General features: G+C 61.6%; 63 protein-coding genes and 1 tRNA gene (1 of these 64 running past the window's edge). 54 read left to right on the forward strand and 10 right to left on the reverse strand.

All coding sequences use genetic code 11. The features are described 5' to 3' along the window. Positions 1–336: 336 nt before the first annotated feature. A complete protein-coding gene (locus tag Q4I12_RS12885; RefSeq protein ID WP_302261853.1) occupies positions 337–2,043 on the forward strand; it encodes a CHAD domain-containing protein in 1,707 nt (568 codons plus the stop codon). Between the two features lie 169 nt (positions 2,044–2,212). On the opposite strand, the gene Q4I12_RS12890 is transcribed toward Q4I12_RS12885, so the two are convergent. Next, positions 2,213–3,556, reverse strand: a complete 1,344-nt coding sequence (locus Q4I12_RS12890; RefSeq protein ID WP_300645372.1) for a deoxyguanosinetriphosphate triphosphohydrolase — start codon at positions 3,554–3,556, stop codon at positions 2,213–2,215. 258 nt (positions 3,557–3,814) lie between these two features. Between Q4I12_RS12890 and Q4I12_RS12895 the strand changes: the two genes are divergently transcribed. From Q4I12_RS12895 to Q4I12_RS12925, 7 genes are all read left to right on the forward strand, one after another. Next, positions 3,815–3,891, forward strand: a tRNA-Arg gene (locus Q4I12_RS12895). A gap of 500 nt (positions 3,892–4,391) precedes the next feature. After that, positions 4,392–6,020, forward strand: a complete 1,629-nt coding sequence (locus Q4I12_RS12900) for a DNA primase family protein (protein WP_302261855.1) — start codon at positions 4,392–4,394, stop codon at positions 6,018–6,020. A 253-nt stretch (positions 6,021–6,273) separates the two neighbouring features. Next, positions 6,274–7,731: a primase-helicase zinc-binding domain-containing protein gene (locus tag Q4I12_RS12905; protein WP_302261857.1), complete on the forward strand. Its 1,458-nt coding sequence runs from the start codon at positions 6,274–6,276 to the stop codon at positions 7,729–7,731. A gap of 119 nt (positions 7,732–7,850) precedes the next feature. Next, entirely contained in the window at positions 7,851–9,215 is a 1,365-nt protein-coding gene (locus tag Q4I12_RS12910; protein WP_302261859.1) for a DNA methyltransferase, read from the forward strand. Beyond that, positions 9,208–9,957, forward strand: coding sequence for a hypothetical protein (locus Q4I12_RS12915; protein ID WP_006005156.1), 750 nt, complete (start codon positions 9,208–9,210; stop codon positions 9,955–9,957). Before Q4I12_RS12910 ends, Q4I12_RS12915 begins: the two co-directional genes overlap by 8 nt. Beyond that, positions 9,954–11,840, forward strand: coding sequence for a terminase gpA endonuclease subunit (locus Q4I12_RS12920; RefSeq protein ID WP_302261861.1), 1,887 nt, complete (start codon positions 9,954–9,956; stop codon positions 11,838–11,840). The genes Q4I12_RS12915 and Q4I12_RS12920 overlap by 4 nt, the downstream gene beginning before the upstream one ends. Positions 11,841–11,851: 11 nt before the next feature. Continuing rightward, complete coding sequence (locus tag Q4I12_RS12925) at positions 11,852–12,085, forward strand: helix-turn-helix domain-containing protein (protein ID WP_302261863.1); 234 nt, start codon at positions 11,852–11,854, stop codon at positions 12,083–12,085. A gap of 5 nt (positions 12,086–12,090) precedes the next feature. Here the strand turns inward: Q4I12_RS12925 and Q4I12_RS12930 are convergent, their stop codons facing one another. From Q4I12_RS12930 to Q4I12_RS12940, 3 genes are read right to left on the reverse strand one after another with little or no spacing between them, the layout of a single operon-like run. Beyond that, positions 12,091–12,759: a hypothetical protein gene (locus Q4I12_RS12930; protein ID WP_302261864.1), complete on the reverse strand. Its 669-nt coding sequence runs from the start codon at positions 12,757–12,759 to the stop codon at positions 12,091–12,093. Next, on the reverse strand, positions 12,710–13,900 hold the full coding sequence (locus Q4I12_RS12935) for a hypothetical protein (protein ID WP_302261865.1): 1,191 nt from the start codon (positions 13,898–13,900) through the stop codon (positions 12,710–12,712). Before Q4I12_RS12935 ends, Q4I12_RS12930 begins: the two co-directional genes overlap by 50 nt. Then, the gene (locus Q4I12_RS12940) at positions 13,901–14,881 is read right to left on the reverse strand and encodes a PD-(D/E)XK nuclease domain-containing protein (protein ID WP_302261866.1); all 981 of its coding nucleotides are present in this window, start codon (positions 14,879–14,881) and stop codon (positions 13,901–13,903) included. It abuts the gene before it with no gap. A gap of 289 nt (positions 14,882–15,170) precedes the next feature. Between Q4I12_RS12940 and Q4I12_RS12945 the strand changes: the two genes are divergently transcribed. The 30 genes from Q4I12_RS12945 (at position 15,171) to Q4I12_RS13085 (ending at position 35,673) form a co-directional block, all read left to right on the forward strand. Then, the gene (locus tag Q4I12_RS12945; protein WP_289616539.1) at positions 15,171–15,395 is read left to right on the forward strand and encodes a hypothetical protein; all 225 of its coding nucleotides are present in this window, start codon (positions 15,171–15,173) and stop codon (positions 15,393–15,395) included. Beyond that, positions 15,392–16,894, forward strand: a complete 1,503-nt coding sequence (locus Q4I12_RS12950; RefSeq protein WP_302261867.1) for a phage portal protein — start codon at positions 15,392–15,394, stop codon at positions 16,892–16,894. The genes Q4I12_RS12945 and Q4I12_RS12950 overlap by 4 nt, the downstream gene beginning before the upstream one ends. An 11-nt stretch (positions 16,895–16,905) precedes the next feature. Next, complete coding sequence (locus Q4I12_RS12955; RefSeq protein ID WP_302261868.1) at positions 16,906–19,116, forward strand: phage major capsid protein; 2,211 nt, start codon at positions 16,906–16,908, stop codon at positions 19,114–19,116. A 14-nt stretch (positions 19,117–19,130) separates the two neighbouring features. Continuing rightward, the gene (locus tag Q4I12_RS12960) at positions 19,131–19,505 is read left to right on the forward strand and encodes a DUF2190 family protein (RefSeq protein WP_302261870.1); all 375 of its coding nucleotides are present in this window, start codon (positions 19,131–19,133) and stop codon (positions 19,503–19,505) included. Between the two features lie 63 nt (positions 19,506–19,568). After that, positions 19,569–20,135, forward strand: a complete 567-nt coding sequence (locus Q4I12_RS12965; RefSeq protein ID WP_204626311.1) for a glycoside hydrolase family 108 protein — start codon at positions 19,569–19,571, stop codon at positions 20,133–20,135. Beyond that, positions 20,132–20,443: a hypothetical protein gene (locus Q4I12_RS12970; RefSeq protein WP_302261872.1), complete on the forward strand. Its 312-nt coding sequence runs from the start codon at positions 20,132–20,134 to the stop codon at positions 20,441–20,443. Before Q4I12_RS12965 ends, Q4I12_RS12970 begins: the two co-directional genes overlap by 4 nt. A gap of 43 nt (positions 20,444–20,486) precedes the next feature. After that, positions 20,487–20,642, forward strand: coding sequence for a hypothetical protein (locus tag Q4I12_RS12975; protein ID WP_302261874.1), 156 nt, complete (start codon positions 20,487–20,489; stop codon positions 20,640–20,642). Next, positions 20,629–20,943 (forward strand): hypothetical protein, encoded by a 315-nt coding sequence (locus Q4I12_RS12980; RefSeq protein ID WP_302261876.1) that lies wholly within the window; start codon positions 20,629–20,631, stop codon positions 20,941–20,943. The genes Q4I12_RS12975 and Q4I12_RS12980 overlap by 14 nt, the downstream gene beginning before the upstream one ends. A gap of 1 nt (position 20,944) precedes the next feature. Then, on the forward strand, positions 20,945–21,205 hold the full coding sequence (locus Q4I12_RS12985; protein WP_302261877.1) for a hypothetical protein: 261 nt from the start codon (positions 20,945–20,947) through the stop codon (positions 21,203–21,205). Then, positions 21,205–21,486 (forward strand): hypothetical protein, encoded by a 282-nt coding sequence (locus Q4I12_RS12990; RefSeq protein ID WP_006005134.1) that lies wholly within the window; start codon positions 21,205–21,207, stop codon positions 21,484–21,486. The genes Q4I12_RS12985 and Q4I12_RS12990 overlap by 1 nt, the downstream gene beginning before the upstream one ends. Further along, positions 21,479–22,150 (forward strand): hypothetical protein, encoded by a 672-nt coding sequence (locus tag Q4I12_RS12995; protein WP_302261878.1) that lies wholly within the window; start codon positions 21,479–21,481, stop codon positions 22,148–22,150. The genes Q4I12_RS12990 and Q4I12_RS12995 overlap by 8 nt, the downstream gene beginning before the upstream one ends. Continuing rightward, a complete protein-coding gene (locus tag Q4I12_RS13000; RefSeq protein WP_302261880.1) occupies positions 22,147–22,506 on the forward strand; it encodes a head-tail joining protein in 360 nt (119 codons plus the stop codon). Before Q4I12_RS12995 ends, Q4I12_RS13000 begins: the two co-directional genes overlap by 4 nt. Then, the gene (locus Q4I12_RS13005; RefSeq protein WP_302261881.1) at positions 22,499–23,134 is read left to right on the forward strand and encodes a hypothetical protein; all 636 of its coding nucleotides are present in this window, start codon (positions 22,499–22,501) and stop codon (positions 23,132–23,134) included. Before Q4I12_RS13000 ends, Q4I12_RS13005 begins: the two co-directional genes overlap by 8 nt. 4 nt (positions 23,135–23,138) lie before the next feature. Further along, entirely contained in the window at positions 23,139–23,324 is a 186-nt protein-coding gene (locus Q4I12_RS13010; protein ID WP_289616530.1) for a DUF2635 domain-containing protein, read from the forward strand. Next, positions 23,325–24,800 (forward strand): phage tail sheath subtilisin-like domain-containing protein, encoded by a 1,476-nt coding sequence (locus tag Q4I12_RS13015; RefSeq protein ID WP_302261883.1) that lies wholly within the window; start codon positions 23,325–23,327, stop codon positions 24,798–24,800. Between the two features lie 15 nt (positions 24,801–24,815). Continuing rightward, entirely contained in the window at positions 24,816–25,193 is a 378-nt protein-coding gene (locus tag Q4I12_RS13020; protein WP_006005122.1) for a phage tail tube protein, read from the forward strand. 10 nt (positions 25,194–25,203) lie between these two features. Then, a complete protein-coding gene (locus Q4I12_RS13025; protein WP_302261887.1) occupies positions 25,204–25,476 on the forward strand; it encodes a phage tail assembly protein in 273 nt (90 codons plus the stop codon). Between the two features lie 14 nt (positions 25,477–25,490). Next, positions 25,491–25,595: a GpE family phage tail protein gene (locus Q4I12_RS14005; RefSeq protein ID WP_367891483.1), complete on the forward strand. Its 105-nt coding sequence runs from the start codon at positions 25,491–25,493 to the stop codon at positions 25,593–25,595. Continuing rightward, on the forward strand, positions 25,595–27,343 hold the full coding sequence (locus tag Q4I12_RS13030; RefSeq protein WP_302261888.1) for a phage tail tape measure protein: 1,749 nt from the start codon (positions 25,595–25,597) through the stop codon (positions 27,341–27,343). Before Q4I12_RS14005 ends, Q4I12_RS13030 begins: the two co-directional genes overlap by 1 nt. Beyond that, positions 27,343–28,557, forward strand: a complete 1,215-nt coding sequence (locus Q4I12_RS13035; RefSeq protein ID WP_302261890.1) for a DNA circularization protein — start codon at positions 27,343–27,345, stop codon at positions 28,555–28,557. The genes Q4I12_RS13030 and Q4I12_RS13035 overlap by 1 nt, the downstream gene beginning before the upstream one ends. After that, positions 28,550–29,701, forward strand: a complete 1,152-nt coding sequence (locus tag Q4I12_RS13040) for a phage baseplate assembly protein (RefSeq protein WP_302261893.1) — start codon at positions 28,550–28,552, stop codon at positions 29,699–29,701. The genes Q4I12_RS13035 and Q4I12_RS13040 overlap by 8 nt, the downstream gene beginning before the upstream one ends. After that, on the forward strand, positions 29,698–30,351 hold the full coding sequence (locus tag Q4I12_RS13045) for a phage baseplate assembly protein V (RefSeq protein WP_302261895.1): 654 nt from the start codon (positions 29,698–29,700) through the stop codon (positions 30,349–30,351). The genes Q4I12_RS13040 and Q4I12_RS13045 overlap by 4 nt, the downstream gene beginning before the upstream one ends. A 1-nt stretch (position 30,352) precedes the next feature. After that, entirely contained in the window at positions 30,353–30,865 is a 513-nt protein-coding gene (locus Q4I12_RS13050; RefSeq protein WP_297138066.1) for a phage GP46 family protein, read from the forward strand. Positions 30,866–30,874: 9 nt separating this feature from the next. After that, a complete protein-coding gene (locus tag Q4I12_RS13055; protein WP_302261897.1) occupies positions 30,875–31,954 on the forward strand; it encodes a baseplate J/gp47 family protein in 1,080 nt (359 codons plus the stop codon). After that, positions 31,947–32,612 (forward strand): YmfQ family protein, encoded by a 666-nt coding sequence (locus Q4I12_RS13060; protein ID WP_297230817.1) that lies wholly within the window; start codon positions 31,947–31,949, stop codon positions 32,610–32,612. Before Q4I12_RS13055 ends, Q4I12_RS13060 begins: the two co-directional genes overlap by 8 nt. 1 nt (position 32,613) lies before the next feature. Then, positions 32,614–33,393, forward strand: coding sequence for a hypothetical protein (locus Q4I12_RS13065; protein WP_302261900.1), 780 nt, complete (start codon positions 32,614–32,616; stop codon positions 33,391–33,393). A gap of 280 nt (positions 33,394–33,673) precedes the next feature. Next, on the forward strand, positions 33,674–34,180 hold the full coding sequence (locus tag Q4I12_RS13070) for a tail fiber assembly protein (RefSeq protein ID WP_302261901.1): 507 nt from the start codon (positions 33,674–33,676) through the stop codon (positions 34,178–34,180). Positions 34,181–34,194: 14 nt separating this feature from the next. Next, positions 34,195–34,749, forward strand: coding sequence for a macro domain-containing protein (locus tag Q4I12_RS13075; protein ID WP_302261903.1), 555 nt, complete (start codon positions 34,195–34,197; stop codon positions 34,747–34,749). A gap of 8 nt (positions 34,750–34,757) precedes the next feature. Next, positions 34,758–34,934 (forward strand): anaerobic ribonucleoside-triphosphate reductase, encoded by a 177-nt coding sequence (gene nrdD, locus Q4I12_RS13080; protein WP_302261905.1) that lies wholly within the window; start codon positions 34,758–34,760, stop codon positions 34,932–34,934. Further along, positions 34,921–35,673: a hypothetical protein gene (locus Q4I12_RS13085; protein WP_302261907.1), complete on the forward strand. Its 753-nt coding sequence runs from the start codon at positions 34,921–34,923 to the stop codon at positions 35,671–35,673. The genes nrdD and Q4I12_RS13085 overlap by 14 nt, the downstream gene beginning before the upstream one ends. Before the next feature lie 177 nt (positions 35,674–35,850). Here Q4I12_RS13085 and Q4I12_RS13090 read toward each other — a convergent pair whose 3' ends face one another. From Q4I12_RS13090 to Q4I12_RS13100, 3 genes are all read right to left on the reverse strand, one after another. Further along, positions 35,851–36,645, reverse strand: coding sequence for a hypothetical protein (locus Q4I12_RS13090; RefSeq protein WP_302261909.1), 795 nt, complete (start codon positions 36,643–36,645; stop codon positions 35,851–35,853). Between the two features lie 1,276 nt (positions 36,646–37,921). Continuing rightward, positions 37,922–38,167 carry a hypothetical protein gene (locus Q4I12_RS13095; RefSeq protein WP_302261911.1) on the reverse strand — a complete coding sequence of 82 codons (246 nt, stop codon included), beginning with the start codon at positions 38,165–38,167 and terminating at the stop codon, positions 37,922–37,924. A gap of 26 nt (positions 38,168–38,193) precedes the next feature. Then, positions 38,194–38,739, reverse strand: a complete 546-nt coding sequence (locus tag Q4I12_RS13100; protein WP_302261912.1) for a hypothetical protein — start codon at positions 38,737–38,739, stop codon at positions 38,194–38,196. Between the two features lie 100 nt (positions 38,740–38,839). Here Q4I12_RS13100 and Q4I12_RS13105 point away from each other — a divergent pair, with 100 nt between their 5' ends. From Q4I12_RS13105 to Q4I12_RS13140, 8 genes are all read left to right on the forward strand, one after another. Next, positions 38,840–39,103: an XRE family transcriptional regulator gene (locus Q4I12_RS13105; RefSeq protein WP_297231046.1), complete on the forward strand. Its 264-nt coding sequence runs from the start codon at positions 38,840–38,842 to the stop codon at positions 39,101–39,103. Positions 39,104–39,172: 69 nt separating this feature from the next. Beyond that, positions 39,173–39,649: a phage regulatory CII family protein gene (locus Q4I12_RS13110; protein ID WP_302261915.1), complete on the forward strand. Its 477-nt coding sequence runs from the start codon at positions 39,173–39,175 to the stop codon at positions 39,647–39,649. A 61-nt stretch (positions 39,650–39,710) separates the two neighbouring features. After that, positions 39,711–39,872 (forward strand): hypothetical protein, encoded by a 162-nt coding sequence (locus Q4I12_RS13115; RefSeq protein ID WP_204626380.1) that lies wholly within the window; start codon positions 39,711–39,713, stop codon positions 39,870–39,872. 8 nt (positions 39,873–39,880) lie between these two features. After that, positions 39,881–40,396, forward strand: a complete 516-nt coding sequence (locus Q4I12_RS13120) for a hypothetical protein (protein ID WP_302261918.1) — start codon at positions 39,881–39,883, stop codon at positions 40,394–40,396. A gap of 2 nt (positions 40,397–40,398) precedes the next feature. Further along, positions 40,399–40,677: a hypothetical protein gene (locus Q4I12_RS13125; protein WP_302261919.1), complete on the forward strand. Its 279-nt coding sequence runs from the start codon at positions 40,399–40,401 to the stop codon at positions 40,675–40,677. A gap of 9 nt (positions 40,678–40,686) precedes the next feature. Continuing rightward, complete coding sequence (locus tag Q4I12_RS13130; RefSeq protein ID WP_289616504.1) at positions 40,687–40,995, forward strand: nucleoside triphosphate pyrophosphohydrolase family protein; 309 nt, start codon at positions 40,687–40,689, stop codon at positions 40,993–40,995. A gap of 217 nt (positions 40,996–41,212) precedes the next feature. After that, a complete protein-coding gene (locus Q4I12_RS13135) occupies positions 41,213–41,419 on the forward strand; it encodes a hypothetical protein (protein WP_302261922.1) in 207 nt (68 codons plus the stop codon). Then, positions 41,416–41,685: a hypothetical protein gene (locus Q4I12_RS13140; RefSeq protein ID WP_302261923.1), complete on the forward strand. Its 270-nt coding sequence runs from the start codon at positions 41,416–41,418 to the stop codon at positions 41,683–41,685. The genes Q4I12_RS13135 and Q4I12_RS13140 overlap by 4 nt, the downstream gene beginning before the upstream one ends. Here the strand turns inward: Q4I12_RS13140 and Q4I12_RS13145 are convergent. Next, positions 41,663–43,006 (reverse strand): tyrosine-type recombinase/integrase, encoded by a 1,344-nt coding sequence (locus Q4I12_RS13145; RefSeq protein WP_302261924.1) that lies wholly within the window; start codon positions 43,004–43,006, stop codon positions 41,663–41,665. The two genes, Q4I12_RS13140 and Q4I12_RS13145, sit on opposite strands and share 23 nt — an antisense overlap. 456 nt (positions 43,007–43,462) lie before the next feature. Between Q4I12_RS13145 and Q4I12_RS13150 the strand changes: the two genes are divergently transcribed. From Q4I12_RS13150 to Q4I12_RS13160, 3 genes are all read left to right on the forward strand, one after another. After that, positions 43,463–44,253 (forward strand): IS5 family transposase gene (locus tag Q4I12_RS13150; protein ID WP_412388922.1). Its coding sequence is split into 2 segments (ribosomal slippage): positions 43,463–43,805 and positions 43,805–44,253, totalling 792 coding nucleotides; the frame shifts between segments, so codons are not numbered across the junction. Between the two features lie 511 nt (positions 44,254–44,764). Further along, complete coding sequence (locus Q4I12_RS13155) at positions 44,765–45,778, forward strand: hypothetical protein (RefSeq protein WP_302261926.1); 1,014 nt, start codon at positions 44,765–44,767, stop codon at positions 45,776–45,778. A 16-nt stretch (positions 45,779–45,794) separates the two neighbouring features. Continuing rightward, positions 45,795–47,399 (forward strand): hypothetical protein, encoded by a 1,605-nt coding sequence (locus tag Q4I12_RS13160; protein WP_302261928.1) that lies wholly within the window; start codon positions 45,795–45,797, stop codon positions 47,397–47,399. Positions 47,400–47,548: 149 nt separating this feature from the next. Here the strand turns inward: Q4I12_RS13160 and Q4I12_RS13165 are convergent, their stop codons facing one another. Continuing rightward, positions 47,549–47,995, reverse strand: a complete 447-nt coding sequence (locus Q4I12_RS13165) for a GNAT family protein (protein WP_302261929.1) — start codon at positions 47,993–47,995, stop codon at positions 47,549–47,551. 232 nt (positions 47,996–48,227) lie between these two features. Here Q4I12_RS13165 and Q4I12_RS13170 point away from each other — a divergent pair, with 232 nt between their 5' ends. The 3 genes from Q4I12_RS13170 to Q4I12_RS13180 all read left to right on the forward strand — a co-directional run bounded on the left by Q4I12_RS13170 (position 48,228) and on the right by Q4I12_RS13180 (position 52,473). Further along, entirely contained in the window at positions 48,228–49,511 is a 1,284-nt protein-coding gene (locus Q4I12_RS13170; RefSeq protein ID WP_302261930.1) for a bifunctional folylpolyglutamate synthase/dihydrofolate synthase, read from the forward strand. Next, positions 49,508–50,908, forward strand: a complete 1,401-nt coding sequence (gene selA, locus Q4I12_RS13175) for an L-seryl-tRNA(Sec) selenium transferase (protein WP_302261931.1) — start codon at positions 49,508–49,510, stop codon at positions 50,906–50,908. The genes Q4I12_RS13170 and selA overlap by 4 nt, the downstream gene beginning before the upstream one ends. A 167-nt stretch (positions 50,909–51,075) precedes the next feature. Next, positions 51,076–52,473, forward strand: a complete 1,398-nt coding sequence (locus Q4I12_RS13180; RefSeq protein WP_302261932.1) for an aminopeptidase — start codon at positions 51,076–51,078, stop codon at positions 52,471–52,473. A 602-nt stretch (positions 52,474–53,075) separates the two neighbouring features. On the opposite strand, the gene Q4I12_RS13185 is transcribed toward Q4I12_RS13180, so the two are convergent. Then, positions 53,076–54,227, reverse strand: coding sequence for an MltA domain-containing protein (locus Q4I12_RS13185; RefSeq protein ID WP_302261934.1), 1,152 nt, complete (start codon positions 54,225–54,227; stop codon positions 53,076–53,078). Here Q4I12_RS13185 and Q4I12_RS13190 point away from each other — a divergent pair. After that, positions 54,222–54,644: an acyl-CoA thioesterase gene (locus Q4I12_RS13190; protein ID WP_168935673.1), complete on the forward strand. Its 423-nt coding sequence runs from the start codon at positions 54,222–54,224 to the stop codon at positions 54,642–54,644. The genes Q4I12_RS13185 and Q4I12_RS13190 overlap by 6 nt on opposite strands. A gap of 53 nt (positions 54,645–54,697) precedes the next feature. Next, positions 54,698–54,834 carry the 5' portion of a hypothetical protein gene (locus Q4I12_RS13195; protein WP_168935672.1) on the forward strand. It continues 115 nt past the right edge of the window, so the window shows 137 of its 252 coding nt (coding positions 1–137); its start codon is at positions 54,698–54,700; its stop codon lies off the right edge, out of view.

Genomic DNA, 54,834 nt, shown 5'->3' on the forward strand with positions numbered 1-54,834 from the left:
CGGCGCGGAAGCGGGCCCTGCCCCGGCTTTCGCGCCGTTTCCCGTTTTCGGGAGGGCCCGCCTTCCGCATATCCGGGCCGTACGGCAAGGCCTTGCCGGCGGCCGCCTTCTCCCCGGCACCCCCCATCCCGGAGAAGACACGGCCGCGCCCCGTCCTCCTGCCGCAACGCTCACTGTCCCGCCGTCCCTTGGCATACGTCCCCGCAATGACGCTCAGCCCCCTTGCGCACCTGTTTCGGGAAGGCTATGCTCCAGGCAGCCTCCGGGCCTTCATCCCTGCCTTTCCGGCCCGGGGACGCCTCTTTTTCCGGCAGACGCCTGCCAAGGAGACGCCGCATGGACGAAGCTCCCCCCACCACGCCCCGCACCCTGCTCTGGCGCGGCACACGCTGCCTGCGCAATGATTCTCCCGCCCTGCGCCCCTGCGGGCTCCGCCGCCTCTGCCGGTTGTTCGGCATCGACCTGGCCGCCCGCCAGCGGGAAACCGATCTTGTCCTGTCCATCTTCGCCGGGCTGGCTCCCCAGCACGGTCTGGACAGGGACCTGGCCCCTCTGGCCGTGCTGGCCCATACCTTGGTGGAGCTGGGGGACGGGATGCCCGATGCGGGCGAGATCCTGCTCACCCATCCTCTCAAGCGCCTTGATGCCGCCGGCAACCGGCTGCTGGCCATGGTCCTGACCCTGCTCACCGTGGGCAAGGGCCGTACGGACAAGGTGGAGCCCCTGCTCACCGCCATGGGTTGTGCCCGCGACGATCCCCGGCGGCGTACCGCCGTGGTGCTGGCGGCCATCGTGCAGGTGGCCCGCTTCGCCCTGCGCTTCGATCCGCTGGGGATACGCCTGCCCGGTGAGCCCCCCGTCCTCTTCCTCATCCGGGTGCGCACGCCCCTGCGCCTGCGCAAGCAGCTGGTCATCCATGCGCCGCTCTGGGAACGCCTGTTCGGCAAGTCCTCCCTGGAATGGTTCTGGACCTTCGATGCCGATGCCGACGCGCCCGTCCCGGTCCAGGCGCCGCCTTCCGGGCAATTGTTCAGCAGCCATTTCAGCGCGTATCTGCAAAGACAGGCACGGGCCCTGCATGAGCTGGCCCGCAGCGACAGCGCCCTGGACAAAGAGCCCATCCACGATGCCCGCGTCATCCTGCGCAGCCTGCTTTCCGTCTTCCGCAGCCTGAAGCCCTATCTGCGCAAGGACTGGCTGGCCTCTGTGGAATCCGACCTGCGTACGGCCCGCAAGCTGCTGGGCGGTGTGCGGGATACGGACGTGCTTTTGGGACACATCAGGGACTATGCCTTGCGTCCTGTCCCTGCCGGTGCCACCGAGACCGCCGCCGCAAGCGGACAGGCCCCGGAAGGTACTGCCCCCCTTTTCCGGCCGGCGGATCTGCCCGCCGGTCTGCGCAGCCTGTATGCCGCCCTGCAGGAAGAGCGCGCCACGGCCCTTTCCCGTGCCGCGACCCATTATGCCTCGGACGCCTACCGGGAGCTGCTGCACAAGCTGGATGACAATGCCGCGGCCCAGACCTGCCGCCCCATGCTGGACCGCCGCGGCCGCGCCCGGCCCATGCTGCTGGCGGACATCATGGCGGCCGGTGTGGATCAGGCCACACGCGACCTTCTTGCCCATGACCGCTGGACGCACGGGCACCTGATCCCCGAAGACCTGCTGCACAACATGCGCATCGCGTTCAAGCAGTTACGCTATCTGATGGCCTTTTTCGGCAGCCAGGGCGGCAAGAACGGCGAACGCCTGATCCGCCTGTGCCGCCGCTGTCAGGAAAGCCTCGGCCAGATGCACGACAACGCCGTGGCCGCGGCCACGGCCCTGCGCCACTTGCAGCACATGCCGGAGACCCGGCAGCATGCGGAGGATGCCGACGGTCTGGAGGCATATGCCCGCTGGTGCGAGGACGAGATGCACCGCCATGCCATGGCCTTCCTGACGGACTGGGCGGAGAACGGCCGGGACGAGCTTTGCCGCCTGACCCGCAAGCTTTCCCCGTCCGCAGGCGATCCGCTTCCCCTGCTCCGCCCGGACGACTAGCCGCGGGCTCCCGGACGCGCCAGCGCCCCGGGAACGTGCGGCCCGGCTGGCAGCCCCTGATAAAAAAGCGCCCTTTTCAGGGCGCAACGACAGGAAACCGGCAGGGCGGGCCATCTGGTCCCTGCCCTCCGGCTTTCGGGGCCTTTGGCCCCTGTAAAAGATGCCTCCGCTAGCAGGACGTACCCAGGAACTGGGTGGACACGAAGCTGGCGTACTGGTCGGTCATGCCGGTGATGAAATCCAGCACCCGCAGATAGGAGACGTACAGGTCATCCTCACGGCGCGGCGCATGGCCGCCCATGAGCTGCAAGGCCTGCTGCTCCTTGTAGGTGAGCCGCCCGGGATCGCAGATGCGGCGATGGCAGGCCGGGATGAAGGTATCCAGCAGGCGCTTGTAGACGCTGTAGGACCCGATCTCCAGCGCCGTCTTGTGACTGTTCTTGAGGATGCGCCCGTTGAAGATCTCTTTGGCCCTGTCCATATAGGCCCGGACGTCCTCCGGCGCCATATCCATGAGCGGACCTTCGAACTCCCGGCGCATGATGCGCTCATACTGCGCGGCGAAGGTCTCGAACAGGCTCGCGGTCACGTGGCCGATGACACGGGCCCGCACATACCCGGCCCGCTCCCGGTCGGAACCCATATCTTCCAGCCGCTGCGGGTCGAGCTTCAGGCTCGGGGCCAGAGGCTCCACCACCTTCAGGATGTCCGCCAGGGTGATGATGTCCAGCTCGCGGGCGTCTTCCATGTCCACGATGCGGTAACAGGTGTCGTCGGCCGCTTCGGCCAGCAGGGAGAGCGGATGGCGGGCAAAGTCGCCCCGGCGCGTTTTCAGCCCCAGAGCGCAAAACACCTCTTCGAAGATGCCCGCCTCGGCCTGATAGTAGTTGAACTTGCACTTGCCGCTCCGCGTACGGGACTGCCAGGAATCCCACGGATATTTGACCATGCTGGCCAGCGTGGGATAGGTAAGCCGGAACCCGCCCTGATCGCGGTTGTTCTCCACCACGTTGACCACCCGGAAGCCCTGGGCGTTGCCGTCGAAGCAGCGGAAATCGCTCTGATGCGTCTCCTCCAGCGCATTTACATAGGTGTGGTTGGCCGGGTCCCCGAACCAGTCACGGATGGCGAACTCGCCCGCATGGCCGAAAGGCGGATTGCCGATGTCGTGGGCCAGGCAGGCGGCTTCGAGGATCTGGCCGGGAAACTCCGGCGCGGCATACTCTGGCAGCTCGTCCCGGCGGCGCAAAAAATAGCCCGCCATGGCGCCCAGCGAACGCCCCACGCTGCTGACCTCCAGCGAATGGCTGAGGCGCGTGTGGATGTGATCGTTACGCACCAGCGGATGCACTTGTGTTTTGCGGGCCAGACGCCGGAACGAACTGGAATAGATGATGCGGTCCCGATCCTGCAAAAACGGGCTGCGGGCCGGATCAAGCTTTTTGAAATCCACCCCGCTGCCCCCGTAGCGCAGGGGAAGGAGCAATTTACGCCACTTTTCCTGAAAATTCATGGGACCTCCCGCGTGCCTGGAACAGTAAAAAACTATCGGTAAGTACAGAATTTGCCACGCCTGGATGCGGAACACAAGGGCGGCCGGGACATGGCGCACATACTGCCCGTTCCTTCCCGGGGCAGGAAGAAATGGACGGCCGGCGCTTCGGCTTCGGACAGGGGCAGGCAAGGAGTTCCGCCCCCTGCCCCACCGCATGGACCATGGCAGGCTGCCCCCTCTTGACGGACAGACGCTTGCCACCTATAAGGACAGCACGCGCTCGTAGCTCAGGTGGATAGAGCAGGAGCCTTCTAAGCTCTTGGCCGGGGGTTCGAATCCTCCCGGGCGCGCCACAAGAATATCAGACGGTTACGCGCCATTCGCGAGTAACCGTCTTTTTCTTTTCTGGCTCCGCTTGGAGTTTTGTCACCCACTTGTCACCCATGTGCAGTGGCTTCGCCTTGCGCACTTGGTCGGCATCTTGTTGTGCGCCCGCAGCTTTCCGCCGCGAGGTGCCCTCTGTGATCACAGGAGGCACCTCGTCCATAGGAGCATGCGGGCGCGACCTTTTGCGGGCGCAGCCCGCCCAAGGGGAGCGCTTCCCCCCGTCCCCCCTCTCCCCCCTGACCCAAAAGCTAGCCAGCATGGTCCTGCGGCATTGTTCGCTGCTGCTGCGGCTCCGGGTCCTTTTCAGGCCCCCCTCTCATGCGGGGCTGTCGACTCCCAAGAATCGCGGGATTTTTTTGGAAATTTTCCGTGGGAATCCGGGAAGATTCTCCGGCGCTGTAGCGTCGGCGGCTCCCCGTCTCCACGCACGCCCTTTGACCGATAACAACGCCACCGAGGTGATCCAATGACCGATCAGGAAATGCTGCAGCAGGTGCAGGAACGCATCGCCGAAGAACAGCAAGGCCAGCCCTCCAACGACGGCCCCAAGCTGGACAAGCATGGCCTCCCCATACCGAAGCCGGACTTTGTGGAACGCTGCCTCTATGCCAACGAGCTGGGCGACGGTCTCCTGTTCGCCTACCTTTTCAAGGGCCGCCATGCCTATGTGGGCCAAGCTGACGAGTGGATCTGGTGGTCCGGGCACCACTGGTCTGTGGATCTCATCGAGAAGGGACACCGGGCCCGGGCGGATGTGGAGCATGTGGCTCAGGCCTACTACACCACCGGGGCTCACTTTGACCGGCTGGCTAAGGATGCCGAGCGCGACGGCGACAAGGAGTCGGCTGGACGTCTCAAGGCCAAGGCCGAGAAGATGAAGGCCCGGGCTGCCCGCTTGCGAACCGAGACCGGGCGCAAGCGCTGTCTCGAATTTGCCAAGACCAATTTGGAGAGCCCGCTGGCCATCGCCGGTGATGAAATCGACCGAGACCCGTGGTCGCTGCCCATGGCGAATGGCGTTGTGGACCTGTGCACGGGGGAGATACGCCCGGGCCGCCCGGACGACTGGCTGGTGAAAAGCAGCCCGGTGGAGTGGCAGGGCATCGATGCCCCTTGCCCTCACTGGGAGCACTTCGTCACCGAGATCATGGGTGATGACCCGGAGATGGCCGCCTTCCTCCAGCGCGTCTTCGGGTATGGCGTCACCGGTCTGGCCCGCGAGCACATCTTCCTGGTGCTGTTCGGGCGTGGCCGCAACGGCAAGGGCATCATGACCGAGGTGATCCAGACCGTGCTCGGTGGACAGAACGCCACCACGGCTCTGGCCGGACCGGTGCAGTCCGAGATGCTGCTCGACCAGGGCAAGAACCGCAGTGCCGCCGGGCCCAGCCCGGACATCATGTCCCTGCGCGGTCTGCGTATCGCTTTTGCCTCGGAGACTGACGAGGGCCAGCGATTCAGCCCGGCCCGCGTGAAGTGGTTCAGCGGCGGCGAGACCCTGACGGGCCGCTATCCGCACGACAAGCGCAACGTCAGTTTCGCGCCCACCCACCTGCTGGCCCTGCTGACCAACCACAAGCCCCATGCTCCGGCCAGCGACTTTGCCTTCTGGGAGCGCCTGCTGCTGGTGGACTTCCCCCTGTCCTTTGTGGATCGCAAGCCGCAGAACGAGAACGAGCGCCCCATGGACAAGGGGCTGAAGGACCGCTTGCTGCAGGAGCTGCCGGGCATAGCGGCATGGCTGGTACGCGGCTGTCTGGAGTGGCAGCGCGTGGGCATCGCGCCTCCGGCCAAGGTTCGCGAGGCAACCTCGGAGTACCGGCGCGACGAGGATCTGCTGGCCGACTTCGTGGACGAATGCTGCGACCTGCAGCAGGAAGGCCAGCCCGAGATCCGGTCCAAGGCGTCAGACCTCTACGATGCCTTCTGCGCGTGGTTCAAGCGCAACGTGTCCGCCAAAAAGACCATTTCGCAGAAGGCCTTCGGCAAGATGATGCTGGAACGCTTCCAGCGCGAGCGGAAGGGGGGCACCTACTACTATTTTGGGGTGGGGGTCTCTGCGCACGCCCAGCTGGAGCTGGACCAGGAAGAGTAACAGGACCATCGCAGGTCCATCGCGGACGGATTTTTTCGACCGTCCTTAACCTAACTGCCTGGCATCAAAGCAGATTCTTCGGCTGTAGGACTATGTGGCATTTTTTCTATGAATTTCCTTTATATGCGCGCTAGCGCTTTTTACATCATGAATTTACGTTATAATGGTCCTATAGTCCTAATTTAAGAAAAAAATATTTAAAAACAGTACCTTGCATACCATGACCATGCAAGACCTTGGCAGGACCTTGGTGATGATTGAAAGCCTTATCCAAAATCGCGGCCTGAAGGCCGTCAAGGTGGCCGGGACCCACGGCGGCGAATGGGCTTGTCCCTGCCCCGCCTGTGGCGGGAAGGACCGCTTCCGCTTCTGGCCTGCCCAGGGCGAAGGCGGGACATGGTACTGCCGCCAGTGCGACAAGGGCGGCGACAGCATCCAGTTCCTGCGTGAGTTCGAGGGCCTGAGCTACACCGAAGCCTGCCGCCGTCTGGGCGTGGAGAGGACGGCGGCCCCCACCAGCATCATGCCCAGGGCCGACAAGGCGGAGCGCCCGTGGGAGCCTTCCCCCACGCCTGCCGATCCCGGCCCGGTCTGGCAGGAGCACGCCGCCAAGCTGCTGGACTATGCCCATGCCAAGCTGCTGGCTGACGAAGATCGCATGATGTGGCTGGCCATGCGCGGGATCTTCCCCGATGCGGTGGAACGCTTCCGCCTGGGCTGGCTCCCTGGAGAGAACGGCAAGGACTGCTACCACCGGGATCGCGGCGCCTGGGGCCTGCCGACGGAGACCAATGCCCGCGGCCGGAAGAAGTCCCTCTGGATACCCGCGGGGCTGGTAGTCCCCGCCCTGACCGAAGACGGCGCGGTGCGGCGCCTGCGCATCCGGCGCACGGATGAGGCCCGGGAACGCTTCGGGGCGGAGATGAAGTACGTGGTGGTGCCGGGCTCCAGCATGCGCCCGCTGCTGCTGCGGCCCGAGGCCCGGGCTTTCGTGGTGGTGGAGGCGGAGCTGGACGCCATGGCCTGCGTGGCGGCGGCCTTGGACGCCGGGCTGGACGTGGGGGCCTTCGCTGCCGGGACCAACATGGGGCGTCCGGATGCGGCAGCCCATGCCGTGCTGCGCCGTGCCCTCTGCATCCTCGTGGCGCTGGACTTCGACCAGCCGGACGAGAAGGGGCAGCGGGCCGGGGCCAAGGGCATGCCCTTCTGGGCAAGAACCTACCGCACGGCCCGCCGCTGGCCGGTCCCCAAGGGCAAAGACCCCGGGGACGCCTTCCGGGAAGGCTGGAATCTGGCGGACTGGATACGCATCGGGCTGCCCCCTGTTTTCGCGCCTGCGCCTGTGCAGGAGGCACCAGCCCCCCTCCCTGTGGCCCCTGCCCCGGAAAAAAAGCAGGCCCGTGAGACCATGGGCGCTGGACGGATGGACGACAAGGGGGGCGGGAAGAAAAAAGCGACGGCTGCCGGGGCATGGGGCGGTGTGGAGTGGCTGACCCACCCCATCGGCCCGCGCGACAGCCTCCAGGTACTGGCCCGGGCGGGGCTGGAGGCTCGGCCCACCAGTGACGGCGACTACGAGATCTACGGGCAGGAGCGATGGCCCCAGCGAGATCAGGCCCGGCTCATGGGCTGGCTGCGGCGCTTCGGCCAGTGGGTCTGGCAAGCGCTGTACGACAAGGAATTTGCCCCGCCGAACGGCAGGGCGATGTGAGAGGCGGGGTCCCCGGAAGGAGCGGCAACTCCACCGGGGACCGGATGTGTGCTCATCCGGCCAGACAATCCGACCCCGTGCAATTAAGATGCACGTTGAACCTAACAGGAAACTGACGGATGGAAAAGCTGAAACTGGAGTATTGGCCTGTGGATCGTCTGCGTGCCTGCGCGCGTCCTTTGCGTGACAACGACGCCTGCGTCGAGCGGATGGCCTCTGCCATGAGCCGCTTCGGATGCCGTATCCCCTTGCTGGTGCGGGCCGACGGCGAGGTGGTGGATGGCCATCTGCGTCTCAAGGCTGCTCGGGCGCTGAACTTTGCCAGCGTGCCCGTGCTGCTGGTGGACGACATGGATGACGCGCAAATCCGGGCGTTCCGCTTGCTGGTCAATCGCTCCGCAACATGGGCGAAGTGGAACGAGGGGGAACTGTCCCAGGAACTGGCTGAACTGAGGGCTATGGACGTAGATCTGGAGATCACCGGCTTCGAACCGCGCGAGCTGGATCGCTTCCTGAAGGCTGCGGCCCTGGATGACGACGATGTGCTGGATACTGCCCCGGAAGCGCCTGCGCGACCGGTGAGCCGTCCGGGAGACCTGTGGCTGTTGGGCGGACACCGTCTGCTCTGTGGCGATGCTACCCTGCCGGAGTCTTACGCGGCCCTCATGCAGGGCATGGAGGCTGATATGGTCTGGACGGATCCGCCGTACAACGTGGCATATGAAGGGAAGGCCGGGAAGATCAAGAATGACGCCATGAGCGACCAGGACTTCGCGGCTTTCCTGCAGCGCGTCTTCCGCCAGATGGTGACCGGTGTGCGCAAGGGCGGGGCTGTATATGTGGCCCACGCTGAAGGTGGTGGGCTTGGCGTGATATTCCGCCAGGCCTTCATCCAGGCTGGCCTCAAGCTGGCCAGCTGTTTGATCTGGAGAAAAAACTCCGGGGTGCTCTCGCGAGCTGACTACCACTGGCAGCATGAGCCCATCCTCTATGGCTGGCGGCCTGGAGCGCCACATATGTGGTTTGGCGACCGCAAGCAGACCACCGTGCAGGACGCATTCCCGGCCGCGGTACGTGAGGACGGTGATGTCCCCTGCTGGCACATCATGGATGGTGAGCGCATCGTAAGGATCAGCGGCAAGGACGTGCACGTGGAGGTCCTGGCTGGCTCTGTATTCTGCGAGCCAAAGCCCCAGCGCAATAGCCATCACCCGACGATGAAACCGGTGGCCCTCATCGAGCGGATGCTGACCAACAGCAGTAAGCGTGGCGGCATGATCCTGGACCCCTTTGGGGGGTCTGGCTCCACGCTTATGGCCTGCGAGCGTCAAGACCGTATCTGCCGGACGATGGAACTTGATCCTCGCTTTGTGGATGTGATCATCCGCCGTTGGGAAGATGCCACTGGACGTGAGGCGCTGCTGGAAGATGGCGTGCGTCCCTTTGTCGAGGTGGCCCTCGAGCGTGGAGGTGATCATGCCTGATGATGATCTGCTGCGTCTGGCCAGGCAGTCTGCAGAGACAGACCTCCCGTTCCTGCTTCGCGCCAAGGAAGAGGCAAAGAAGCGTATGAAAGACAATCCGACCCCGGAGAACGTGGGTGGCTTCAGACGTGCCCGAGAAGAGCTTGAAGGTGAACTGGCGCGGAGGCAGGGGCAGACGTCCATCCGCGTCTATAAAACGCAGCTGGATGCCGTGGCCTACCTGAAGGACGCGGGCTACAAGTGCAGCAAAAGCCAGTTCAACCGGGACGTGAAGGCCCGCAAGGTCCCCCGGACCCCGGAAGGCTGGTTCGATGAGACCGCCCTGCTGGGCTATGCCAATGCCAATCTGACGCCAGCCGGTCAGGTGGCGGACCGGCAGCTGGCCGATGCCACCACCAGCCGCCTGTCGGCAGACGCGCAGCTCAAGCGCTACCAGGCGGAGCGGGCGCGCCTGAAGCTGGAGAAGGAGCAGGGCCTGCTCATGCCCCGGGCCGAACATGAGCGAGATCTGGGCGCCCGTGCCCTGTTCTTCAGGAACGAGGTGCGCAACTTCATCCACCTGCATGGCGCCACCCTGATCCACCTGGTGGGCGGCGATGAAGGCCGGCTGCGCGAGCTGGTGCAGTGGTGGATGGAGACCACGGAGATCTGGATGGATGCCTGGAGCGGCGAGAGGGAGTTTGTGGTCAACGAAGAAGACGACGGCGCGGATGCGGACGCGCCGGGTGAGGAGGATGCGTGAAGATCCGGTTTTGTGAGGCCGAACGCCGGGTATTTGCCCGGCGTGAAAAGCTGACCGTCTCGCAATGGGCCAGCAAGTACCTGATCGTGCAGGACGGCATCTACCGCGGCAGCCCGCTGCGGCTGGATGTATCGCCCTTCCTGCGCGGTCCCATGGACGCCTACTCACGTCCAGGTGTGCGCGAGGTGGTGGTCTGCGGTTCCCTGCAGGTAGGCAAGACGCTGCTGCTCTATGCCTGCCTGGGATGGTCCATGGACTACCGTCCGGGCATCAAGATGCTGGCCATGCCCACCCGCGAGTCCCGCGACCGCGTGGTGGAGAAGAAACTGCGGCCCATGCTCCAGGGCAGCCCAGTGCTGCGGCGCATGGTAGCCAAGTACCGGCGCGAGAACATCCTGCTCAAGGACGGCACCAGCATCGAGCTGGCCACGGCCGAATCCCCCAGCCAGCGCGCGTCCATCACAGTGCAGGATCTGTTCGTGGACGAAGAGGATCTCTACAGCCGCAGCGGGGACTCCTCCCCTCTGGAGGATTTCAAGGGCCGCACGCGCTCCTACGGCGACTTCGCGAAGATCATCCGGGCCTGCCAGCCCAAGGGGGACGAAAGCTCGTCCATCTGGACAGGCATCACCAGACAGGTGGACCAGCTCATGTGCTACGAGGTGGTCTGCCCTGCCTGCCGTCATCAGCACCTCATGGACGTGGACCGGATCGTGGTCCCCGACGGAGAGACGGACCCGCGCCTGATCCGCTCCCGCAAACTGGCGCGGTACCGCTGCCCGCATTGCCAGTACCTCTGGAGCGATCATGCCCGCGACCTGGCTGTGGCCTCCGGGCGCTGGCGCCCCTACGTCTGGACCGGGGCGGCCTTCGAACCCGGTCCGGACATCAGCGATGCCCGCAGCATCGGCTTTCACCTGCCCGCGGTCCTGTCCCGTTTCGTCAGTCTCTCGGATCTGGCGGCCCGGCGTATCCTGGCCGGGAGCGATGACCCGGCCCAGCAGCGCCAGTACCACAATGACGACCTGGGCATGCCGTGGTCGCCAGTGGAACTCCAGACCGATGTGGACCGTCTGCTGGAGCTCCGTGATCCGCACCTGCCGCCGCGCACGGTGCCTCACGGCGCGGTGGCCCTGACCTGCGGCATCGACGTACAGAAGCGCGGCTTTTGGTATCTGGTCCGGGCGTGGATGCCGACCATGGCCAGCTATGTCATCGACTACGGCTACCTGGGCAGCTGGGATGACGTCCAGGCCCTGGTCTTCGACACCTACTACCCGGTGCAGGGGCCTGACGGCAGCGACGTGGGCGAGCGCATGCCCATCTGGCGGGCCTGCATCGACTCCGGCGGTACCGAGACCGAAGGCGTCTATACCCGTACCGAGGAGGTCTACATGTGGGTGCGGGCCAACGGCTGCGGCGTGGTTTATGCCTGCAAGGGCGCCAGCCGCCCGCAGGCCGCGCCGGTACGCTGGGTCGTCCGTGAGCGTATGCCGCACAATGGCCGCCCCATCCCCGGCGGCCTGCGGCTCTACCTCATCGACAGCGGCGCCTTCAAGACCACGGACATGGGCCGCATGCTCAACCAGGACAGCCGCCAGCCCCTGCGCTTCCATGCCGGGGCTGATGAAACGCTGGCTTCGCAGCTGTCGGCAGAGCGCATGGTGCGCAAGAACGGGAACCTTGTCTGGGTCCGGGAGCACAAGGACAACCACCTGCTGGACTGCCTTGTGCTGTCTGCCGCTGCAGCGGATGCGTCGTGGACGCCCAGCCTGCCGCACTATATACTGCAACTGCAGTCACAGGCCCGGATGCAGAGCGAAACGCCGAGGCCCAGGGCAAAGAAACGCCCGCAGCCGGAAGCTGTGGGCCACAGATGGTAAGGGAGGGAACTATGGCTTTCACGACCACGGACGGGCACACGTCCGGCGCTTCGGCCATGCGGGTGGAACAGGGGCGGATGCTCTACGGCCTGCGCGAGATCGCGGCTGCCCTGCACTGCTCGGAAAAAAGCGTGCTGCGCTACGTAGCACAGTACGGCCTGCCCGCAGGCAAAATCGGCGGCCGCTGGTGTGCCGACGAAGCCCGCCTGCGGGAATGGCAAATCAAATTACTAAGCAAAACATAAAATATTTACCGACATATACAATTATTAAGTATCGGCAATATTACTTCTTCAAAATCATCTGTAGTTAAAGATATCACACCTGACTTTGTTATACTCCCTGTTCGTTTTCTTCCACCACAATTATAATTAAATACCAAACTTTTTATACAACTAGGGATTGCAATACCTATTTTTTTTGAAGACTCTACTGCATCATATATACTTGAAATAGATATTTGTGCAGAGCTACCATTTTCAAAAGAAAATTGATTAAAAATAATTGACTTTGCATTGAATTCTTGTATAGCTTTACAAGCTAAACAATAAAATTTATGCACATCAATAAACACATCCTGCAACGTAATAAATTCATAAGAATAACATGACAGAAAATTATATAGAGACATTGTTCTAGTGTTATTTTTCAAAATAAAAACAGACTCATTCCTATATATAGTAAACTCTAAAGCAATAAATGACTGTTTATCTTCTGTATATATCCCAATTATTGGATCTCTAATCGTTTCAGTATAAAATATTTTTTCGTAAAATACCCCTGAAATCATATAAGGAGATATAAAACCAAGCTGTATTCCACGGAATTTTTCTTCTGTATATGACAGAGAGCTTAAATTATCTATTAAACTATCCCACGTCTTTATTATTCCCATTCTTGAGATTTTGTATCTTTTCATGATAGCGCTCCAAAAAAGATTCTGCAGCATCTTCAAGTTTTTTAAAATAGCTTATTCTTTCATCATCGGAGAGAGGTTTTTTTGTCAATTGATACGAGTTACTATCTTTTATATATCCATAGAATCCCTTAACATCATATCTAAATCCACTGCATTCCTCTTGATTTGAGAACCCAGCTTCAAGCTCAATTTTTCTTGGTATTTTTTGAGATGTGTCAATAGCATGCCATTTTACATTTGTTAACTGAAACCCTCTATCTTGGAATGACTTCAACTCACTTGAGCCAAAAAGAGCAGACCCTTCCATAATCACCTTTCTAATAAAAGATGATGGCGCTATATAATCCAGCTCACTATCATCTTCGACTTCAATAAACTGATCTTTTTCAGTAGTATCATCTACTTGGGCTGTATCATCAAAGTCTACTACGTCCTGACTATCCTCATGATCCTGGCTATCCTCTTTTGGTTTGTATACACAAATACTAATAACATTATCAGGCTCCATACCCTCCATACGCGAAACAAGGGTATGAAAAAAATCAAATCTATCCTTTGTGTCTGTGATAGTTGATAAACTAATTTCTTTTTTATTAATTTTTTTCGATGTCTCAGCTTCTGCTTCTTTTAAAAATTTTTCGATAAACTCTTTGCACTGTTGGTTATCAGGATATCTAATAACTGTCTTTTCCCCTACTTTAGATATCTGAATTTCGACTTTTCTCCTAATAGATTGTAGCATTTTTGCTTTACTATAATCAATTTCATCATAAGAATAATCAATTCTCATAACCGGAGCGTTAACATCTGTTTTTATATTAAAAACCTCATTTTTTCCTGACTCCATATCTTTTAATCTATCAAGACTATCTCTAATTTCCCTATCTTCTAGCTTAGATATTCTTGAACTTGTTGTACGCTCTCTCCTCTTATTAATATCAATCAATCCATAAATATAATCTATATCTTCATCATCAAAGGGTATTGTAGCGATGTATTTTGCTAAGCGTTCTTTATTTGTCGACGTTGAAACCAGAATACCTTTTTTCTGTGCTATTTCGGCTAAGACTTCAGTACTTATTCTTCCACGAGATAGCAGGGCATCCTCGATGTCTTTTGATGCTAGATGATATTTAGACATTTATTTCATCCCCTCATTTAATGCGGACTCTCTAAAGCTAATCGCAGCTATTTCTTTAATAGATACAAGTCTATATATTTTATCTTTAAAATCGTCTGTCACTTCATCACAAAATTTTTGTTTTGCTTTCTGCAAAACGACTGCTGCCCTTCCACCATCAAATGGAAGAAAAATACGAATTTCTTTTTTGTCTTGAAAAATATTATTTTTTCTTAGATAATCTAATAAATAAAGAAAATACCCTTCACGAGTTCCATCGGATTCACTATATATATCATACCCTTTTATATTACCATCGTCATCTGTATAGCGCATAATATGCGTTTTAGCTGCTAGCCGTTCAATCGTCAGTGGAAGATTACCTGCTTCACTATGTAGCTTTATATAAATATCATCGGGGCAGAAAAAGCCACAATGCTCTTGAGAAGGTAATAATTTTCTTCCTCTCAAGGAGTATATATTATTTGCAATAGTCAATAAATATTTTATTTTTTGGGGTCCAATTATACAAATAACGTTATTTTGATCAATAGTAACAGCATTATCTTTTTGTCTATGCTTCTCATTTACACTTTTAGGCATTAGCTCTAAAAAATCTTTATCGAATTTATTATCATGATTATATATAAATAGCACGGCCTTTATTGTAAATTTTTTATCACTATTAATATAAAGATCTTGAAAATGCATACTTACTTTTGCACAACTTAATGCCTCATTCAAACTTTCCACAGCACCACGAATAGTGTCTTTTGTAATAGATGAAGAAGCATAGCTCTTAAAATCAATTAATAAATATGTATTAGAGTTACTATAAGGCTCTTTATAATAATATACTGCATCGGCCGGATGAGTTTTATTTGCCTCTTTTGTACATGGCCAATTTATATTTTTAGGACCTGTTCGCTCCCATCCTAAAATTTGAAATATTTCTTGTGCCTTATCTTCAGCCATTGTCGTTATATTGATAGTTTCACCCATATGAGTCCCTGATAAATGTAAAATATTCATGTATGAGCCATATCAATCAGCTTAACATCATGAAATGCCTCTTAGTGTAAGATTGCCGGTAAGAATTTATTTCGTATGTATCATTTATTTCTGGGTGGGACAAGATAGCTAATCCCCTGCGCAGTGCATCCCAGCGATGACCGGCCCAAATCGGAAAAAATAGGACAAAACCGGACAAAATCGGAAATCGTTTACATCTCTCGCTAGAATCTGCTAACTCCATGCAAAAGTCTGAAAGATTTTTGCATGGAGTTTTTTTATGCCCGGATACTGGAGAGATCTCTACGAAAAGATGCGGGAGGACCTGCAGTCTCCTGCGTTCCGCCAGTTCGGCAGTTACTCCATCGCCGGTCGCAGTTTCTCCTATCGCAGCCTTGACGACTTCCGCTCCCTCCTGGACTGGGTCAAGCGCGAGGCGGACAAGGAAGACGGCATCGCGCCCTATCGGGCTCGGCGCGTGGCTCGGAACGGAGGGCGGGGATGATGCGTCCTGTCGGCAGGGCCGCCCGGCGGCCACCCCTTAGCTGCATCGGCAGGCAGGCCCGGCAGGCTCGCTCCGGCTACAGCGGAGCGGCCAGTCCGCGGGGCATCGGCAACTGGATGCCCGCCAACGCGGATTTCAACCAGCTGCTGGGCATGGACAGTGGACGCATGCGCGCCCGCGTGCGTGACCTCGTGCGCAACTTCCCGCCCTTCGCCCGCGCCGTCAATGCCATGGTGGCCTTCACCGTGGGGAGCGGCGCCCGCTTCCAGTCGCTGGCCACCCTGCCCGACGGGAGTCCGGACATACCCACCCGCAAGCGCATCGAGGATCGCTTCCGGGCCTGGATGGAGCATGCCGATGTGGCTGGCCGCCTGCACTTCTACGAGATCCAGCAGCTCTGCAAGCGGCAGGAGTGCGAGTGCGGCGAGTACCTGCTGCGCTTTGCCCGCCCGCGGGACAGGCGCCGCGGTCTGCTGGGCCTGCAAATCTACGAGCCGGAGAACCTGTCCAGCTGGCGCATCGAAGGTCAGGAACCGGACAGCGATATCTGGCAGGGCATCGAGTACGACATCTGGACCGGTGAGCCCCTGGCCTATCATTTCCAGACCGTCTTCGGCTGGGAGCGCCAGCTGCGGACGTGGCGCGAGCCTGCCTTCAACGTGCTGCACGGTTTTCAGACCCTGCGTCCCGGTCAGCTGCGCGGCGTGACCCCTTTCGCTCCGGCCATCCTCATGGCCAGGGACATGGGCGACTACACCACGGCAGAGCTGGGCGCGGCCAAGATGGCCGCCAAGTGGCTGGCCTTCGTGAGCAGCGGCGATCCGCAGTTCTCCCAGCTCACCCGTACGCCGGGCGGCCTCTCCGGGGCGCTGCGCGAAGAGGTGGAGAGCCTCGAGGACATGACCGTCGAGTACCTCAATGACGGCGAGCAAGTAAACTTCGCGCCGCCCAGCCAGCGCCCGGGCGACAGCTTCGACCGTTTCGTGCGCCATACCTTGCGCATGGTCGCCATCTGCATGGACCTGCCCTACGAGATCCTTTCCGGCGACTACACGTCCATCAACTATTCCACCAGCAAGGCCAGCCGCAACGACTTTGCCATGTTCCTGGTGCCCCACCAGTTCCGGGCCGAGCAGCATCTCATCCGCCCCGTGTTCCGGCGCTGGCTGGACTGCGAGGCGCTGACCCAGGACTACCTGCCCGGCTACTGGCAGGACAAAAGCCGCTATCAGCGGGCCATGTGGATACCCGCGGGCATGCCCAGCGTGGACCCCCTGCGCGACGGCAAGGCGCAGATCGACGGCATCAACGCGGGCATCCTGTCTCCCCAGATGGTCATCCTTGGCGATGGTCGCGACCCCGAGGAAGTGGTGGAACAGCGCGCCGCCTGGGCCCGTCTCTGTACCGCGCACGGCATCGATGCCACCACCGGCGCCGTGAGTACCTCGCTGGCCAATAACCCCGCCAAGCTGGGCGCTGTCGAGAGCGCCGAAAAATAGGAGGCATCCCCATGTCGTTTGTCACCCGTGCAACCCCTCTGGGCGATGGGCGCCCGCTGACGCTGGACGAATCAGCCCGATCCGTGGAGGTGGTGGCCTCCACCCAGGCACCCGTCACCGTATTTGACTTTGAGGAATGGCAGCCTATCCGCGAGGTCCTGCTCATGAGCGGCTGCCAGATACCCGAGTCCGGTCGGGTGCCCCTGCTGGACTGCCACAGCCGCGAGCATGCCGGGGACATCGTGGGCAGCTTTGACCACATCCGAGTGGAAGACGGACCGCAGGGCCCGCAGCTGGTGGGCCGGGCCGTCTTCTCGGGTACGCCTGACGGCGAGGCCCCGTTCCGCAAGGTGGTGGAGGGGCATCTCACCGATGTGTCCGTGGGCTACGACGTGATCGCGTATCAGCGCATCCGGGCGGGCGAGGTGGCCGTCATCGAAGGGGTCACCTACGAAGGCCCGCTGCGTGTGACCACGCAGTGGCGCCTCCTGGAGCTGTCCTGTGTGCCCGTCGGCGCGGACAGTTTTGCCAAGATGCGTTCTGCCATCAACAACCTGCAACCTGCCCGGAAGGGCAAAAAGGAGAGAGTCATGTCCAAGGAATCCGGGCAGCATGAGCGCGGCAAGATCGCGGCCAGACTGCGCGCCCTGCTGGGGCTGCGTGAAGATCCTGAAGAACAGCCTGCGCCTGAAGATGAGCCCCGCCAGGCCGTGGTCACGGATGGCTCCGGGACCACGGTGGAGCCTGAACAGCTCGACGATGCCGAGCTGGATCAGCTGGTAGACGACCTGGGCGCCCTGCTGGACGAAGCCGAGGCCGAACAGGAGGGCCGTGAAGATCCCCAGCAGCCGGAAGATGCCCAGCGCGAGGGCGGTGATGACAAAAACGCCTGCCGCAGCGCCGTGCTGGCCAGGCTCATGGCCAGCCTTACCCCGGGGCAGCGTCAGCGTTTTGGCCAGCAGCTGGAGCGCCAGCGCATCCGCGGTATCCGGGAACTGGCCCGGAGCTTCCAGCTCTCCCCGGATCAGGAAGACAAACTGGTTTCCTCGGGCATGAGCCTTGGCCGTGCCCGCAAACAGGTGGAGGACATCGTGGCACAGCGCCAGAATTTCGGGCCCGGCTACCAGGTCGTGAGCGTGGGCCGCACTGAAAAGGAATCTTTCCGTGCTGCCGTGCAGGACAGCCTGCTGCTGCGCTGCGGCACCAAGCTGGAAAAGCCCGCTCCCGGTGCTGATGAACTGCAGGGTATGACCCTGCGCGAGATCGCCCGCGAGATGGTGATCCGCTCCGGACAGCGTGCCGGTGGTGACATCCGCACCATCGTGGGCCGCGCCCTGACCACCACGGACATGCCTCAGCTGCTGGTGGAGACCAGCCGCCGCACGCTCATGGAGGCCTACGAGCAGGCCCCCGAGACCTGGCGCGACTGGTGCGAGACCGGCACGGCCACGGACTTCAAGGCGGGCAAGGCCCTGGGCCTGGAAGGCGACGTGGAGTTGAAGAAGATCCCCGAGTACGGCGAATACACCGACGGCCGTCTGGCTGAAAATGCCGAGGAATACCGCGTGGAGACCTTCGGCCGCAAGCTGGTGATCTCCCGTCAGGCCATCATCAACGACGATCTGGGCGCCCTTACCGACATGCCGCGCATGTACGGCGAAGCCTGCGCCGCTCTGGTGGGTGATGTGGCCTACGCAGCCCTGATCGATGTGGCCCTCAAGATGGGGGACGGCAAGCCCCTGTTCGACAGCGCCCACCACAACCTGTTCACCGGCAAGGGCGGCGCGCCCACGGTCGAGAATCTGGGCGCTGTGGTCACCGGCATGGAACTGCAGCAGGACAGCTTCGGCAGGGTGGTCACCATCCAGCCCCGCTTCTTCATCGCGCCCATCGCCCTCAAGACCACCTGCGAGTCGTTCTTCAATACGCAGATCACCGGCGGGCCGGTGGTGGGCACGCAGGCACAGCCGCTGGTCCATAATCCCTATGGCGGTGAATTTTTCCGGCGCATCTATGACCGTCGTCTGGATCTGGATGCGGCGACCACATGGTATCTGGCCGCGGCCAGATCCACGGTCAAGGTCTTCTTCCTGGGCGGCGTGCAGGCTCCCTACATCGAGAGCCGCGACAATTTCGACACCGATGGCTTCGAGACCAAGGTCCGCATGGACGTGGGCGCCAAGGCCCTGCGCTGGATCACTCTCGCCAAGGCCACGGCATAGCAAAGGAGGACAACATGCAAAACTCCCGTTCCATGGGCCGCTGTATCCACCATACTCCCGGCAAGGCCGTGCTGGGCGGTGAGCTGGTCGTGCTCACCGGCATGGTGGCCGTGGCCAGTACCGATATCCCGGCGAATGAAGAGGGGGCCTGCGAAGTGGAGGGCGTCTTTGCCCTGCCCAAAAAGGCCGGCGAGACCCCCAAACAGGGCGACCCCCTGTACCTGGCCAGTGACAACACGCTGACCAAGACGTCCGGGACGCAGTTCGTGGGCACGGCCTGGGCCGATGCCCAGGCCAATGACGCCACTGTGCTCTGCCGCATCAATTTTGGCTACGGCGTGGCCGCTGCGGCTGCCGCTGCTGCCGCCGCAGCCGAACAGGGCAGCTAACCCACCACCCCTCCTCGCACCGGGTCGCGTGCCTCCGGGGACGCGACCCTCACAGGAGTCCTTATGGATCAATCACGCCTGATAGACCTGGCCTTCGATTTCTGCATGCGAGCGGAAGGCAACGCCACCTACACCGATGACCCCGACGACGCGGGGGGGCCCACCAAATTTGGTCTGGCCCTCAACTACAACCGGGATGTCCTGCCGGACAAAAATGGGGATGGTTACATCAATGCCGCCGATGTGCGTCTCCTGGAACGCGAGGACGCCCGCCAGGTATGGGAGCGCGTCTACTGGCGCGGCAATGGCTGCCACCTGCTGCCCGATGCGCTGGCCTTCATCTATGCGGACATGGTCTTCAACCCAGGCCCGGGGGCGGCCCCGAAGCTGCTGCAGCAGGCGCTGCGAGGGCTGGGCTGTTCCGTGGCCGTGGACGGCATCATCGGCGCCGAGACCAGGGAGGCCATCGGTCGCTGTGATCCCGGCGAGCTGCTGGTGGAGCTGACTGCGCAACGCCTGCGCTACTACGGCACACGCTCCAAGTATCCCAAGTACGGGCTGGGCTGGGATCGCCGGTCCGTATGGTGCCTGCGTACAGCGCTGGGCATCTGGTCGGGAGAGATCCGGTGAGCCCGCTGCAGACCATGGGGCTGGTCGGCTCCCTGCTGGCAGCAGGGCTTGCCGTCTACTACCTGGGAGTGGCCCGGGAAGAGGCCGAACAACTGCGGGAGTCCCTGCATATAGGTACGACCCAGACCAGGGCCGCGGAAAGCGCCCTGTCCGAGCTGGAAAAATCCCGCCGGGAGGCGGCTGAAAAGGAGCGGGAATATGCCCGTGCTGCAAAGGCTGCTGCTGACCTGCCTCTTGAGCAGCGTTTTGGCGAGTATGACCGCCTGTTCGACGCCATCGAGGCTGGTCGTGGCGAGCCCGCCCCCTGAGTTGCTGGAAGATTGTCCGCCCCCGGCCATCTCCCGGGAGGTATTGCCCGCCATTGCCGCGGGCCGGGCGGATGACGCCGGGCGGGCCTATGTCGATCATGTGCTGACCGTAGAGGCGGCGTGGAACGCCTGCCGTGATCGTCAACGTGCGCTGCGGGCCTATGTGCGCCGCATGGAGGCCCTGCATGATCCGTCCTGATCCCGATGATGATACCAGGCGCGACCGGATGCCCCGTGGCCGGCAGGATGACCGCTGGAGCCGGGACGGCTGCGGCTGGGATGGCCGGCAGGCGAGCGGCTGGAATGGGCGACCGCGCCCCCGGATGCGCCTGCCCCGGCCGCTGCGTATGGCGCTGCTGGCGATCCTGTGTCTGTTCGCGCTGCTGGCCGCTGTCGATCTGGCCCTGACCATCATTGATCCCGACAGGCCCATGCATGTGGCCCAGCTCATCCTGGGGCCGCTCCTGCGTCTGTCCGGCCTGTTTACCCTGGGGATGTGATATGGCCGCACCTCTGACCTATGCGGAAGTTTCTGCCGCCATGGGGGCCCTCCTGATGCTTTTTGTCGGCCTGAGCCTGCGCGAGCTCATCACGCTGATGCGCCAGATCCTGACCCGTCAGCGTGAATGCCCCACGCTCTATGCGGACCGCGAACGCAACGACAAGGCCCACAAGGAATTTTACGACGGCATGGAGGATCTCAACGTGCGCGTGACCCTGCTGGAAAAGGAACATAAACCGCGCTGTGACGGAGAAGACTGATGACGGAACAGGAATTTTTCGATGCCTGCGGCCACAAGGGCTTCAGCGAGCTCCAGACGGAGGACGGCAAGACCCTGCGGGTGCTGGCCTACCATATCGGCCAGCAGGATGCCCGCCTGCGGGTGCGCATCTCGTACAGTACCACGGAGCTCGGGCGCCGCCTGCGTGGCCAGGAACGGGTGACCCTCTGGGGCAGCAACTGGCGCGTAGTCCGTGGTCATGCCCAAGAGCGGGCCGAGGTCATGCAGGCCATGCTGGAGAGCGAGATCAGCTATGCCTGAGATCGATCTGAAAATGAATCTCGATGCGGCAAGGGATTGGATGAATGATCAGGCCGAAACATTCGACTTGGGTCCTTACCGCCTCAAAGTAGCAACCAGGCGCGCCATAAACAGGACGTTGGGCCATATGCGCTCCCTGATCTCTATGGAGATACGCGACCGCTATTACGCAAAGAAAAATGAGGTCGATAACTCCATGAAACTGAAGGAGGTCAACTCCCTTTCCAAGCAGAAAGGCGTGATTTCCTATCGGGCACGGGCCAGCCTTCCGCTTTCGTCTTTTGGTGCCCTTCAGGGAAAGACCTTCGTTTCCGTTCGCGTTCTCAAAGCGCACAAAAGAAGGCGCATACAACCAGGCGGAAAATGGGACATTCTGCAATCTTCGACGCGCAATGTTCGTAAGAAGGGCACGAAGGAACGAACCCGGGTACCTGTCGCAGCTGTTTGGATGGCAAAGGGGCAGGTATGGGCGCGTGTCGCGGGACAAGAACACCCTAAAATGCTCTATGGACCTAACTTTATGAGCTTTTTCAATCTTCCCAATGTCGCGAAGGCCTTGGGGATTGAGATGAACGAATATTTCTCCAAACGTCTGGCCCATGAGACCAGGGCTTACCACATTCTGGGTGACCTTCTCGACATCAACTATGGACAGAAAAAATGAGCGATATGACTCCGTTTGAAGAATCTCTGCACCGCGACACGACTCTGGTCTTCCAGGCCCCTCTGGGCGCCGGGATCAGCGTGACCCTGGTGACCGAGGACGGCAGCACCCACGAGCTGCGGGCCATGTTCGCCACCCCGGGAGCAGAGCCGCTCTCCGGCGTTGCCAGTGCGCCGGTGGTCAGCGTGGCTCCCACCCTGCACATGCCCCTGTGCGATGTGCAGGCGGCGCTGGGGCGTCCCTTCTCCACCCGGGACCGCGTCATCGTGCGCGGCCGTGCCTACCGCGTCCTGAATCCGCAGGATGACGGCTACGGCCTGCTGGAATGCCGTCTGCTGGAGGCCGCCCATGTCTGATGTCCTGTTCGCCTGGGGCGGCGTCCATCCCCGCACGCTCATCCGCCGGGCCGTCTGTCAGGTCATGCGCGAGCATGACGGTCTGGCCGCTCTCATTGGTGCCCGGATCTGGCCCAACCGCATGGAGCACTGGTTCCGCGGTGAGCTCCCGGCGGCCGGTGTCTATACCGTCAGCGAGCAGCGCGTGGAGTCCGATACGCGGCCCGAACCGCAGGAGCGGGTCATCTCCCTGGCCGTTGAGCTGCTGGGCGGGGAGCTGGAGGCCGTGGACGATACGCTGGACGCCCTCTGCCTCCAGACAGAGCGGGCCGTGCTGCGCCTGGACGCCATCGGCCGGGCCATGGGCGCCATCGTGGACGCCAGTCTGCCCGAGCCCCTGCCGCTGGTCCACGGTACCCACCCGGCGGACACGCTGCTCTCCATCACCCACACCGGCACCGAGCTGGGCATCGTGACCGACGGTGCCCGCGAGTACGGCATGGCCGCCCTGAATTTCGACCTGGAATACCAATGGCCGACGGTCCCCCCGGAGCTGGCCGATTTTCTGCTGGCCCACACGGACTGGTACGTCCACCCCGGTGATGACCGGGTGGACATGATCTCACAGGTAATCTTTGACCAGGAGTGATCTGATGCCCCATCCCACCACCATGCTTGTCGTGCCCGCCGTGCGCGATGGCCGTCCCCTGCGCATCGCTGATCCGCAGTCCGGCCAGTATCTCCCGGCCACGGGTGCCGTGGTCCCCCGTTCCGCGTTCTGGCTGCGCCGTCTCAAGGACGGTGATGTGCAGCTCAAGCCCGCTGCCAAGGAGGTCTAAATGGCCATCGCCTTTAACGTCCTGCCCGATACCGTCCGCGTGCCTTTTGCGTATGCCGAATTCGACGGCTCCGGTGCGTCTGATGATCCGGCCCTCATGCCCTACACCGTGCTCATGGTAGGGCAGATGCTCGACAGCGGCACGGCCGAGGCCGGGACCGTACAACGTCCCATGAGCGCTGCCCAGGCCGCCACCCTCTTTGGTGAGGGCAGTCAGCTGGCCGCCATGTGCGCCGCCTACCTCAATGCCAACAGCATCACCAAGATGTTGGCCATCGGCGTCAAGGATGCCGAGGAAGGTACGGCCGCCAAGGGGGCCCTGACCATCAACGGCACCTGCGTCAACGCAGTACCGCTCTGCCTCTACATCAACGGCAAGCTGGTGCGTGCCGCAGCGCCCCTTGCCGCGGAAGCCTCTGCCGTGGCCGAGAATCTGACCAACGCCATCAATGCCGACAAGAGCCTGCCCGTGACGGCCACCTTTAGCGGTGGCGAGGTCAGCCTGACCGCCCGCCACAAGGGCGAGTGCGGCAACGATATCGACCTGCGCATCTCGTACTACGATGAGGACAAGCCCGGCGGCCTGACCTTCAGCTTCACGCAGATGACCGGCGGTGCCGGCAATCCTGATCCGGCTCCGGTCATCGCGGCCATGGCAAACGACCAGTACCACGTCATCGCCTGGCCGTGGACGGACAGCGCCAGCCTTGCCGCCCTGCGCGATGAGCTGGCGGACCGCTGGGGCCCCCTGCGCCAGATCGATGGACAGGCCATCGTGGTCAAGCGCGGCAGCTATGGCGACGTGACCACCTTCGCGGGCGAGCGCAACGACAAGCATCTGACCGTCTTCGCCTCCGAGGGCAGCCCCACCTCTCCCTGGGAGGACGCGGCCGCCACGGCGGGCGTCATCGCCTACTACGGCAACAGCGATCCGGCCCGGGGCTTCAACACCCTGCTGGTGCCGGGCGTCCTGGCTCCGGCTCCGGCCGACCGCTGGACCAACTTCCCCGAGAAAAACCAGGCTCTCTTCGAGGGCGTATCCACCCGCTATGTGGCTCCGGACGGCACGGTGCGCCTGCAAAAGTGCATCACCACCTACCGCCTCAACGACCTGGGCGCCGAGGACAAGGCTTTTCTCTCCCTCAACAGCCCGCTGACGCTCTCCTACCTGCGTTACGACTGGAACAACTATTTGAGGACAAAATATCCGCGCCACAAGCTGGCCTCTGATGCCGATGCCGCCCGCTATGACGCCAGCCAGCCCATCATGACGCCCAAGCTGGGCCGGGCCGAAGCCATCGCCCGCTTCATGGATGCGTGGCTGCCCATGGGGCTGGTGGAAGGCAGCGAGCAATTCAAGGCGGCGCTGCTCTGCGAGCGCAACGCCAAAAACGAGAACCGGCTGGACTGGCTGCTGCGGCCTGATCTGGTCAACCAGTTCGAGGTGGCCGGGACCCTGATCCGGCACATCGTCTAAGGGGAGGTGAGGAATATGGGAAACGGAACCAACAATCGGCGGGCAGGCATCATCTACGTCAAAGTGGACGGGAAGCAGTACGACGCCAAGGGCGCCTATACCTACAATCTGGGCAAGCCCAAACGTGACGCCATCATCGGTGCCGACGGGGTGCATGGCTACAAGGAAACGCCGCAGGTGGCCTTTATCGAGGGGGCCGTCACGGACAGCGATGAGCTGGATCTGGCGACCCTGGTGACGGCCGACAACGTCACCGTCACGCTGGAGCTCAACAATGGCAAGGTGGTCACCCTCTCCAATGCCTGGTTTGCCTCCGAAGGCAGCGGCAGCACGGATGAGGGCGAGATCGCCGTGCGTTTTGAATCGCGGCGCGAGGCCGTGGAAAGCAACTAGGGAGCGTCATATGGAACCCATCGTCATCAAACTGGCCGTGCCGCTGACCCACGGCGCCGAGACCATCACCGAGCTGCGCATCACCCGCCGCCCCACGGCGGGCGACCTGCGCGGCGTCAAGATCAGCGAGCTCACGTTCGACGACATCATCACCGTGGCCTCCCGCCTGGTGGCCCTGCCGCCCAGCGTGCTCAACACTATGGACCTGTCCGATTTCACCGAGCTCTCCGGCGTTATCGGCGCTTTTTTCGGGAGTGGCCAGCCGACTGGGATGACGCTCTGACCCTGCTGGCCTGGCTGTACCACTGGCCCCCCTCGGAGCTGGAGCGGATGACCGCCCGAGATCTGGACTGGTGGGCTGAGCGAACCAAAAAACTGCAAAAACTCATGGAGCATGACTGATGGCCGAGGGCAAGCAGAGCCGGTTTGACCTGATCATCAATGCCGTGGAGCGTGTCTCGGGACCGTTCCGCCGCATCGAGCAGGCTATGGACGGGGTCCGGGATCGCACCGAGAAGGCGCGCCAGGCCCTGGGCCGCTTTTCCAAGGTGACGGGCCTGCAGCGCCTTTCCGGCAGCATCGGCAACGTGCGGGACAAGCTCCAGGGCATGGTGCAGCAGGGGCAGGCGGGGCTGGAGCGTCTGGGCGCTCTGGCGGGGCGCCTGTCCCTGCTGTTCGGCGCTGCCGGTGGGGGCGCCTTCGCCCTGGGCACCGAAGCTGCCACGGCAGCCGCCGAGGCCAGTAAATTCGCCAGCATGGTGGGCCTGTCCACCGGCAACTGGCAGGAGTACGCGGGCGCGGCCACGATGGCGGGGATGGAGGCCGATGAACTGGCCAGCCTGATGCTCACCCTGCAGGAACGGGCCGTCAATGCGGCCCGCGGCGAAAAGGGCGATATCGAGATGCTCAAGCTCATGGGCATCAGCGCCAAAAACGCCAAGGGCGAGCTCAAGAACGCGGATACGCTCCTGCTGGAACTGGCCGACCGCGTCAAAAAAATGCGCGAGGCCGGCGAGATGGGCAAGGCCGCGGGCATTATGAACCAGCTGGGCGGCGAGGAAGGCGCCCGCCTCCTGGATCTGCTCAAAAATGGCCGCGAGGGCCTGCTGGCCATGCGCAAAGAGGCCCGGGAACTGGGGCTCGTACTCTCGGATGAGGCCCTCGAATCCGCCCTCGAGTACGGCTCCGCCATCAACCGTGTCAAAGCCACCTTCCGGGGGCTTGGTCTTACGCTGGGCACTGCCTTCCTGCCCTCGCTGACCAAACTTCTGGACAAATTCCAGGCCTGGCTGCAGGTGCAGCGCGACATCATGTCCGCCGGATTTGAGCGATGGATAGACGGACTCGACCTGGATGCCGTCTGGAGATCCGTAGAAAACTTTTTTGCCTCTCTGGGCCGTCTGGGCAGGATGCTGCAACGGGCAGCCGATCTGTGCGGTGGCTGGAGCAATGTTTTGACGGCACTGGTGGTCCTCATCTCCGGCAAGGCCCTGCTGGCCCTGGGCTCGCTGGCTCTGGCCTTCGGTCAGCTGGGCATGGCCATGCTCACCACTCCCGTAGGCTGGTTCGTGGCTGCCGTGGCTGCCGTCGCCGGAGCGGCCTATGCCATCTACAAAAACTGGGATGGTCTCGTGGCCTATTTCCGGGGGCTTTGGGAAGGCGTGCGGAAGGCCTTCGAGCAAGGCTGGCTGCAGGGCGTCGTCCAGGTGCTGCTCAATTTCAACCCGGCCCGCTGGGTCATGGACGGTCTCAGTGAGCTGGTGGCCACCCTCACCGGCCTGGACCTCTACAGCATCGGCGTGCGCTGGATCGATGGACTACTCCAAGGCGTCAAGCAGGGGTGGCAGCAGCTCACGGGCTGGTTCAGCAAGGGGCTGGATAGCCTCGCCGGTATTTTTAAAATGGGGGATGAGCCGGACGATGCCGGGGGCGGCGCGACGACCTTCCCCATGTCCGATCCGCTCAACATGGTCCCCGGCGCCAAGTCCATGATGCAGCTGGCCCGCAGCGAGCGGGTCATCCGGCAGGAGAACACGGTACGCATCATCGCCCCCGAGGGCATGCGTCTGGAAGGCAACGGCCAGGGCCGCGGGCTGGATGTGCGCGGTGATGTGGCCGAGGCCGGGGTCCTCAACGCGGGAGCCATCTGATGGATCTGTGGAAAATGCAGCTTCGGTCCGCCAGCTTCCGGGGCGTGCCCTTCGGGGTCACGGCCGATGAAGGGGAAGGCGGCCGCCGCACGGTGACGCATGAGTTCCCCCAGCGCGATGCCCCCTATGTGGAGGATCTGGGCGGTGCGCCGCGCCGCTTCACGGTCCAGGCATTCGTGCTGGGCCGTGACTACATGAGCCGCCGCGATGCGCTGGAGGCGGCCCTGCAACAGCCGGGGCCGGGTACGCTGGTGCATCCCTGGTACGGCGAGGTGCAGGTCTGCCAGACAGCCCCCTACAAGGTCCGGCATAGCGCCCAGGATGGCGGTATGGCCGTCTTCCAGCTCTTTTTTTGCCGCGATACCGAGCCCAACAGCCCGGCCGCCAGCGTCAACCAGGGGCTCCGGGCCCGCCTGGAAGCGGGGACGGCGGGCCTGCTGGCCTGCGACAGCTTCGACAGCGTTCTGCGCCTGGCCGGGCAGGCTGAATGGGCGGTCAGCCAGACCTACAGCCTCATCGTGGATGCCGTGAGCACGGTGCAGGCCATCATGCACGGCGATGTCTCCACTGTGGCGGATCTGCTGGGCGCGGCCACGGGCTATGACCTCATGCCGCTGGCCAGCGTGGGGCAGCATCTCTGGAGCGTGCTGCAGGACATCGGCGGGCAGTCCGGACTCTCTGATGCGGCCGTGTCCGGACGCTGGGCCAGTGTGGCCCGCACTGACTTTTTGCAGACCGTTCCTGACAACGTGGGCTCCCAGCGTGCGGTGATCCAGAGCAACGGTCAGGCTGTGGAGAGCCTGGTGCGCCGTCTGGCCCTGGTGGAATCGGCCCGTGCCGCCACCACGGCCCAGCCCGCCAGCCGGAGCGAGGCACAACAGCTGCGCTACGATTTTCTTGATGCGATGGATGAAGTTTCGGCGCTGGAGCCGGTTATCCCGGACATGACGCAGGCCAGCAGCGTGAGCCGCACGGAGATCCAGCTGGCCGCCTCTCTGGCCAGCCTGCGTTCCGGTACTCTGGCCACACTGGCCGAGGCCGCCCGGCGAGCACCGGAGGTGGTGACCATCACCCCGGCCTGTGTGCTGCCTTCGCTGGCCCTCTGTTACCGCCAGAGCGGCGGCGTGGACCTGGAGGCGGATCTGGTGGCCCGTAACCGCCTCATCCATCCGGGCTTCGTGCCGGTAGAACCGCTGGAGGTGCTGCGTGGCTGACGACATCACCCTGCGCATCGATGGCGTGGACTGGACCTACTGGACCTCCGTGCAGGTCACCCGCCAGATGGATGCCATCGCCGGGACATTCTCCCTCGCGCTGGCCGACAAATGGATCGGCGGCGCCCAGGCGCTGCCCATCGCCGCGGGCATGGCCTGCCAGATCCTCATCGGCGGCGAGCAGGTCATCGATGGCTACATCGACCAGGTCCGCCCCTCATTCTCCGCCACGGCGCACGGCATCAGCGTCACCGGACGCGACAGGAGCGCCGATCTGGTGGACTGCGCTGCCATCCACAGCCCCGGGCAGTGGCTCAACTGCACCGTGCTCCAGCTGGCCCAGGCTCTGGCCAGCCCCTTCGGGGTGAACGTCACGGCCGAGGGCGACGTGGGCGCGCCCATTGCCAGCTTCAAGCTCGAGGAAGGCGAGACCGCCTTCGAGGCCCTGGACCGCGCCCTGCGCCAGCGGGAGCTCATGGCCTGCCCGGACGGCAAGGGCGGCATCGTGCTGCTCAAGGCCGGAGCGGGCACAGCCAGCGGCAGCCTGCGGCAGGGACAGAACATCCTTTCGGCCGAGGGGCAGTTCGACATGGCCGACCGTTTTTCCGACTACATCGTCAAGGGCCAGAAGCCCGGCACGGACAAGGGCTGGGGCAAGGATGCCTGCGCCGTGCGCGGCCAGTACCGCGACCAGGCCGTGCAGCGTTACCGGCCCATGCTGATCCGGGCCGAGCAGTCCGGGGACAGCAGCAACGCGCACCAGCGGGCCGCATGGGAATGCAGCGTGCGGGCCGCCCGGGCCGTGACCGTCACGGCCACGGTGCAGGGTTTCCGGCAGCAGGGCGTGGGGCGGGAGCAGTCCGGCCCCCTCTGGCAGCTCAACCAGATGGCCGATGTGGATCTTCCCTATCTGCGCATCAGCCAGCGCCTGCTGGTGGCCGGGGTGGAGTTCCGGCGTGACGCCACGTCAGGCAGTACCACCCGCCTCACCCTGCGCGACCCGGCCGCTTTTAAGCCCGAGCCCAAAAAAGAGGAAAAGGGCGGCTCCGGCAGCGGTGGCGGCGATGTCAAAATGGAGAAGGAAGTGGACCTGCAGACCCGCCTGGCTCAAGACGCCGCGGCACGGCAAAAGGCCATCAAATGAGCGACCGTCAAACTATCCGTCTTCTGGAGCGATTGTCCCGCCGCATGCGCAACATCGTGGCGCGTGGCGTCATCTCGCTGGTACGTGATGCCCACAAATGGCAGTCCACCCAGCTGGAGCTGCTGGACGGCGAGGTCCTGGACGATGCCGAGCGTGCCCAGCAGTACGGTTTTTCCTCCGTTCCCCATGCCGGAGCCGAGGCTGTCGTGCTGTTCGTGGGTGCGGATCGCTCGCATCCCGTGGTGCTGGCCGTGGATGACCGGCGCTACCGCGTGCAGGCCCTCAAGGACGGCGAGGTGGTGATCTACACGGACGAAGGCGACCGCATCCACCTCAAGCGCGAGCGCACCATCGAGGTGACCACCAGGCATTTTGTGGTCAAGGCCGAGGATGACGTGCGCATCGAGACCAAAAATTTCAGCATCCAGGCCGACCAGAGCGTGCAGGTAGAGACCGCCAGTACACGGTTTGCCACCGGGGCGCTGGCTTTTGGCGGCCAGGGCGGCGGCGCCGTCACGGCACAGCTCACCGGCGGCATCGTGGCCTCGCAGGATCTGCAAAGCAATGGCGGCGCCGTCTCCCTGAACCGGCATGTGCATTCGGGCGTACAGGCCGGGAGCGATACGACGGCCAGCCCCGTGGGAGGATAGCATGGATATCTGTCTGCATTTTGACCAGGAGAACGGCCTGTTCGACGCTCTGCTCTCCGGGCCGCTGGCCGACCTGCAGGGCGACGATGGCCTGATGACGGCGGTGATCATCTCTCTGTTTACGGACGCACGGGCACATGACGACGATCCCCTGCCCGATGAGCGTGTGGGCGTGTCCAGCGACCGGCGAGGCTGGTGGGGAGACTGCCTGCCCGATGCCCAGGGCGAGCAGACGCTGGAGAGCATCGGCTCCCGGCTCTGGCTGCTCTGGCGGGAGAAAGATCTGGACAGCGTGGTGGCCCGTGCCCGGCAGTATGCTGAAGAGGCGCTGGCCTGGCTGACCAGGGAGGGGCATGTCAGCTCCCTGAGTGTCAGCGTGGAGCGTGTGCAGCCAGGGCACCTGGGTATCAGTGTGGCCGTGCAGCCCACCGGCAGCGATGCCCCGGGCCGCGAGTGGCGTTTCACCTACGATTATCAGCAAGCCCAGCCGGTAAGCGTCCGGCTGGAGGCATAGGAGGCTGCCATGGCTTGGGACCGTCCGACCCTCACCAGTCTGCACGAGCGCATCGCCCGTGATTTTTCGGGCCGCCTGCTGGATGGCGCCACGCTGCTCCGCCGCTCCGTGCTGGCGGTGCTGGCAAAAGTCTGGGCCGGGGCCTGTCATACGCTGCACAGCGTGCTGGCCTGGCTCTACCTGCAGGTTTTTGTGGACACGGCCGAGGGCGAATACATGGAGCGCTGGGCCGGGGTCTGGAACCTCTCCCGTCTGCCTGCCGCCGCGGCCGCGGGCGACGTGGTCTTCACCGGACAGGACGGCGCCGTGATCCCGGCCGGGACCCTGCTGCAGCATCAGGCCAGCGGCCTGCAGTATGCCCTGGAGGACAGGGCTGTCATCGCCGACGGCAGCGCCCTGGTGCGCGTGATCGCCGTGGAGACCGGCGCCGCCGGTAACCTGGACGCCGGGGAACAGCTGCAGCTGCTCTCTCCCATCGCCGGTGTGGAGAGCGTGGCCGTGGTGCAGACAGGGGGATTGACGGGCGGCGCGGATGCCGAGAGCGACGATGCCCTGCGTGCCCGGGTCCTGGAACGCCTGCGCCAGCCGCCCCGCGGCGGCAGCATGGCTGACTATGTACGCTGGGCCAGGGAGGTGCCGGGCGTGACCAGGGCCTGGTGCTATCCCATGCATATGGGCATCGGCACCGTGGGCGTCTGCTTTGTCTGTGACGCCCAGGAGGACCCTTTTCCCTCGGAAGAGATGGTGCAGCGCGTGCAGGAGCACATCGAGCCGCTGCGCCCGGCCACGGTCAAAGAGCTGGCCGTGTTCGCTCCCGAGCCGCTGGATGTGACCGTGCGCCTGCGCATCTCTCCGGACACGGAGGCTCTGCGCGACGCTGTCCGGGCCGAGATCGAGGACGTCTTTTCCCGCGAGGGCGCTCCGGACAGCGTGCTCTACCGCTCGCATATCTCCGAGGCTGTGTCCCTGACCCCCGGCGAGCAGGATCATGAACTGCTGGAGCCTGCCGAGGACGTGGTGGTGCCTGCTGCCTACCTGCCGCGGCTCACGCAGGTGGTCTTTGAAGGCGAGGTGGAGAGCCATGCCTGAGACTGATCTGCGCGCCCGCTCCGCTGCCGACTACCTGCGCATGCTCCAGCACCTGCTGCCGCAGGGCCAGGCCTGGACCCGTGCTCCGGGCGCCGTGCTGACCGCGGTGCTGCAGGCTTCGGCGGATGAGCTGGAGCGCCTGGATATGGCCATGCGCCTGCTGCTCATGGAGATCCTGCCCACAAGCGCCATCGCCGGGCTGGAGGACTGGGAGCGCGTCCTTGGCCTGCCTGATGCCTGCCTGCCCGCCGGGACCACCCTGCAGGAGCGCCGCAGCGCCGTGCTGGCAAAACTGCGCGACGAGGGACGTCAGGATCTGGCCTACTGGTACGGCGTGGCCGACTCGCTGGAGTACGACGTGACCATCGAGGAGCACTGGCCTTTCTGCTGCGGCATCCACCAGTGCGCTGACCCGTCCGGCCTGACGCCGGAGGAGATCCAGGCCCATCCCGAGATCGGCTATCTGGCCGTGCCGGAGATCCGCTGGTGGTGGAACGTCATCGTCCACGGCGACCGGCTGCTCCGCTTCCGCTGCGGCGAGAGCCTGTGCGGTGAGCTGCTCATGGACTGGCGCGCCGCCGCCTCCCTGGAGTGCGTCATGCTGCGCGACAAGCTGGCCCACACCCTGCTGACCTTTACCTACGAAGAAGGAGAATAGCATGAAATACAATCCCCCCGCCGGATCCCAGGACCCCGATGCCAAGTACGTCACCGGCCAGCCCGGCAAGGTCCGCGGCAGCGCCGTGCCTGCCGAGGCCGTGGAACATCCCCAGCGCGAGATTGTGGAGGTCATCCGGCAGGCAGGCCTGGAGCCCAGTGGCGACGACCTTGGCCAGCTGTGGAAAGCCCTCCAGCAACTGTTCACGGAAAAGGTGGCCGTCGCCACCAAGGAAAAGGCCGGTATCGTCAAACCAGGATCCGGCCTGTCTGTCAAAGAAGACGGCACACTGGATGTGACGGTCTCCGCTGCCATCCCGGGGACCATCGTGGCGTTCGCGGGCACGTTCGGCGGCGAGGGGAACCGCCACCCCATCCCCCTGGGCGGCAGTGAACCCGATACCGGATGGGTGCTCTGTGACGGCGGCAGCGACGGAAAAGGCGGCACCGTACCTGATCTGCGCGGACGCATGATCATGGGGGTATCTGATACCTACAAAGCTGGCTCTACAGGCGGATCGGAGAAGCATTCGCATAGTCTGTCCGGCACTGTCGGCAGCACGACCTTGAGCGTGGCGCAGATGCCAAGCCATACTCATACGTTCAATAAGGGCACTTATGGCGATATTGCAGAAGCCAAGGGCAGTGCGAACTCCGGCAAACAAACGACTGATGCAACAGGCGGCTCCCAGCCCCATACACATACGTTATCGGGAGCATCCGGCGCTGCCGACAGTCTGCCGCCCTATTACGCCCTGGCCCTGATCATGCGCATCGCATGATGTACGCAAGCGTGTAGTACGGGGGCAGGGAGGATTCTTCCTCAGATGCACCGTCCAGCGTGTGGGTGTGCGGCTGACTGCCACCAGCATTATCCATAGCTCTTAGGTAGTACGCGGTGCTGCTCGTTCCAGGAACCCCACCACCTGCACCTGATCCGAGTATGACCGTCCCTCCGTGTTTATGGCTGGCCAACTGCTCCACGGTGAGGGTCGTGGCCCCCACAGTGCCGGACAGATTTTTTAACCCGCCGCAATACGGCAAAAAATAAGGAGAAAAGACATGCCCAGAGTAACCGTTGTCCCTGCGGACAGACTCGTGATCGTGGACGGTCAGGCCCTGACCTTTGATTTCAACGCTCCGGAGCGCATGCACGCCCTGCAATGGGATGGGAAGCAGGGACACATCGAATGGCTGGGCTACGGCCATGAGCCTCCCCGTAATGAACTTCTGACCGCCGACATCTACGCGGATCGGATCGCGCCGTATGTGAAGATGTGGGAAGAAGAAAAGGCCCGTCTGGAGCAGGCTGCCGCCGAGGCGGAAGCTGTCCGTCTGGCCGAGTACAACAGCGAGGCGGCCCACTTCGAGCGCCTGCGCGCCGAGCGTGACCGGCGTCTTACCGCCACGGACTACCTGCTGATGCAGGACTATCCGCTGGATAATACCCACAAAGAGGCCGTGCGGCTTTACCGCCAGGCCCTGCGTGATCTGCCTTCTCAGGAGGGCGCACCCTGGGATGGCGGCGGGGAGTCCACCCCGTGGCCTGATCTCCCCGCCGGGATCTAAGTCAGGGAGGCGGCATGGAAATCGTCCTTTGTGCGGTACAGCCCCATCTGGCTGCAGCTTGGAGAGAGCGTATCGGCGCTGATCTCTCCAACTGTGTGCGGGTGGTGGAGGGGGACATCCTCTCCCTGGACGTGCTGGCTGTGGTCAGCCCGGCCAATAGCTACGGGTTCATGGATGGCGGTCTGGATGCCCTCTATACGCGCTGCTTCGGTCCGCAGCTCCAGCAGCGGCTCCAGCGCATGATCCAGGAGCAGGCGAACGGCGAGCTTCTGGTGGGGCAGGCCTTGCTGGTGAAGACGGGCTATCCGCCCATTCCCTGGTGCATCAGTGCGCCGACCATGCGTGTGCCGCGCGTTCTGGAGACGGCAGAGCCAGCCTATCTGGCCACACGGGCTGCGGTACGCTGTGCGCTGGATGCCGGGCTGGAGCGCGTAGCCATCCCGGGCATGGGGACGGGAACGGGATGTCTCGCTCCCCGAGAGGCCGCCGCTGCCATGGCCTGGGGCATCCGCGATGCTCTGTATCCGCCAGCGTTCCCGGCGGTGCTGGCGGAGGCCCGTACCATCTAGGAGGCGCTATGGATCATGACACATCGACCGCCAAAGCGCGCGGCCAGGGCGTGCCGTTCGAGCGCGTGCGGCGGATCACCGGCTACCTGGTAGGCACGCTGAAGCGGTTCAACAATGCCAAGCGGGCCGAAGAACGGGATCGCGTCAAGCATGCAACGGGAGGTGATCTGGATGACAAGCAATGACGGGCCCGGCAGCTCCGGCCGCATCATCGAGGACCAGTACATCACGGCGCCCATAAGTGCGGGGGGTGACGGCATCACCGTCTATGGCAGCGATGGGCCTGTGGTCATCCGCCGCTGTGTAGTGGATCTGGGCAGCTGGCCGCTGGAGAGGCTCGACGAGGGCCTCTCCGGGGTGGACGGCGCCCGGGCCGTGGTGCGCGAGACTCGCGTAGCCAGGGTGGGCAAGGGCATCCTGTGGGGCAACGGCGATTACCCGGAGACGGACCCAGGCGCGGAGCTGGTGCTGGAGGACTGCATCGTGCGCGATATCGGCCGCCGCGCTCCGGAGGCGCAGGATGGCGTGCGTGTGCTGATGCGCCGCTGCGTGATCCGCAACTGGGGCGTCCGCAGCCGGTTCACGGTGCGGGCCTTCGCGGCATGGGCGCATGACGGGGCCAGCATCCGGGCCGAGGACTGCGTCTTCTGGCAAGATCATTTTCTGCAGGCCGGGCTGCGCGGGCTGGTCGCGGATCTGGCAAACTGGATCGGCTGGTGCTGGAACCGGCGGGACCGGAATCCCCTGCACTGGCTCCTGCCCGGCGTGTGCCGCGGCCTGACCGCCAGCCAGGGTGGTACGGTCAGCGCCACCCGCTGCTATAAAAACCGCTGGTGGATACGTCTCTCCGGACACGAAGGGCCACGCATGGGCAAAAAAGAGGCCCTTGCCCTCATGGCGAAGCTGGAGGGCAGGCTGCTGTGAAGCAAAAGAGAAAGGGCCGCATAGAGCGGCCCTGAGGGAAATTTAATCCCATCCGTATTTCATTCTGTCATAAAAACATACTACTTTTGCAAAATCTGTAGAATATTTTCCATTGACACACTGATGATAATTATCTCTTAAAAAATAGAGGGTATTAGAATCAGGAATGCTCATCTCCTAACCTGCAATGTTTTCACCCATCAGACTGGCCAGTTCTGCTATCCAGAAATCAGCATCGTCCGGTTCTTGCCCGTAAGACCAGCGCTGCTGCTCAAAGCTGTAGCCATAGCGCATGCCGGGCAAAAACACATTTCCCCACTCCGAGTCATGCTGCCATCCCAAGGCGTAGGGAATTCCTTTGTAAGTCCCGTAAAATACCGAATATTCCGAAGATGGGCAGAGCATCCCCCTGTGGTCAGCCTGAAAAGCCTCCAGCAAAAGACGCATATCCTCCAATGCAGGCGGAAATGCAGAAGGATACAAGGCAAGGCCTTTTAACAGATGCTTGCAGTAACGCGCCGGAGAATCCACAGGCTGGGCACTGCGCCGTGTTTGCCAATCTGGACAAGTACAGGTCATGGCCTCAAGATCCACATCATAAAAAATGCCCCTGCGGCTCTCACTGGGGAGGCGCATCTGCATGCCAGTCTCAGGCAAAGCGTCCTCGGCAATAGCCTCCGAGTTCTTTTCTCCGGCAAGGCAAGCCACGAGTTCCGAAATCAGGGCTTCAGGCGGCATATTATTGTGGGTACCGGCCTCCCAGTCTGGCCAGAGTTCCTCGCACTCCCCGTCCAGCCAGTCGGCGATATCAGCCGCAGAAGATGCCAGGGCGCCCTTGATCAGCGGGTGATCCGATTGCAAAAGCCCCACGATGGTTTTGGCACGTCCCTTTTCCGGCAGGGGATTGCTGAGGCTTTCGCAGAAGGCGGCGACCATTTCATCAAGCCCCCCATGCCGCAGGGCGAACGCCATGCAGGGATGCTCCTGGTGCATCTTGTCGAACAGGCGCACCACACCACGGGATGCTTGGACTCACACTGCTGGAAAAAGCACTCCTCAATAGCCTCTGTCAGCAGCTCATGATCTGCAAGAGGGGCCGCTTCCACCAAGGCATCCAGTCTGTCCAAGACAGCCTTGCCGCACGACGTCGTATCCAGCGCCTTGTCCAAAGCTTCCCGGTAGCGTTCATAATTTTCAAAAGAGCCGTAGCCCTCTTTTTCCTGCCTACCCGCGCAGAAAGGACAGTCCGTTTCCACAGGGGTGTCGTTGGAGGGCCTTGCAGGCTCTCTGTCTGTTTTTGCTGCTGCCAGCAGCTCGCAAGGGCGGAGCGGCTGGTGCATGTTTCGCCATAACAGCATGCCCGGGATACCGCCAAACAAGATAAGAGAGACACCGGCGGCCTGAACCTTAGGGTCACAGAACAGAGCAAGCCCAAAAAAGAAAACCGCAGCAGCCAAAGGGAAGAAAAAGGCATAGCCCCGCGTTCTCCGCTCAGGAGGTGCCACCACGAGCACCTTGGGAAATATCAGCCCGGCAAGGCTCCAGACAGCACAACCACAGAATATCACTACAAAAAACAGGGAATAACCGTTCATGTCTGTTTGCTCCTTTTGCTATATTCCGGGCAAAGCATAGTTTAACGACTATAGTAGCATTTATTTCCGGGTGAAACAAGATTCCCCACAACGGAAAACGCCCCGCAGGAAGGAAACTTTCTGCGGGGCGTCTCATCATAATTGAGGGCCACAACCGGCGGGAGATTGCGGCCTGTCAGGCATCTGTGCTAGGCCATCGGCGGGCGCATCCTCCTAAAGGAGGGTACTCCCATGAAACACTTCCTCCGGGACGTGCTGGCTGCCTTTGTGGCCGCCGTCCTTGCGGCCTTGGTGATTCGCTTGTTGAACCTCTAAGACGCAAGTAGCCCGGTAGGAGGTGCAACTCTTACCGGGCCAAAACTTGCGATCCAGTTAATCGCGGGGGATGTGCCCACGGCGGCGGGTGTTCGCGCACCTGCCGCCTTCTTTTTTCTAGCCGTTCCCTCCCCCCTTGGCAAGCCCCGAAAAACGGCGCTACAGGCTGGACGGATCTTTTTTCCCCTTCAGATAGGCCAGCACACCCGCGATGAAATCTTCCGGGGACATTTCATCATGGGTACAGGCATGCGAATCATGTCCCCTCCCTTACTTGGAACGCAGGTACTGCAAGATGGCAGGCATACCGAGAATCACGTCGCCCCAGACCCATAGCTTCAGCCCTGCTTCAAAAAGGATACGATTCTGCCTGCCCAGCTCGGGATGATCCCATGGGTAATCATCGGCCCTATGTTGAAAAGAGCGTACAGCAGCATGAGGACATTGAACAAAACGAACAGAAACCAGAACAGCTTCGCCCAGAAACGGCTCCGGGATGAGGTGATATGATAGCCACAGCGGGGACAGGTTCCTGCCTCGCTGCTGATCTCCCGCTTGCATTCCGGACAAAGGACAAGCGCCATTTTCCTCCCCTCCTACTGCCGCCACCCTACAAACGGGCAGCACTGTCGCCAATGCGGGCAGGCGCGGCCTTGGGGGCGCCTGCGTGCCCTTCCTTCTGCCTGGTCAGCAGCTCATCCTGCAACTGGATGATCTTTGCCTGCGCCGCCAGCAGCTTTTCCTGCAATTCCTGGATCTGGCGGCTGTCGGCCACCGGCTCCCGCTTCTCCCCTTCCGCCCGTGCGGCATCCACAATGTAGGTCAGCACATCGCCCCAGGTCCCGCCCGCTTCGGCGGCCATGGCTTCGGCCGCAGCCGCGATCTCCTGCAGGGGCACCGGCCTGTCCAGGGGCGTGCCGTGCCCGATGAGCATGGGGCCTTCGCCAAAATACAGCCATTGCCGCGACAGGCGCGGAAAGGCCTCCAGCATGGTGGGCAGCAGCGGCCACAGGTTGTGCTGGCGCTTGGCGCTCAAATAGGCGTGAAAGGTGCGGTACTGGACCCCGATCATCTCCGCGAATGCGGGCAGGCCGCCGAAAAATTTTCCCGCCGTCGTAACACGCTCGTATAATTCAGAATTATTTGTTCTGTTCATTTTTATCCCTGAATCTGCGTTGACAAATATGTATGAATCATACATATTTTCCCCACATACATACACATTCAATATCCCCGCCGAACAAAAAGAGGATTTTATGCAGCAGTTTATCTTAACCCCCACAGGCAGGCAAGAGCAGCGCTTCCTCAAGCTCAAGGTCTGGATGCTGGAGCACGGCATCACCTTTGAATCTATTGGAAAATTCCTCGGCATATCTGGCCGGTCCGTCAGCAAGAGCTTGCGTAACGAGCGCATGCCCGTGCGGCATCACCGTGTCCTGCGCTACCGGCTGGACATCCCCGTGGAGCTCCTGCCCAGGGCCGAGGATGTGCCCACCGGCCCCAAGCCCCGCACGCGCTGATCCGCGCTATTGTGTCCGCATATCGCATTTTCGATGAATGAACCACGCAAACAATAACGGGATTTTCGCATGAACCGTCCTCCCTATCCCTCCCTCACGGCCGTGGTCCATGGCATGGTCAAGGCGGCCCCCTCTGGCCTGGATGCCCGCACGGTGGCGGACCTGGTGGGCAAGCCCTACGCCACCCTGATGAGCGAGCTCTCGCAGCAGCCCGGCCACAAGCTGGGCGCGGAACTGCTCCTGCCGCTCATGGACGTCTGCGAGAGCGATCTGCCGCTGGTCTTCCTGGCCAGGCAGCGCGGCGGTGCCTTCGTGCCCCTGCGCCTCCCGGATGACGGGCCGGTGCAGCTTGTCACGGGCCTGAGCGTCAGCATCCGCGAGTTCGGGGAATTCGCCGTGGCGGCGGCGGAGCAGATCGCGGACGGCAAGATCACGGCGGAAGAGCTGCAGGAGATGCGCCGCCTGAGCCACGAGGCCGTGGAGGCCATCATGCAACTGGTGGCGCTGGCGGGCGATGTCCATGACCGCCAGCTATCCCCCGAATAACAAAAAAAGGCCCCGGGCGCTGGTACCGCCCGAGGCCTGACCCCTCACAAAGGAGAGTGCTATGTCCCAAGAACTGTATGCAAAGCCCGCGGCCTCTGTCAAGACAGCCAGCTATCTGGTGCGCCTGCGCGGCCTGCCGCCCCAGCGCCTGAGCATGACCCATCGTGCCCTGCTGGCATTCCTGCAGCAGGCCGGACAGCGCCGGGCAGCAGCCGTGGCGTAGGAGGAAGCATGGGCGCTCTGTCTCCTGAAGAACGGGCAAAGCTGCGGGCCGTGGCGGATATGATCCCCGACCTGCCGGAACTGCGCCAGGCACAAAAGTGCAAGGTGGCCATCTCTGTCCTGTTCCATGTCCTGCGCGTCTGGAAGCCGATTTTTGAAAAGGCCGCTCCGGAGCAATATGCAAAGATCTGCAAGTGGCTGGCAGTTGTGGCCACGGGATACGCTGCCCGCGTCAAGAGGCGGCGCGAGGTCGAGTATGCGCTGGAAAAAATGGAGAACCGCCTGCGCCCCTACCTCAAAAAAACAGGGCTGCCGCCTGAGCGCCGGGCTTTTCTGGCCTGCGCCATGCTGGCGGCGGCCCTGACCCTGATGGACGATGCCAGAGCCACCTGTCCGCTCTATGCCCGCACGGGCGCATGGCGCTATGCCTGCCAGACAACGGACACACTGGTGACGGCTCTGATGCGTGCCTTCCCGGGCTGCGATGAGCGCGGGACGGAAATATATTTTGACCTTACGAGGTGAGTATGGACGACGATATCTCCCCTTTCATCGGCCAGAAACGCGCCGATATCCTGCGCGGCGTCAAGGAGTTCATGGACCGGGGCAAGCAGGAAGGAGCCCGCGGGAGGATCTGCGTGATGATCGCCTTCGGGGATGCTGCAAAATCGCACTTGAGCTTCCGCTCCGCGTCCGGAGCGCTTTGCATGTCCGAGGTGGCGGAGTTCGGCGCGCTGGCCCTGGGCGAGATCGTGGCGCATCTCAAAAAAGCCCCTCTCGCCGACGATATCCTTCCCCGGCAGTAGGAGGTCCGTATGTCTACCCTGTTGATGGATGCATCCCTCGCCAGGCAGGCCGTGCGCCACTTTGGTCTGGATGCCCAGCTGCAGATCCTGCAGGAAGAACTGGCCGAGGCCATCGTGGCCATCAGTCACCTGCGCCGCGGCCGCTGCGGCTCCCGTGAGGACGTGGTGGATGCCATCGGCGACGTGCTGGTGATGATCGACCAGTTGCGCACCGAGCCCTTTATGGCCGATGAGCTCGACGCCAGTGTCGCGCTCAAGTGCGAACGCCTGCGCGCCCTTCTGCCAGCGGAGCCCGTCTCCGGAGAGGATCCGGCATGAACAGCGCTCCGGTGACCTGCCCCCGTCTGGGGCGCGTCATCAGCTCCGGGGCGTGCTGTGGCATCATCTGCAGCACTCCCTCCCGACAGGAGCTGGGGCTCTGCCTGTCCTGCCCCGTGGGGCAACGTCTGGCCATGACATGCCCCTTTTACACCAAGATGCACGCTGTCCCTGACCAGGGAGCGACCCGTCCTGCCGAGGCGGCCCTGCGCGAGGTTTGCGCTTCGTCCTCCCCCGTTACAAGACGGATCGCAGCTTCGGTTTCAAGTTTTTGTCTGTTGTCGCCCAGGCACAGTTCCACTGGCACGGCCGCCCCGAAGATCTGGAGGGGGCCGCCCGCAACGCCGGGCTTACCATGCGCAAGCGCCCGTGGGGCATCGCCCGCGATGCGGCGCTGACGCGCTTTGTGGAGGTCGGATCATGAGTAATGTCACCCAGATTCCCGATCCGCCCCAGCTGAAGGTGCTGGGTTGCTTCCTGGACCAGCTTCCTCCCATGATCGCCAGGAAGGAGGTCAAGTATTTCACCGGCGGTGCCATAAGCTCCAAGAGCGTCTCTAACGATGACTATCTGGGGAATGGCCCCAAGTTTCGTATGAAGATGGGCGACGCTGTCGTCTACCCGACGGCCTTCTTCCTCGCTTATCTCGAAGCCAAAGGAGTGACGCTCATTGTTCCCCCGTCCCTGTAACCAGCTTTTGCCGGGCCAGCTCTGCCTTGGCCAGAGCGGCCCGGCGCTTGTCCATGTCGCAGATATGGAGATAGATCTCCGTGGTCGTGACGCTGGCGTGGCCCATGAGCGTCTTCAGGGCATAAATGTCCAGCCCGGCCTCCAGCATCCGTGTGGCGAACGTGTGCCGCAGGGTATGCCAGACCACCCGGTTGCGCGGATCGGTGACACCATCGTTAAAGCCGAGCTTGTCCATGATGCGATGCATTGCACGCGGCAGGCTGAACGGAGAGCGCACATGCCCGTCTGGACCAGGAAAAAGATAACCCGAAGGGATACGCTGCAGGCGTTCGCGCAGCATGGAGAGCGCCTCGGGGAAAAGACGCCCCGCATGGAGGATGCGTGTTTTTCCGCCTTTTGTGGACCGAGCGCTATCTTTTGCTCCGGTAAGCACGCGAATGGCTCCGGTCTCAGGATCGCAGCTTTCGCAGCGCAAGTTGAGAAGCTCCCCGGCGCGCAATCCCGTATCCAGGGAGAGCAAAATCATGTCGTGGATCTCCACGGACTCCCCACGCCGCCCCCTGTAACTAAGCAGCTCCGTGATCTCTGCATCGCTCAGGACGCGGAGTCGGCGGCTGTCCATTTTGGGGAGCATGATAGCGCGATTGCGGCGGCTCAAAATCGCCGGATTCGCGCCGCTGAACAGCATGATGCCTGGAGCGCCTGGGGCTGGCGTCTCCAATGCGTAATTGTAGACCTCCCGAACGGTTTTGAGGATGTGCAAAACCGTCTGGGGAGAAAGCCCGGCTGCGGGATTGTTTTTATTCCGTCCAGAAAGAGGCCGCTTGGCAGCGACAACTCGGCCAAGATCAGCCACGTCCTGCGGCGTGATCTCTCGTGCGAGACGATCTCCAAGGATGGGCAGGATATGAGTTGCCAGCAACTGGACGACCTTGGTATGACTGGCACGATGCGCTTGAGTCCACATGGTGTAATGCTCTGCCAGCTCTCGGAAGGTCAAATCGGCTATCTGTGCTCTACGGGCAAGCTGGGTCTCGCGCTGCTTCTGCTCCTCAGCCATGGACCGCATCTCGCGCAGGCTCTGCGGACGCTTTCCTGTGCGGATATTTTCCTTCAGCTCGCGCAGCAAGGCGACGGCTTTGGCGACCGTCCAGCCTTCGCTGGTCCAGCCCAGCGACTCATGGACACGCTTGCCCTCTCCAACCCTGTAACGGATCGAGAGGCAACGGTCAGGTCCACGGCCATGCTTCCGCGTGGGATGCTCGCGATACAGCACTCCCTCTTTCCCCGGCAACGTATGCCATCGCTGTTTGTCACCCATTTGTCACCCACCTTTTTAGATTCCATGGGCAGTTATGGGTATCTGCTATCACCCGCAAGACTTGAAAATCAAGGGGATAAGTGCTTAAAGGCACTCATGGGCACTACCGTCAGTATTCTTCTAAGCTCTTGGCCGGGGGTTCGAATCCTCCCGGGCGCGCCACCAGAAAAGTAAGACGGTCACGGGACTTCCTGTGACCGTCTTTTTCTTTTTCGTCCTCTGCTCATCCCGTCGACAGGCGTAAGCACCTTTTCCTGTGCCCAGCTTTTGAGAGCGCTCCATACCTCCCCCAATTGGAGATGATTCATACATACGGAAAAAGTCGCATAGGCTGCCATATTTTTCCATGTTATGGAACATCGATTTGCCATATCGCAATATCTGCAATGAACACACAACTATAGAAGTCATTTCATAATTCTGGAGAAAATTTAAGGTTTCGGTTAGTCTCAAAAAATGAGCAAAGCCGAAATGCTAACTGATGATCAATGGTCTGTCCTGGAACCTCTTTTTCAGAAAGAGCGCACAGGCGCAGGACGTCCACAAATTCATTCTGACAGAGAAGTTTTAAATGGCGTCCTCTGGGTCTTGCGTACAGGCGCGGCATGGGCGGACTTACCGGACAGGTTTCCATCTTCCGCAACTTGCTATCGGAGATTCAGCAAATGGGTAAAAGATGGAAGGCTTCGAAAAATTCTGGAGTCTCTGGCCCGGCATCTTGAAGATAATGGCCTGATAAATCTGGAAGAATGCTTCATTGACGGCACATTCGTTGTCGCAAAAAAAGGGGCCCAAAAGTGGGAAAGACCAAGCGGGGCAAAGGTACGAAGCTCATGGTTATTGCTGACGCTTCTGGTTTACCTATCGCCGTGTACACGGATTCTGCTAACCCTCATGAAGTCAGACTTGTCCAGGCTACAATCAATGAAATTGTCACGTTGGGACGACCCCGAAGAATTATTGGGGATCGTGCCTATGACAGCGATCCGCTTGATGAAGCCCTTGCTTCTCAGGGAATTGAACTCATCGCGCCGCACCGCAAGAATCGTAAAAAGCCGGCGACGCAAGACGGACGGCTCTTGCGCCGTTACAAAAGAAGATGGAAAATTGAACGCCTTTTTGCGTGGCTTAACAAATTTAAAAAGGCAATAACTCGTTGGGAAAGGTGCGTTGAACGTTTTACGGCTCTTGTCCACCTTGCTTTTTCTATGATTTTGTTGAGAAGAGTTATAAAAATTGCCCATTAATTATGAAATGAGTTCTAATCATAGCACTATATTATCCATCATGCCCCATCAACTTGCTTGATTTCCAGAAAGCAATTATATAATTTATGAACAAGGATAATTATTTTTATATCCAACTTAAATAACAGTGCAAATTACATCAATATATACCAGTATGCCTAATTTCGAATGTACCCGTTGCGGTGCCTGTTGCAGCCATCTCAGAGCATTTGGCGACCTTTATTCTGACCTCGATAACGGACGAGGAGTTTGCAGATTTTATGATCAGAAGAGTCATCTTTGTTTATGCTATGAACATCGGCCTCTCAAATGCCGCGTTCGTGAAGGCTATGTTTTCTTTAGCAAAACCATGTCGTTCGAGGAGTATATCCTCAAAACACGGCAAGGCTGCCTGTATCTGAGAGGATTATCAGGGCAGCTTCCCAGTGACCTTGAGAAGCATGAGGTCGACGACAGTCTTTTTTCATCAAGCTGCATAGCAGACGGGAAACTATCAACAAGGAGGTACGCCATGCCACTGCCACTCATTCCAGTTCTCATTGGTGGAGCCGCGCTGCTCGCCGGGGGATATGGTGTCAAAAAAGGGCTCGATGCCAAGGAAAACTTTGACCGGGCGAAGGATATCTCGGCAGATGCCCAAAGGATCTATGATGATGCCGTGGAGCGTCTGGAAGATGTCCGGGAAGAAACGCAGGCCAGTCTGGAGGACCTGGGGAGAAAGAAGATCTCCATCCATAAAAAATTCTTGCTGCCATTTATCGAAACGGCTCAAAAAATAAAGAATATCGAGCATAACGACGACTTTGATTTTGATACCGACATTTGTATTACGGCAGACTTAGCAGAGATCCAGCAAATCTCTCTCGAGATTTCTAGTGTTCTTGCAAGCGGCGCTGCGGCGCTTTCAAGCGGTGCGCTGGCTGGCTTTGGTGCCTTTGGTGCAGCTGGCGCTTTAGCTTCGGCCTCTACAGGTACGGCAATCAGCGCTCTTAGCGGTGTTGCGGCAACTAATGCCACCTTGGCATGGTTCGGCGGTGGCGCGTTGGCTGCCGGAGGCCTGGGAATGGCGGGAGGGACTGTTGTCCTTGGCGGGATAGTGGCTGCTCCAGTTCTGGCTGTAGGAGGACTCGTCCTGGCGTCCAAATCGGAGGAAGCCATCGAAGATGCCCGTTCCAACCTCAGCAAGGCCAAGGCTGCGGCCGAATCCATGCGTGCTGCCTGCACAGGAGCCCAGGCCATCATGGATGCTGCCGATGAGCTGCGGGACGTCATCGAAGAGCTGACCCCCTATTGCTATGCATTCAATCGCAAACTCCAGGCAGTAGTGAACGAGGAAATAAACTACAGCATTATTAAAGAGGATCCCCAGAACAGGTTTGTGGTAAAAACATCCTTCGAGCTGGCCAAAACGGTCTCGAACATCCTCAAAACCCCTCTCTTTGATGATTCTGGTGCTGTCACGCGGGAACTCCGCACGCTTCTGAGAAAAAATACATCGTTTTTGCGACAGCTTGCTTTGATGTAACTCGAGGAGGATCCCTGTGAGCTCTGTAGTCCATCTGCTAGACCCCCCGGACATTCTTGAAGCTCCCTCACAGCAAATGGCGATTCCCAAAGGGGTACTTCAAGACGTGGCTGATGAGGTCGGAAAACAGTTACTCCGGCGTTTCATGTCTGCCTTTGGCAGCAATCTGGCCCTTGCTGACGGTGTAGCGTTGTATTCCAACCAGGTCGCTGCCTGCCGCTCCGTATACAACGTCACCCATAACAAAGATGGTTCCCTCAACAAGAGCCCTCGCGTATACGGATTTATCTTTGAATCCCTTGCAGTGGGAGAACAAAATCGCGATGCGATCATCCAAAAAACAGGCGTGACCTACGACCGTGTGGATGACCTGTACTACCAGCAGTGCAAAGATGGGGAAAAACTGCCGCATGAAGATCTGGAATCTCTTGCGACGTTCAACAATCCCTATACGGATGTTGTCGGCTATGATGAATCCGGTATCAAGAGCAAACAGCAACTCAAGGCCGAAAAAGATACACGGGGCTTGCTGGAAGAACGCTACACTATCTCCCAGGATGACCAGGCGCCGGATGTGATCCTTGTGCCTGCGGATGATTACGAACACCACAAGGCCGAACTGGAGCGCATGGCGTGCAGCCAGAATGAGGAGCTGGCAGCTCGGGCCAAGGCGGCTCTTGCCAAATTGCGTAAAAGCTCCCTGACCCGTGACCAGATTAAGACGCAACAGGCTGCCTATACCCATGTGGCGATGCAGACGGTAAAGGACGGGGTCTGCCGGGCTGGCGAAAGGTCCATGCAAGGCATACTGGCCGAAGCGGGCATGCTGGTCATCGGTGGGGCTGTCTGGGAATTGCGGGATGCGGCGACGAATCCTTCAGAGCTCACCATCTGGCAGCGCTTGGAACGCTTCCTGGGCATCTTCTGGAAAAAGCTGACCGCAAGCGCTGTCGTACGTGTCGGCAAGGAATTTGCCCTTGAGGCCTTGCACCTCCTCTTTGGCGTGCTGCGGAATATCTTCAAATCCGCGGGGGCCCTGCTTTCGACCCTCGCCCAAGGGATCTCGACGGTTTGGGAATCCATATATGACTACCTTACCGGCAAAATAGAAAGCTTCTCCCAGCTGGTCACGGTCATCCTGAAGACGTTGACGACCGTCGGCATAGGTACGCTCGCCTTCACGCTGGAACAGCAGTTGACGGCGCTCGGCATCCCCGGGATGCTGAGCGGTCTGATGGCAGCAGCACTGGCGGGTGTTGCCGTCGTGTTCGCCAATCGTTCCATCGACGCGACGATTTTCACGCTGACGAACCTCTTTTCCCGTGTCGATGCCTCCCGGCTTCGTCGGGAACAGATAGAAACTGTCTGCCGCGAAGCCATTCCCCGCTTGCGCATGCAGAGAAGGGCCCTAGAAGCCTCTTTGCAGAAGTATTATGCTGAACGGGCGCGTCTGTTCAGATCTAACTTCACTGACCTGCGAGAAGCCCTGGCTTCCCGGGACAGCATGCGGACCTGCATGGCACTCGAATCTCTCAACCAGGCCTTCGGCTGTACGCTTGGCTGGAAGACCGACAAAGAATTCGATGAAATGATGGAGAGCGACGCCCCGCTCATCCTCTGACTTCTTCCACGAATTCGAGCCTCCCGGCATGTTTCTCCAAAAGAAAGGCGGCCACATGGTTCGCATGTGACCGCCTTTCTGAATATCCCTTTGCGATCCCGCTCCCGTTTTTCGAGCACAAGAGCCGCTGACGTACTATAACAACTTCTTTACACAGCCTCTTTCTCCAGCCGGTACAGGGTCAGGCCGTGCGGCAGGGGCGTCTCTTCACTGACGGTATAGCCCAGCCACAGCAGTGGCCGCAGATCCGCGGCATCCCGTGCCGGGAACAGCAGTTCGCGCCGGGCCTCGGGCAGCAGGCTTTCCATCTGCAACAGCAGCATGGTCTCCACATACTGTCCCTGCCATTGCGGATGCACCAGCAGCTGGGCCAAATGCTGTCCGCCGTCCACTTCTCGCCCGCCTACGGCACCCACCATGGTGTCGTCTTCCATCAGGGCCCGCAACACCACGCCGTGAGCAAAAAAATCCTCCAGCGAATCTCCGGCCGTTTCGGGCAAAGGCTGCCCTTCCGGCAGCAGACGCGCCCGCACCATTTCCTGCAACTGTACAAGAGCAGCCAGATCTTCCCGGCCGGCCTTTTCAAGACGGATCATGCATAGCCTCCTTTTCGGAATCCAGCCTAGCAAGGGAATGGGACTGCCGCAAGCAGCCCGGTCTGCAACAGGCATCACTATGCTGCCCGATCCCCCGGCCACCACTTGCAGTCAGTACGCCGCAGCAGCCACAGGCATAAAATATTTTTTTCGTACGGCCATCCTGCGATGGAACGTTTTTCCCCTTGGCGCAAGCGCTGACAAGGACAGGGAATTGTGGCATGGTCGCGGCATGAAGACTGCAAAGCATTTCACGACCATCGACCAGATCTGGGAACACCTGGACGGCCTTGGTTTCTTCCACATGGACCTGAGCCTGACGCGCATGGAGACCGCCCTCTCCCGCCTGGGCCTTTCCCGCCCGCCCTTTGTGGTGGCCCAGATCGTGGGCACCAACGGCAAGGGCTCCACGTCCGCCTTTCTGGACAGCCTGTCCCGCGCCCACGGCTGCCGCACCGGACTCTATACCTCGCCGCACTTCCTTTCCCCCTGCGAGCGCATCCGCATCGACGGCGTCCCTCTGCAAGAAGACCTGTGGCCCGGGCTGGCTACGGAAGTCTACGCGGCGCGACCGGACCTGACCTATTTCGAATTCCTGACCGTGCTGGCCATACTGGCCTTTGCCCGTCAGGGCGTGCAGCTGGCCGTCATGGAGGCCGGGCTGGGCGGCGCCCATGACGCCACCACGGCCCTGGCCAGCGACCTGACCTGCTTCGCGCCCGTGGCCATGGATCATGCCGCCATCCTGGGCCCCACCCTGCGAGACATCGCCCTGGACAAGTGCGGCGCCATCCGCCCCCGCGTGCCGGTGGTCAGCGCGCCCCAGTTCCCGGCTGCCGAAGAGGTCCTGCGCCGTCAGGCCGAACGGCTGGCCGCTCCCCTGAACATCGTCGAGCCCCTGCCGGGCAACATGCCGCTGGGGCTGGCCGGGCCGCACCAGCGCATCAATGCCGCCGTGGCCCTGCACGCCTGGCAGGCCCTGGCCCCGCGCCTGCATGTGACGCCGCGGCCCGATGCCGTGGCTCGGGGACTGGCCCGGGCCTTCGTGCCCGGCCGTTTGCAGTCCGTGCCCGCCACGGACCAGCATCCGCCCCTGCTGCTGGACGGCGCCCACAATGCCCACGGCATGGCCGCCCTGCTGGCCCATGTGCGCCAGTCCGGCCTGCGCCCGCGCGCGGCCATCTATTCCTGCCTGGGCGACAAGGACTGGCACCCGGCCCTGATGCTGCTCAAGCGGGCCCTGGGTGACGCGCCGCTCTTCATCCCGGCCCTGCACAACGAGCGCGCCGCCGACGCCGCCCAGGTGGTGGCCGCCGCCAACGCTGCGGCCCCGGCCCATGCCACCCTGCTGCCCGACGTGCGCAACGCCCTGGATGCCGTGCGCGACCTGCCCGGCGACGACAGGGCCCCGGTCATCATCAGCGGGTCCCTGTACATGCTGGCGGAATTTTACGGCCTCTACCCCCATCTGCTGGAACAGCCCGCCTCCGCCCGGGGCGCCAAGGAGGACGCATGAACCACCTTTTCCGTGCCCTGCCGTCCATGGACGCCAGTCTGGATGCCCTGCTGACGGCGGACAAGGCCCTGCACGACCTGCCCCGCCCCCTGCTGCGCGAGGCCGTCACGGATTTCTGGAACAGCCGCCGCGACGACATCCGCGCCGGTCGCGTACAGGATGCCGCCGAACTGGCCCTGGAGGCCTGTCTGCCCGAGCTGCTGGCCTTCGTCCGCCGCAAGACGGCGCCGCGCCTGCGTAATGTCATCAACGGCACCGGCGTGGTCATCCATACCAACATGGGACGTTCCGTGCTGGCCCGGAGTGCCCAGGAGGCCGTGCGCCGGGTCATCTCCGGCTACTGCAACCTGGAGCTCGACCTGCACAGCGGCGGACGCGGCAGCCGCTACGTCATCATCGACGAGCTGCTCCAGCGCCTGACCGGCGCCGAGGCCGCCATGGTGGTCAACAACAACGCCGCCGCCGTCCTGCTGGTGCTGGATACCTTCTGCAAGGGCGGCGAGGTCATCGTCTCGCGCGGGGAACTGGTGGAGATCGGCGGCAGCTTCCGCATCCCGGAAGTGATGGAAAAAAGCGGTGCCCGCCTGCGCGAAGTGGGCGCCACCAACCGCTGCCACCTGCACGACTACGCCGCGGCCATCAACGGAGACACCCGCGCCCTCATGCGCGTGCACACCTCCAACTACCGCATCGTGGGCTTCCATTCCGCCGTGCCCCTGCCCGATCTGGCGGCTCTGGCCCGGGAACACGGCCTGCCCGTCATCGAGGATCTGGGCAGCGGTTCCTTCATGGACTTTTCTTCCGTGGGCCTGCCCAACGAACCTACGGTGCCCGAAGTGGTGGCCGGAGGCGCCGACGTGGTGACCTTCTCCGGCGACAAGGTGCTGGGGGGCCCGCAATGCGGCCTCATCGTGGGCAGCCGGGAGCGCATCGAGGCCCTGAAAAAGAATCCCCTCACCCGCGCCCTGCGCTGCGACAAGCTGACCATGGCCGCGCTGGAAGCCACCCTGCGCCTTTATTGCGAGCCCGAACGCGCCCGCCGCGAGATCCCGACCCTGCGCGACATCTGCCGGGACCCCAAAGACCTGGCCCGTGCCGCCCGCTCGCTGGCCGCCCGGCTGCGCCGCGCCCTGGGCCCCGCCTGCCGCATCAGCCTGCGCCCGGATGTTTCCCGCGTGGGCGGCGGCGCCTTCCCGGAACGCGACCTGCCCACCACCCTGGTCTGCCTGGAGCCCGCCGCCATGAGCGCCACGGCCCTCAAGCAGGCCCTGCTGGATACCACGCCGCCGGTGCTGGGCCGTCTGGAAGAAAGGAGCTTCTGCCTCGACCCGCGCACGCTCCTGCCCGAAGACCTGCCGCGCCTGACGGCCCTGCTCAAACAGCTGCTGGCCGGCTAGAGCCTATTTCCGCCCGCACCCCGCTCCACAGCGCCATGCGGGCCATGCTTCCCGGCCATGCACCGGCCGGAGCATCACGCCCTGCCGCGGCTGCCGGACCTCCGGCCAGCCGGGCACCGGCTCCATGAAAAGGCAGCCGCAGTACCGCTGCCTAAAGGATACTGGATATGAAAAAAGCAGAAACGCCTTCCCTCACCTACAGTCCCCGCAATGCCTGGGACGTGTACACCACCGCCACCCAGAAGCGCCAGATGGACGCTCTGGTCAAGCGGTACATGGATTTCCTCAGCAATTGCAAGACCGAGCGCGAGACCGTGGCTTATGTGCAGAAACGCCTGCAGGAAGCCGGGTTCAGCGAGGACTTCAAAAAGAACACCGTGTTCCGCAACCTGCGCGGCAAGGCCATCTTTGCCGCCCGCAAGGGCAAGATCCCGCTGCAGAAGGGCGTGCACCTCATCGCCGCCCATGCCGACAGCCCCCGTCTGGACTTCAAGCAGCGTCCGCTGGTCGAGCAGCCCGGTGTGGCCCAGGCCAAGACCCACTATTACGGCGGCATCCGCAAGTACCAGTGGCTGGCCCGTCCTCTGGCCCTGCACGGCGTGGTGGTGCTGGAAAACGGCAAGAGCATCAGCGTGGCCATCGGAGAAAAAGCCGGAGAGCCCGTCTTCACCATCGCCGACCTGCTGCCCCATCTGGCCCGCAAGCAAAACAGCCAGACCCTGGCCGAAGTCTTTGACGGCGAAAAGCTGAACATCATCCTCGGCCACAGCCCGGCCCCCACCGCCGCCAAGAACAAGGACATCAAGGAGCCCATCAAGCAGCACGTGCTGGAGCAGCTCAACGCCAAGTACGGCATCCGCGAGGAAGACCTCGTCACCGCCGAACTCCAGGTCGTGCCCGCGGGCCCCGCCACCTATGTGGGCTTCGACAAGGGGCTGGTGGGCGGCTACGGCCAGGATGACCGCATCTGCGTCTTCACCGCCCTGGAGGCCCTGCTCAACGCCAAGAACACCAACCGCCTCTGCCCCAACATGGCCGTCATGTTCTGGGACAAGGAAGAGATCGGTTCCGACGGTGCCACCGGCGCGGCCTCCCGCTTCCTGCAGTACTGCTTCGAAGACCTGGCCCGCGCCTGGGCCCCGGGCATCCCTGTCTCGCAGGTGCTGCTCAATACCCGCGCCCTGTCCGCCGACGTGGACGCCGCCTTCGACCCCGACTTCCCCGAAGTGCACGAAAAGCAGAACGCCGCCCAGCTGGGCCACGGCCCCGTCTGCTCCAAATACTCCGGCTCCGGCGGCAAATACGGTGCCAGCGATGCCGATGCCGAGTTCTACGGCTATGTGCGCGGCCTGTTCAACGCCCGCAACATCCCCTGGCAGCCCGCCGAACTGGGCAAGGTGGATGTGGGCGGCGGCGGCACCGTGGCCCTCTTCCTGGCCGCCTACGGCATGCAGGTCATCGACTGCGGCCCGGCCCTCCTCTCCATGCACAGCCCCTTCGAGCTGGCCAGCTGCGTGGACATCCTTGCCACGGCCGAAGCCTACAAAGCCTTCCTCGAAGGTTAGCCCGCCGCTGCTGAAGCGGCATCATTGAGAGGGGGCGGGGACGTTTTTTGTAAAAACTGTCCCCGCCCCCTCTCAAACTCTCCCCCACCCCTGAAAAAACGTTTCTCTGGTCGGCATGGAAGGTCTCCGTCGCTGTCTGGCGGGGAGGGACTTCCAGCCCCTGACCGGAGAAAAGACAGTCTGTCATACCGCCATGTCTGTTGCCTGATCGAAGGGATTCTTGCGGCATGCCCGGCGGAAAGTAACGCGCCGTCGTACATCGCCATATCCGGCAGTACGCTTTTTCTTGCATCTCGCACGCCTGCCTCGCGGCGTAGCAAGACTATCCGCCCTGTATTTTCTGTTTTCCGCCACCGGACACCCACTGACTAACGCCGCAAAAAACGAAAAGCGGACATCCTGAGATGTCCGCTTTTCCATTGCCCGCCGGTCAGCGACGGGGACCTTCCAGAAAGATCATATGAGCGGTTTTGGGGGAGGAGTGGGGAGCTGCCCCCTTTTTCCCGCTGGGAGCGCCGTGCCCGTTACGACGGAGGAAGCTACGGGCATCGACAGCACCGCAAAGGGGTTCCCCTCCCCTCGAACCAGCCTTTCCCCGCTCCCTACCGTGCCACCAGCACCCAGGCGGGGCCGGGGGCATCCAGATGGCTGGCCACATAATTGGCGCGTTCGGAACCGCCGCAGAACAGGTCGATGCGCCGCTGCTTGATGGCGCCGCCCACGTCCTGGGCAAAGCCGATGCCGCGCAGAGGCAGACTGCCGTATTTTTCATCCGGCACGTTGACGCCAAAGGCCACCACGGCCCCCAGCGGGATATAGCTGCGGTCCACGGCCAGGGAGAGCCATTCGTCCACCACATGGCCCATGGCGCCGGTGGGACCGCGGCTGCCGTAGCGGAAAAAGACGTAGCTGGGGTTCTCGTTGAGGATCTCGCGCACGCGCTGGGGATTGTCCTTGAACCACTGACGCTGCTCGAAGATGTCGCCGCGCTTGAGCAGGCCCTTCTCGCGCATGATGCGGCCCGAGCTCTTGTATTTGTGGCCGTTCTGGCCCGCATAGTTGATGAAGGCCTCGGTACCGTCATCGAAGACCAGACGGCCGGAGCCCTGGATCTCCAGGAAGAAGACGTCCACGGGGTCAGCGGCCCAGGCCAGTTCCAGCCCCCGACCGGCCAGCAGCTGCTGCTCTTCGATCTGGCGGCGGGTATAGTAACGGCCCTTGTGGCGGCGCTTGTACTGCTTCATGTCCGGCGGCAGGGCGTAGATGGCCTGCTCGTAGCCGGGCTTGCGGGTACGGCTGGCCTTGACGCGGGGCTCATAGTAACCGGAATAGGCGATGCCGGAGGGGACCTCCACCCACTGGAAGTTCTGGAGGAAGAGCTGCGGTTCGGCATCCAGACGGGGCAGCAGCTCCTGCAGGCGCAGCAGGGTGCGTTCCAGGTCGCCCCAGGTCAGGCGCAGGCCGGGACGGTCGATGGCCACGGCCACGGCGGGCTTGCTCTTGACATAGCGCAGGGATTTCCGCACCGTAGGCGCCATCTCGCGCCACGACTGCAGGTCCTGGTTCCGGGGCGCAAGATGCTCCGTGAAGAATTCGGGCGATTCAAAGCCCACGGCGGGCCCTTTGGGGATCAGGTATTCCTCGTGCGTCTGCCGCGACCCGCAGCCGGACAGCGCCAGGGCGGCCAGCAGCACGGCGCACAGCGCCAGACGCGGGAGCCCCTTCCCCACACGCAAAGGAGTTTTCTGATGCATGACGATTTTCCTTCCCCGGCCATCTGGTTCACCCACCGGATCTCCTACGGTGAAACAGATACCATGGGCGTTCTGTATTATGCGGAGTATCTCCACATCTTCGAGAGGGCGCGCAGCGAATTCATCCGCGCCTGCGGCATGAGCTACCGTGATGTGGAGGAAAAGGACATCATCCTGCCCGTCCGCGAGGCCCAGTGCCGTTACCGTTCCCCGGCCCGCTATGACGATCTGGTGCAGGTCCACACGGCCATCAGCGAATGGGGCCGCGCGTCCATGCGCTTTGTATACGAGATGTGGAACGAGGACAAGACGCGCCTGCTGGCCACGGGCAGCACCCAGCACGCCCTGGTGAACCGTCAGGGACGTCCTGTGGCCGTGCCGGACTGGCTGCGCGATCTTCTGGGCAACCTGAAATAGCGGCGGCCTGACAGCCGAACACGAAAAAAGCCGGGGACATCCCGGCTTTTTTTATGGCATTGGAAAAATTTTTCACAACATTTTTTATTATTTTCTGCCGTGTGCCCATCCGCACGCCACGGCAGGGACGCGGAGGACTCGTACCGGGCACGGATTTTCAGGCTCCCGGGGAGGTGCCTGTCCCCATTCT

This window comes from Desulfovibrio piger (genome assembly GCF_951793255.1).
In the GTDB taxonomy this organism is placed as follows: domain Bacteria; phylum Desulfobacterota; class Desulfovibrionia; order Desulfovibrionales; family Desulfovibrionaceae; genus Desulfovibrio.

Coding starts and splice junctions, on each gene's coding strand:
- Q4I12_RS13075 (WP_302261903.1), top strand. CDS start 34,195: ATGGAAATCGTCCTTTGTGCGGTACAGCCCCATCTGGCTGCAGCTTGG.
- Q4I12_RS12905 (WP_302261857.1), top strand. CDS start 6,274: ATGATTGAAAGCCTTATCCAAAATCGCGGCCTGAAGGCCGTCAAGGTG.
- Q4I12_RS12930 (WP_302261864.1), bottom strand. CDS start 12,759: ATGAAAAGATACAAAATCTCAAGAATGGGAATAATAAAGACGTGGGAT.
- Q4I12_RS12915 (WP_006005156.1), top strand. CDS start 9,208: ATGCCTGATGATGATCTGCTGCGTCTGGCCAGGCAGTCTGCAGAGACA.
- Q4I12_RS13055 (WP_302261897.1), top strand. CDS start 30,875: ATGGCTTGGGACCGTCCGACCCTCACCAGTCTGCACGAGCGCATCGCC.
- Q4I12_RS13070 (WP_302261901.1), top strand. CDS start 33,674: ATGCCCAGAGTAACCGTTGTCCCTGCGGACAGACTCGTGATCGTGGAC.
- Q4I12_RS12890 (WP_300645372.1), bottom strand. CDS start 3,556: ATGAATTTTCAGGAAAAGTGGCGTAAATTGCTCCTTCCCCTGCGCTAC.
- Q4I12_RS13100 (WP_302261912.1), bottom strand. CDS start 38,739: ATGAACAGAACAAATAATTCTGAATTATACGAGCGTGTTACGACGGCG.
- Q4I12_RS12960 (WP_302261870.1), top strand. CDS start 19,131: ATGCAAAACTCCCGTTCCATGGGCCGCTGTATCCACCATACTCCCGGC.
- Q4I12_RS13090 (WP_302261909.1), bottom strand. CDS start 36,645: ATGGCGTTCGCCCTGCGGCATGGGGGGCTTGATGAAATGGTCGCCGCC.
- Q4I12_RS13050 (WP_297138066.1), top strand. CDS start 30,353: ATGGATATCTGTCTGCATTTTGACCAGGAGAACGGCCTGTTCGACGCT.
- Q4I12_RS13010 (WP_289616530.1), top strand. CDS start 23,139: ATGCCCCATCCCACCACCATGCTTGTCGTGCCCGCCGTGCGCGATGGC.
- Q4I12_RS12940 (WP_302261866.1), bottom strand. CDS start 14,881: ATGGGTGAAACTATCAATATAACGACAATGGCTGAAGATAAGGCACAA.
- Q4I12_RS13110 (WP_302261915.1), top strand. CDS start 39,173: ATGAACCGTCCTCCCTATCCCTCCCTCACGGCCGTGGTCCATGGCATG.
- Q4I12_RS13155 (WP_302261926.1), top strand. CDS start 44,765: ATGCCACTGCCACTCATTCCAGTTCTCATTGGTGGAGCCGCGCTGCTC.
- selA (WP_302261931.1), top strand. CDS start 49,508: ATGAACCACCTTTTCCGTGCCCTGCCGTCCATGGACGCCAGTCTGGAT.
- Q4I12_RS12945 (WP_289616539.1), top strand. CDS start 15,171: ATGCCCGGATACTGGAGAGATCTCTACGAAAAGATGCGGGAGGACCTG.
- Q4I12_RS13065 (WP_302261900.1), top strand. CDS start 32,614: ATGAAATACAATCCCCCCGCCGGATCCCAGGACCCCGATGCCAAGTAC.
- Q4I12_RS13190 (WP_168935673.1), top strand. CDS start 54,222: ATGCATGACGATTTTCCTTCCCCGGCCATCTGGTTCACCCACCGGATC.
- Q4I12_RS13170 (WP_302261930.1), top strand. CDS start 48,228: ATGAAGACTGCAAAGCATTTCACGACCATCGACCAGATCTGGGAACAC.
- Q4I12_RS13095 (WP_302261911.1), bottom strand. CDS start 38,167: ATGGCGCTTGTCCTTTGTCCGGAATGCAAGCGGGAGATCAGCAGCGAG.
- Q4I12_RS13145 (WP_302261924.1), bottom strand. CDS start 43,006: ATGGGTGACAAACAGCGATGGCATACGTTGCCGGGGAAAGAGGGAGTG.
- Q4I12_RS12910 (WP_302261859.1), top strand. CDS start 7,851: ATGGAAAAGCTGAAACTGGAGTATTGGCCTGTGGATCGTCTGCGTGCC.
- Q4I12_RS13015 (WP_302261883.1), top strand. CDS start 23,325: ATGGCCATCGCCTTTAACGTCCTGCCCGATACCGTCCGCGTGCCTTTT.
- Q4I12_RS12885 (WP_302261853.1), top strand. CDS start 337: ATGGACGAAGCTCCCCCCACCACGCCCCGCACCCTGCTCTGGCGCGGC.
- Q4I12_RS13030 (WP_302261888.1), top strand. CDS start 25,595: ATGGCCGAGGGCAAGCAGAGCCGGTTTGACCTGATCATCAATGCCGTG.
- Q4I12_RS12980 (WP_302261876.1), top strand. CDS start 20,629: ATGATCCGTCCTGATCCCGATGATGATACCAGGCGCGACCGGATGCCC.
- Q4I12_RS13165 (WP_302261929.1), bottom strand. CDS start 47,995: ATGATCCGTCTTGAAAAGGCCGGCCGGGAAGATCTGGCTGCTCTTGTA.
- Q4I12_RS12950 (WP_302261867.1), top strand. CDS start 15,392: ATGATGCGTCCTGTCGGCAGGGCCGCCCGGCGGCCACCCCTTAGCTGC.
- Q4I12_RS13060 (WP_297230817.1), top strand. CDS start 31,947: ATGCCTGAGACTGATCTGCGCGCCCGCTCCGCTGCCGACTACCTGCGC.
- Q4I12_RS12925 (WP_302261863.1), top strand. CDS start 11,852: ATGGCTTTCACGACCACGGACGGGCACACGTCCGGCGCTTCGGCCATG.
- Q4I12_RS13140 (WP_302261923.1), top strand. CDS start 41,416: ATGAGTAATGTCACCCAGATTCCCGATCCGCCCCAGCTGAAGGTGCTG.
- Q4I12_RS13005 (WP_302261881.1), top strand. CDS start 22,499: ATGTCTGATGTCCTGTTCGCCTGGGGCGGCGTCCATCCCCGCACGCTC.
- Q4I12_RS13035 (WP_302261890.1), top strand. CDS start 27,343: ATGGATCTGTGGAAAATGCAGCTTCGGTCCGCCAGCTTCCGGGGCGTG.
- Q4I12_RS13120 (WP_302261918.1), top strand. CDS start 39,881: ATGGGCGCTCTGTCTCCTGAAGAACGGGCAAAGCTGCGGGCCGTGGCG.
- Q4I12_RS12985 (WP_302261877.1), top strand. CDS start 20,945: ATGGCCGCACCTCTGACCTATGCGGAAGTTTCTGCCGCCATGGGGGCC.
- Q4I12_RS13085 (WP_302261907.1), top strand. CDS start 34,921: ATGACAAGCAATGACGGGCCCGGCAGCTCCGGCCGCATCATCGAGGAC.
- Q4I12_RS12900 (WP_302261855.1), top strand. CDS start 4,392: ATGACCGATCAGGAAATGCTGCAGCAGGTGCAGGAACGCATCGCCGAA.
- Q4I12_RS12955 (WP_302261868.1), top strand. CDS start 16,906: ATGTCGTTTGTCACCCGTGCAACCCCTCTGGGCGATGGGCGCCCGCTG.
- Q4I12_RS13045 (WP_302261895.1), top strand. CDS start 29,698: ATGAGCGACCGTCAAACTATCCGTCTTCTGGAGCGATTGTCCCGCCGC.
- Q4I12_RS13180 (WP_302261932.1), top strand. CDS start 51,076: ATGAAAAAAGCAGAAACGCCTTCCCTCACCTACAGTCCCCGCAATGCC.
- Q4I12_RS12935 (WP_302261865.1), bottom strand. CDS start 13,900: ATGTCTAAATATCATCTAGCATCAAAAGACATCGAGGATGCCCTGCTA.
- Q4I12_RS13025 (WP_302261887.1), top strand. CDS start 25,204: ATGGAACCCATCGTCATCAAACTGGCCGTGCCGCTGACCCACGGCGCC.
- Q4I12_RS13125 (WP_302261919.1), top strand. CDS start 40,399: ATGGACGACGATATCTCCCCTTTCATCGGCCAGAAACGCGCCGATATC.
- Q4I12_RS12995 (WP_302261878.1), top strand. CDS start 21,479: ATGCCTGAGATCGATCTGAAAATGAATCTCGATGCGGCAAGGGATTGG.
- nrdD (WP_302261905.1), top strand. CDS start 34,758: ATGGATCATGACACATCGACCGCCAAAGCGCGCGGCCAGGGCGTGCCG.
- Q4I12_RS12990 (WP_006005134.1), top strand. CDS start 21,205: ATGACGGAACAGGAATTTTTCGATGCCTGCGGCCACAAGGGCTTCAGC.
- Q4I12_RS13185 (WP_302261934.1), bottom strand. CDS start 54,227: ATGCATCAGAAAACTCCTTTGCGTGTGGGGAAGGGGCTCCCGCGTCTG.
- Q4I12_RS13000 (WP_302261880.1), top strand. CDS start 22,147: ATGAGCGATATGACTCCGTTTGAAGAATCTCTGCACCGCGACACGACT.
- Q4I12_RS13130 (WP_289616504.1), top strand. CDS start 40,687: ATGTCTACCCTGTTGATGGATGCATCCCTCGCCAGGCAGGCCGTGCGC.
- Q4I12_RS13020 (WP_006005122.1), top strand. CDS start 24,816: ATGGGAAACGGAACCAACAATCGGCGGGCAGGCATCATCTACGTCAAA.
- Q4I12_RS12965 (WP_204626311.1), top strand. CDS start 19,569: ATGGATCAATCACGCCTGATAGACCTGGCCTTCGATTTCTGCATGCGA.
- Q4I12_RS13115 (WP_204626380.1), top strand. CDS start 39,711: ATGTCCCAAGAACTGTATGCAAAGCCCGCGGCCTCTGTCAAGACAGCC.
- Q4I12_RS13105 (WP_297231046.1), top strand. CDS start 38,840: ATGCAGCAGTTTATCTTAACCCCCACAGGCAGGCAAGAGCAGCGCTTC.